This is a genomic window from bacterium (assembly GCA_035419245.1).
Taxonomy (GTDB): Bacteria; Zhuqueibacterota; Zhuqueibacteria; order Residuimicrobiales; family Residuimicrobiaceae; genus JAKPUX01.
The window spans coordinates 1-57,671 of the sequence record DAOLSP010000007.1 but is presented as its reverse complement, the minus strand read 5'-3'; the positions used below and the strand labels follow the sequence as shown (position 1 = coordinate 57,671).

46 protein-coding genes and 1 CRISPR repeat array (1 of these 47 running past the window's edge) are annotated in these 57,671 nt (G+C 59.8%); of the genes, 36 read left to right on the top strand and 10 right to left on the bottom strand.

Annotated features, from left to right (window positions below; genetic code table 11):
• From PLH32_10600 to PLH32_10510, 19 genes are all read left to right on the top strand, one after another.
• Window positions 1-14, top strand: partial view of a RidA family protein gene (locus tag PLH32_10600; protein HQJ65049.1) — the final stretch only. It extends 379 nt beyond the left edge of the window; only the last 14 of its 393 coding nucleotides appear in the window; its start codon lies off the left edge, out of view; the stop codon is at window positions 12-14.
• Between the two features lies 1 nt (window position 15).
• A complete protein-coding gene (locus tag PLH32_10595; GenBank protein ID HQJ65048.1) occupies window positions 16-588 on the top strand; it encodes a DUF5683 domain-containing protein in 573 nt (190 codons plus the stop codon).
• 157 nt (window positions 589-745) lie between these two features.
• Entirely contained in the window at window positions 746-1,225 is a 480-nt protein-coding gene (locus PLH32_10590; GenBank protein ID HQJ65047.1) for a hypothetical protein, read from the top strand.
• Window positions 1,226-1,243: 18 nt separating this feature from the next.
• Complete coding sequence (gene purF, locus PLH32_10585; GenBank protein HQJ65046.1) at window positions 1,244-2,656, top strand: amidophosphoribosyltransferase; 1,413 nt, start codon at window positions 1,244-1,246, stop codon at window positions 2,654-2,656.
• The gene (locus PLH32_10580; protein ID HQJ65045.1) at window positions 2,653-3,645 is read left to right on the top strand and encodes a UbiA family prenyltransferase; all 993 of its coding nucleotides are present in this window, start codon (window positions 2,653-2,655) and stop codon (window positions 3,643-3,645) included. The genes purF and PLH32_10580 overlap by 4 nt, the downstream gene beginning before the upstream one ends.
• Entirely contained in the window at window positions 3,642-3,830 is a 189-nt protein-coding gene (locus tag PLH32_10575; protein ID HQJ65044.1) for a 4Fe-4S binding protein, read from the top strand. Before PLH32_10580 ends, PLH32_10575 begins: the two co-directional genes overlap by 4 nt.
• Window positions 3,820-4,989: a geranylgeranyl reductase family protein gene (locus PLH32_10570; protein ID HQJ65043.1), complete on the top strand. Its 1,170-nt coding sequence runs from the start codon at window positions 3,820-3,822 to the stop codon at window positions 4,987-4,989. The genes PLH32_10575 and PLH32_10570 overlap by 11 nt, the downstream gene beginning before the upstream one ends.
• Before the next feature lie 8 nt (window positions 4,990-4,997).
• On the top strand, window positions 4,998-5,573 hold the full coding sequence (locus tag PLH32_10565; GenBank protein ID HQJ65042.1) for a CDP-alcohol phosphatidyltransferase family protein: 576 nt from the start codon (window positions 4,998-5,000) through the stop codon (window positions 5,571-5,573).
• 41 nt (window positions 5,574-5,614) lie between these two features.
• A complete protein-coding gene (ftsY, locus tag PLH32_10560; protein ID HQJ65041.1) occupies window positions 5,615-6,535 on the top strand; it encodes a signal recognition particle-docking protein FtsY in 921 nt (306 codons plus the stop codon).
• Window positions 6,532-7,824: a 30S ribosomal protein S12 methylthiotransferase RimO gene (gene rimO / locus PLH32_10555; GenBank protein HQJ65040.1), complete on the top strand. Its 1,293-nt coding sequence runs from the start codon at window positions 6,532-6,534 to the stop codon at window positions 7,822-7,824. The genes ftsY and rimO overlap by 4 nt, the downstream gene beginning before the upstream one ends.
• An 84-nt stretch (window positions 7,825-7,908) precedes the next feature.
• Window positions 7,909-9,210 (top strand): GWxTD domain-containing protein, encoded by a 1,302-nt coding sequence (locus PLH32_10550; GenBank protein ID HQJ65039.1) that lies wholly within the window; start codon window positions 7,909-7,911, stop codon window positions 9,208-9,210.
• A gap of 11 nt (window positions 9,211-9,221) precedes the next feature.
• On the top strand, window positions 9,222-10,190 hold the full coding sequence (locus tag PLH32_10545; GenBank protein ID HQJ65038.1) for an LD-carboxypeptidase: 969 nt from the start codon (window positions 9,222-9,224) through the stop codon (window positions 10,188-10,190).
• 62 nt (window positions 10,191-10,252) lie between these two features.
• The gene (purN, locus tag PLH32_10540) at window positions 10,253-10,891 is read left to right on the top strand and encodes a phosphoribosylglycinamide formyltransferase (protein HQJ65037.1); all 639 of its coding nucleotides are present in this window, start codon (window positions 10,253-10,255) and stop codon (window positions 10,889-10,891) included.
• 176 nt (window positions 10,892-11,067) lie between these two features.
• Window positions 11,068-12,624 carry a bifunctional phosphoribosylaminoimidazolecarboxamide formyltransferase/IMP cyclohydrolase gene (purH, locus tag PLH32_10535; GenBank protein HQJ65036.1) on the top strand — a complete coding sequence of 519 codons (1,557 nt, stop codon included), beginning with the start codon at window positions 11,068-11,070 and terminating at the stop codon, window positions 12,622-12,624.
• 58 nt (window positions 12,625-12,682) lie between these two features.
• Complete coding sequence (locus tag PLH32_10530; GenBank protein HQJ65035.1) at window positions 12,683-13,714, top strand: rod shape-determining protein; 1,032 nt, start codon at window positions 12,683-12,685, stop codon at window positions 13,712-13,714.
• Window positions 13,715-13,767: 53 nt separating this feature from the next.
• On the top strand, window positions 13,768-15,951 hold the full coding sequence (locus PLH32_10525; GenBank protein ID HQJ65034.1) for a PBP1A family penicillin-binding protein: 2,184 nt from the start codon (window positions 13,768-13,770) through the stop codon (window positions 15,949-15,951).
• 125 nt (window positions 15,952-16,076) lie between these two features.
• Window positions 16,077-17,075 (top strand): hypothetical protein, encoded by a 999-nt coding sequence (locus tag PLH32_10520; protein HQJ65033.1) that lies wholly within the window; start codon window positions 16,077-16,079, stop codon window positions 17,073-17,075.
• An 11-nt stretch (window positions 17,076-17,086) separates the two neighbouring features.
• Window positions 17,087-18,343, top strand: a complete 1,257-nt coding sequence (locus PLH32_10515) for a hypothetical protein (GenBank protein HQJ65032.1) — start codon at window positions 17,087-17,089, stop codon at window positions 18,341-18,343.
• A complete protein-coding gene (locus tag PLH32_10510; GenBank protein ID HQJ65031.1) occupies window positions 18,340-19,185 on the top strand; it encodes a hypothetical protein in 846 nt (281 codons plus the stop codon). Before PLH32_10515 ends, PLH32_10510 begins: the two co-directional genes overlap by 4 nt.
• Before the next feature lie 23 nt (window positions 19,186-19,208).
• Here the strand turns inward: PLH32_10510 and PLH32_10505 are convergent, their stop codons facing one another.
• The 4 genes from PLH32_10505 to PLH32_10490 form a co-directional block, all read right to left on the bottom strand.
• Window positions 19,209-20,849 carry a long-chain fatty acid--CoA ligase gene (locus PLH32_10505; GenBank protein ID HQJ65030.1) on the bottom strand — a complete coding sequence of 547 codons (1,641 nt, stop codon included), beginning with the start codon at window positions 20,847-20,849 and terminating at the stop codon, window positions 19,209-19,211.
• 41 nt (window positions 20,850-20,890) lie between these two features.
• Window positions 20,891-23,134, bottom strand: a complete 2,244-nt coding sequence (locus tag PLH32_10500) for a DUF5060 domain-containing protein (GenBank protein HQJ65029.1) — start codon at window positions 23,132-23,134, stop codon at window positions 20,891-20,893.
• A 156-nt stretch (window positions 23,135-23,290) separates the two neighbouring features.
• Window positions 23,291-23,707, bottom strand: coding sequence for a thioredoxin (trxA, locus tag PLH32_10495; protein ID HQJ65028.1), 417 nt, complete (start codon window positions 23,705-23,707; stop codon window positions 23,291-23,293).
• Between the two features lie 88 nt (window positions 23,708-23,795).
• Entirely contained in the window at window positions 23,796-24,512 is a 717-nt protein-coding gene (locus PLH32_10490; GenBank protein HQJ65027.1) for an HAD family hydrolase, read from the bottom strand.
• Between the two features lie 163 nt (window positions 24,513-24,675).
• Between PLH32_10490 and PLH32_10485 the strand changes: the two genes are divergently transcribed.
• The gene (locus PLH32_10485) at window positions 24,676-25,146 is read left to right on the top strand and encodes a YdeI/OmpD-associated family protein (GenBank protein ID HQJ65026.1); all 471 of its coding nucleotides are present in this window, start codon (window positions 24,676-24,678) and stop codon (window positions 25,144-25,146) included.
• A 36-nt stretch (window positions 25,147-25,182) separates the two neighbouring features.
• Here PLH32_10485 and asd read toward each other — a convergent pair whose 3' ends face one another.
• Entirely contained in the window at window positions 25,183-26,073 is an 891-nt protein-coding gene (gene asd / locus PLH32_10480) for an archaetidylserine decarboxylase (GenBank protein ID HQJ65025.1), read from the bottom strand.
• A gap of 172 nt (window positions 26,074-26,245) precedes the next feature.
• On the opposite strand from asd, the gene pdxS reads away from it, so the two are divergent.
• Window positions 26,246-27,130 carry a pyridoxal 5'-phosphate synthase lyase subunit PdxS gene (pdxS, locus tag PLH32_10475; protein HQJ65024.1) on the top strand — a complete coding sequence of 295 codons (885 nt, stop codon included), beginning with the start codon at window positions 26,246-26,248 and terminating at the stop codon, window positions 27,128-27,130.
• Window positions 27,131-27,712 carry a pyridoxal 5'-phosphate synthase glutaminase subunit PdxT gene (pdxT, locus tag PLH32_10470; GenBank protein ID HQJ65023.1) on the top strand — a complete coding sequence of 194 codons (582 nt, stop codon included), beginning with the start codon at window positions 27,131-27,133 and terminating at the stop codon, window positions 27,710-27,712.
• Between the two features lie 59 nt (window positions 27,713-27,771).
• Here the strand turns inward: pdxT and PLH32_10465 are convergent, their stop codons facing one another.
• Both PLH32_10465 and PLH32_10460 read right to left on the bottom strand, forming a co-directional pair.
• A complete protein-coding gene (locus PLH32_10465) occupies window positions 27,772-28,095 on the bottom strand; it encodes a hypothetical protein (protein ID HQJ65022.1) in 324 nt (107 codons plus the stop codon).
• Between the two features lie 82 nt (window positions 28,096-28,177).
• A complete protein-coding gene (locus PLH32_10460; GenBank protein HQJ65021.1) occupies window positions 28,178-30,172 on the bottom strand; it encodes an amino acid permease in 1,995 nt (664 codons plus the stop codon).
• 208 nt (window positions 30,173-30,380) lie between these two features.
• Here PLH32_10460 and PLH32_10455 point away from each other — a divergent pair, with 208 nt between their 5' ends.
• The 14 genes from PLH32_10455 to PLH32_10390 all read left to right on the top strand — a co-directional run bounded on the left by PLH32_10455 (window position 30,381) and on the right by PLH32_10390 (window position 47,942).
• Window positions 30,381-31,643: an endonuclease/exonuclease/phosphatase family protein gene (locus PLH32_10455; protein HQJ65020.1), complete on the top strand. Its 1,263-nt coding sequence runs from the start codon at window positions 30,381-30,383 to the stop codon at window positions 31,641-31,643.
• Between the two features lie 67 nt (window positions 31,644-31,710).
• Window positions 31,711-33,189: a UDP-N-acetylmuramoyl-L-alanyl-D-glutamate--2,6-diaminopimelate ligase gene (locus PLH32_10450; GenBank protein HQJ65019.1), complete on the top strand. Its 1,479-nt coding sequence runs from the start codon at window positions 31,711-31,713 to the stop codon at window positions 33,187-33,189.
• Window positions 33,190-33,340: 151 nt separating this feature from the next.
• A complete protein-coding gene (locus PLH32_10445; protein ID HQJ65018.1) occupies window positions 33,341-35,554 on the top strand; it encodes an alpha-amylase family glycosyl hydrolase in 2,214 nt (737 codons plus the stop codon).
• Between the two features lie 48 nt (window positions 35,555-35,602).
• Window positions 35,603-36,931 (top strand): sodium:alanine symporter family protein, encoded by a 1,329-nt coding sequence (locus PLH32_10440; protein ID HQJ65017.1) that lies wholly within the window; start codon window positions 35,603-35,605, stop codon window positions 36,929-36,931.
• Between the two features lie 93 nt (window positions 36,932-37,024).
• Entirely contained in the window at window positions 37,025-37,870 is an 846-nt protein-coding gene (locus PLH32_10435; protein HQJ65016.1) for a DUF2911 domain-containing protein, read from the top strand.
• Window positions 37,871-37,945: 75 nt separating this feature from the next.
• Window positions 37,946-40,087, top strand: a complete 2,142-nt coding sequence (locus PLH32_10430) for a glycoside hydrolase family 97 protein (GenBank protein HQJ65015.1) — start codon at window positions 37,946-37,948, stop codon at window positions 40,085-40,087.
• Between the two features lie 19 nt (window positions 40,088-40,106).
• Window positions 40,107-40,733 carry a hypothetical protein gene (locus PLH32_10425; GenBank protein ID HQJ65014.1) on the top strand — a complete coding sequence of 209 codons (627 nt, stop codon included), beginning with the start codon at window positions 40,107-40,109 and terminating at the stop codon, window positions 40,731-40,733.
• Window positions 40,730-41,407, top strand: coding sequence for a lycopene cyclase domain-containing protein (locus PLH32_10420; GenBank protein HQJ65013.1), 678 nt, complete (start codon window positions 40,730-40,732; stop codon window positions 41,405-41,407). The genes PLH32_10425 and PLH32_10420 overlap by 4 nt, the downstream gene beginning before the upstream one ends.
• On the top strand, window positions 41,400-42,872 hold the full coding sequence (gene crtI / locus PLH32_10415) for a phytoene desaturase family protein (protein ID HQJ65012.1): 1,473 nt from the start codon (window positions 41,400-41,402) through the stop codon (window positions 42,870-42,872). Before PLH32_10420 ends, crtI (PLH32_10415) begins: the two co-directional genes overlap by 8 nt.
• 73 nt (window positions 42,873-42,945) lie before the next feature.
• Window positions 42,946-44,439 (top strand): phytoene desaturase family protein, encoded by a 1,494-nt coding sequence (gene crtI / locus PLH32_10410; protein ID HQJ65011.1) that lies wholly within the window; start codon window positions 42,946-42,948, stop codon window positions 44,437-44,439.
• A 4-nt stretch (window positions 44,440-44,443) separates the two neighbouring features.
• Window positions 44,444-45,319: a phytoene/squalene synthase family protein gene (locus PLH32_10405; protein ID HQJ65010.1), complete on the top strand. Its 876-nt coding sequence runs from the start codon at window positions 44,444-44,446 to the stop codon at window positions 45,317-45,319.
• A 19-nt stretch (window positions 45,320-45,338) separates the two neighbouring features.
• The gene (locus PLH32_10400) at window positions 45,339-46,073 is read left to right on the top strand and encodes a lysophospholipid acyltransferase family protein (GenBank protein ID HQJ65009.1); all 735 of its coding nucleotides are present in this window, start codon (window positions 45,339-45,341) and stop codon (window positions 46,071-46,073) included.
• Window positions 46,070-47,215, top strand: a complete 1,146-nt coding sequence (locus tag PLH32_10395; protein HQJ65008.1) for a glycosyltransferase family 2 protein — start codon at window positions 46,070-46,072, stop codon at window positions 47,213-47,215. Before PLH32_10400 ends, PLH32_10395 begins: the two co-directional genes overlap by 4 nt.
• Window positions 47,208-47,942, top strand: coding sequence for a carotenoid biosynthesis protein (locus PLH32_10390; protein ID HQJ65007.1), 735 nt, complete (start codon window positions 47,208-47,210; stop codon window positions 47,940-47,942). Before PLH32_10395 ends, PLH32_10390 begins: the two co-directional genes overlap by 8 nt.
• Window positions 47,943-47,981: 39 nt before the next feature.
• Here PLH32_10390 and PLH32_10385 read toward each other — a convergent pair whose 3' ends face one another.
• The 3 genes from PLH32_10385 to PLH32_10375 form a co-directional block, all read right to left on the bottom strand.
• Window positions 47,982-49,853 (bottom strand): tetratricopeptide repeat protein, encoded by a 1,872-nt coding sequence (locus PLH32_10385; GenBank protein ID HQJ65006.1) that lies wholly within the window; start codon window positions 49,851-49,853, stop codon window positions 47,982-47,984.
• 108 nt (window positions 49,854-49,961) lie between these two features.
• Window positions 49,962-52,166 (bottom strand): SGNH/GDSL hydrolase family protein, encoded by a 2,205-nt coding sequence (locus PLH32_10380; protein ID HQJ65005.1) that lies wholly within the window; start codon window positions 52,164-52,166, stop codon window positions 49,962-49,964.
• Between the two features lie 112 nt (window positions 52,167-52,278).
• Window positions 52,279-53,646 carry a hypothetical protein gene (locus tag PLH32_10375; GenBank protein HQJ65004.1) on the bottom strand — a complete coding sequence of 456 codons (1,368 nt, stop codon included), beginning with the start codon at window positions 53,644-53,646 and terminating at the stop codon, window positions 52,279-52,281.
• Window positions 53,647-54,050: 404 nt separating this feature from the next.
• Window positions 54,051-57,648: direct repeats of the CRISPR family, unit length 32 nt; unit sequence GTTTCAATCCACGCGCCCGCGCGGGGCGCGAC.
• Between the last annotated feature and the right edge of the window lie 23 nt (window positions 57,649-57,671).

Sequence of the window (57,671 nt, the reverse complement as noted above, 5' to 3'; positions counted from 1 at the left end):
GCGCGAGAGGATAAAGTGCTAATAGCAAAGCGGGTCTTTCTCTATACAGCCGGCCTGATCCTGGCTGCTGCAGCCGGAGGGGAGATGGTGCTCGGGCAGGTGCCCACTGCCGAAGCGGAAACCCTGACGCTCAGCCGCCAGTCCGCCGTTTCGGATACCCTCAATAATTCCGGGCATAAAGCCGCTCCGGCGGACTCGCTCACCACCGCCCGGAAAGTTAAGAACCCTACCGGCGCCATGCTTCGCTCCATGGTGGTGCCGGGCTGGGGACAGTGGTACAATGAAAAGCGATTTAAGGCGGTGGTGATGATGGGGGCGGAGGCGGGTCTTGTCATCGATGCCATCGTGCAGAACCAGCTGGCGGCGCGTTCACAGCAACTTTATGAACGGGAGTACTACCGCAACAATCGCAGCTTAGCCATTTGGTGGCTCGGTGCGGTCATCCTGTTCAGCATGGCCGACGCCTATGTTGATGCCCACCTTTTCGACTTTGACGAACGGCCGGAGCTGACCCTAGATCCCGTATGGGCGCCGGCGGGCTCACGGCCGTGCCCCGAGGCGGCCTTCCACCTGGCCGTCCATTTTTAATCCGCCCATCCGGCTTTCCCGTCTGCACCTCCAGGCGTCACTTGCAATCACCGCAGAATATGCGTATATTATGACGATTTGGTAAAAAAGCTTTTAGTGCGGAGGGCCATCCAGAAAATGAGCGCAGAATACCTTGAGATACGGCTTGAGGTCGAGCATGCGTCATTTCGTTGACCCCCTCCTGATGGTCCTTGGGCTGCTGTTAAGCCTGCTCGCGGGGAGGGCCCTGGGGGAGGAGCGCGGCCCAGCCGGTGCAGTGGGTGGCGGATTGGCAGCGCCCTGCCCGAGCGCCTTTGCGGCGCCGCTGAGCAGGCCCGATGAGAGGCCGGCCGATACCTCAGGGCGTACGGCGCAACGCGTACCCCACCGCGATTTCTGGCTCGGCAAGGACAAGGCCGATCACCTGGTGGTCAGCGGAGTTCTGGTGGGCTTCGCTTATTACGCCGCGCGCCGGGAACTGCATCTTTCCGATCCCCGCAGCAAGAACCTGGCCGCGGGCTTTAGCCTCTCGATGGGGCTGGTCAAGGAACTGCGCGATCAACGCCGGCCCGGCAATTTTTTCAGCCTCAAGGATCTGGCCGCCGATGGAGTCGGCATGGTGCTCGGTTATTTTCTCTGTTCAGCGGGGGGGCATTGAAATCAGCAAAGGAGTGGTGTGAGTAAAGGATGCCCCATCGACAAGGCCCGGTGTAATTGCGCTGTAGTCGGCGTCTCCGGTGCGGCGGAGGCCTCGCGTTTGGCCTATCTGGCACTCTATGCCCAGCAGCATCGGGGCCAGGAGAGCAGCGGCATCGTCGCCAGCGACGGCAAACGCGTCAGCCGCCATGTCGGGCGTGGTTTGGTGGCCGATGTCTTCAGCGATTCCGCACTCTTTTATCAGCTCGGTGGCTATCTTGCCATTGGCCACAACCGCTATTCCACCACCGGCTCATCCCAACTCATCAACGCCCAGCCCTTGCTGGCTAATTTCCGTGAAGGTCCCTTCGCCATCAGCCACAACGGTAATTTCACCAACTCGGCAGGTCTGCGTCGCCGACTCGAGGAACAGGGTTCGCTCTTCCAGACCAGCACAGACACCGAAGTCGTGCCACATCTGATCGCACGTTCCCGCGAGCGCGCGCTGCCGGAGCGGATCGCCGACGCTCTGTGCCAGCTTGAGGGCGCCTACTCCCTGGTGATGATGTGCAAAGACCGCATCTATGCGGCCCGCGATCCCCACGGATTCCGGCCGCTCTGCCTCGGCAGAAAGGATGGGGTCTGGTTTGTCGTCTCCGAAACCTGCGCCCTCGATCTGCTTCGCGCCGAGATCGTGCGTGATATTGAACCGGGCGAGCTGATCGAGATCCATGAAGGCCGGGTGACCTCCTTTCGCTTCGCCCCGCCCGGGCCTCGTCATGCCTGCATCTTTGAGTTTGTCTATTTTGCACGTCCGGACAGCCGCATTTTTGATGAGAATGTCGACCGAGTCCGCCGCAAACTGGGCAAGAATCTTGCCCTCGAAAGTCCGGCGGATGCCGACATCGTCATCTCGGTTCCCGATTCCAGCAACACTGCCGCAGTCGGGTACGCACGCCGGACCGGGATCAAATTCGAACTAGGGCTCATCCGCAACCACTATGTGGGGCGGACCTTTATCCATCCCCAGCAGGACATGCGCGATTTCAGTGTCCGGATAAAGTTCAATACGGTCAAAGGTGTGCTGCAGGGCCGACGGGTCGTGGTGGTCGAAGACTCGATCGTCCGTGGCACCACTCTGCGCCAGCTGGTCTCCTTGGTCCGCCAGGCCGGAGCCCGGGAGGTGCATGTCCGCGTCAGTTCGCCACCGATCCTCTCGCCCTGTTACTATGGCATGGATTTTCCCAGCAAGTCCGAGTTGATTGCCACCAGCAAAAGCATCGCAGAAATCCAGGAGTATATCCAGGCCGACAGTCTCGCCTATCTTTCGATCGAAGGGTTGCTTGATTCCGTCACCCACGACCCGGGGGGCTTTTGCACCGCCTGTTTTACCGGCGACTATCCGGTTGCCGTTGAAGAAGAATACAGTAAACATGTGCATGAACAGGCTTGAAACGGGCAGGTGGCATGGAGGATTCCACACCGCAGCGGCAGAAGTTGCTTTCCCGGCTTGACTATTTTTTTGTTCTGCGGCCGACGTTGTTCTTCCCCGTCTGGACTGTGGCACTCACCGGCTTCTGGAGCCATGAACGCACGATGGCCGGGCTACCCTGGTTTTACGGATTTTGGCCGCTGCGGGGGATTACGGTGATGCAGGGACTCGCGCTCCTGCTGCTGACCGTGCTGATGGGAGCCGCCTTTCTGCTGAATCAGCTTACAGACGTCGAAAGCGATCGTTTTAACAACAAGCTCTATCTGGTGGCCAGTGGTGCGGTGCCGGAACGGCACGCGAGGATGGAGTCGCTGCTCCTACTCGCTGTCGGCCTTGGTGGCCTGACCGGGTTGAAACCGGCGCTGGCTTTGTGCGCCCTCTTCATCTTTGCGGTAACCGGCTGGGCCTACAGCTGCAAGCCTTTCCTTTGCAAGGACCGTCCCTGGTTGGGACTCTGGGCTAATCTGTCCGGTTCGGTTTTGATCTACCTCTTCGGATGGTCGATGGCCGGCCCCCTCTCCTGGTCCGCTCTGCGCTGCGGCCTGCCCTATGTCCTGGGTATTGGTGCGGTTTATCTCCTCACCACTATTCCGGATCGGCCTGGGGATGCCGCGGCTCACAAGATCACCCTCGCGGTGCGCTGGGGAGAAACACGGATCTATCGTGCGGCGGTGATCTGTTCCGGGCTGGCGGTGGTGGCGGCCTTGCTGACGAAGGAGGGAGTGGCTTTGGCCGCAACCCTGACCGTCTGGCCCTTTTTCATCTGGGCCTGGCATCGTGAGACGGTCGAATCCGCGCTGCAAACCAACAAGATGGCGACGCTGGCCCTCTCCCTGCTGATCTGCTGGCGCATCCCGGTTTATCTGTTCCTGCTCGCCGGGCTCTTTTTTTTCAGCAAATGGTATTATAGACACCGGTTCAATGTTCATTACCCAAGTCTGCTGACATGACAGAAAAACTCGTCCATCTTGTGAATCGCTGTGATTTTTGCGGGGTGTGTGTCGCCGTCTGCCCGCAGGATGCCATCGATCTGGCAGAAGCCAGCCTGGAGATCCTCGTGGAGCGCTGCACGCTTTGCGGATCGTGCGTTCAGGCCTGTCCGGTGCGCGCCCTGGAGGAGTGGGATGCGGAATGAATACGATGTCGTCGTCATCGGCGGCGGACCGGCGGGAACGACAGCGGCGCGCCATGCCGCCGCCCGCGGCGCGGCTGTGGCCCTGTTTGAAAAAGACCGTGAAATCGGCGTACCGGTACGTTGCGCCGAAGGGGTCAGCCATGCCGGGCTCTGCCAGGAGCTGGAGATCCAGCCGCGCTGGATTGCCCAAACGATCACCGGGGCATGCCTGCATGCCCCCTCTGGAGCCGCTGTCCCGCTCAGCTCGGATCAGGTCGGCTATATCCTGGACCGCAAGGCCTTTGATTATGATCTGGGCCGGATGGCCGCAGCAGCCGGGGTATCCCTCTTTATGAAGGCCTACGTCTGCGGCTTGATCCTTGAGCAGGGCTGCGTTTGCGGCGTAGAGGTTGAGCATCTGGGCGAGCGGCGGCGCATCCGGTCCAGTATCGTGATTGCGGCCGACGGCGTGGAGTCACGGGCCGGGCGCTGGGCCGGCCTTAAAACCCGGACAGTCCTGGCGGATATGGAGAGCTGCGCCCAGGTGACCATCGGCGGTTACGCGGGCGATCCGGAGGTGATTCACTTTTATTTCGGGCAGGAAATTGCACCAGGGGGATATGCCTGGATCTTCCCGAAAGGCAACGGCATGGCTAATATCGGCCTGGGTGTAGCGGCAAGTGCCGCGCGAGTGCGTTCACCCCATGAATGCTTGCAGGCCTTCCTGGAACGCGAATTTCCGGGGGCGCCGGTGCTCAGTCGGGTTTATGGAGGGGTGCCCTGTTCCGGCCGTTTCGATGATATCGTTGCCGGCGGTCTGATGCTGGCCGGAGACGCTGCCCATCAGGCCAATCCTTTGACCGGCGGCGGTATCGTAACCGGCCTCATTGGCGGCCGTCTTGCCGGTCAAACGGCCGCGGCAGCGATCGCGGAGGGCCGCTATGACCGCGACCGCCTCCGGGCCTACCTGCGCGCCTGGCGGCAGGCGCAAGGCGACCGGCAGGCACTCTACTGCCGCCTGCGCAACTTTGTCTTCAGTCTCGAGGATAAGGACTATAATGCCCTGGCGGTGAGTGTGCTCGCCTTGCCGCCTGAAAAACGCAGCATGATCAATATCTTCAAGTCGGCGCTGATCCGCAAACCATCACTCATTCTCGATGCCGTTAAACTTTTTACCTAGGGAGCGCCATGAAGTTGGGTCTGATGGAAATCATCAAAAAGGATAAGCACCTTCTAGGCCTTCCGAATCTGCTTTCGTTCTCACGGCTCCTCTTTCTGCCGCTGATCTGCTATGCCATAACCCTTGAACCCGAGCATGGTGGTTGGCTCGCCCTACTCCTACTGGGCCTCTCCTTCATCACCGATTTTTTCGATGGTTTTGTCGCGCGTCAGCGGCAGCAGTTTTCCGAACTGGGGCGGATCCTCGATCCGGTCATGGACAAGCTCAATGTCGGCCTGATCATGATCATGCTAGCCTGCTGCCGGGATCTGCCCTGGTGGTATGTCCTGATGGTCATCGGCCGCGACTTGGTCATTCTGATCCTCAGTCTCTATGTCATCAAGCGCCGGCAGCATGTCCCGCAATCCATCTTCATCGGCAAGGTGGCCCTGGTAGCCTTTCTGGTGGTCATCATGACCTACATCATGAACTGGCGGCCCTTCAATTATATTGCCCTGGCTGTGTCGGTCACCCTGATTCCCGTCACGCTCTTCTGCTACATCATTCCCTATGTGCGCCGCAGCCGGATGCCAGAGCAATTTTGAATCGGCTCTCCCGGTTTTCCCAATCATGAGAGGTTGATTTGTTGAACGTTTTTAAGAAATTCCAGAATGGCCTGGCCAAGACTAGATCGGGTCTCGTCGAGGGCATCCAGCGCCTAGTCGCCCAATCGCGCGGAATCGATGAACCATTTCTCGAAGAACTGGAGGAGCTGCTCATCCTCAGCGACCTAGGGGTCGGGACTGCCGAGACCGTCATCGAATCGCTGCGCCAGCGGGTCCGGGAAGGCGGGCAGACTGATGCCGATGCCCTGCTCGGGCTCCTCAAGCAACAGCTGGTGGAACAGCTGAAGAAGAGTCTTGCCGCTGCAGTGGCAGCGGAGCGGCCGGGGGCGCAGCCCAGGGTTGTGAGCGTGGTCGGCGTCAACGGCGCAGGCAAGACCACGACCATCGGCAAGCTGGCGCATTGGTATGCTTCCCGGGGGAACAAGGTGCTCCTGGCCGCGGCCGATACCTTCCGCGCCGCCGCCGCCGATCAGCTCGACATCTGGCGCGACCGGGCCGGAGTGGAGATCATCCATTCGCAAAGCGGGGCCGATCCTGCGGCGGTGGCCTTTGATTCGCTCAAGGCTGCGATGGCCCGCCGCGTCGATTATCTCTTCATCGATACCGCTGGCCGGCTGCACACAAAGGGAAACCTCATGGCCGAGCTGGAAAAAATTCACAAGGTCCTCGCGCGCCAATGCCCCGGCGCGCCGCACGAAGTCCTGCTGGTCATCGACGCCACCACCGGTCAGAATGGACTCATCCAGGCGCGCAAATTCGCAGAGGCCGTTCAGGTGACCGGCCTGGTCATTACCAAACTGGACGGCACCGCCAAGGGGGGTATCGTCTTTTCCATCGCCCGCGAGCTGGGCATCCCGGTGCGGTATATCGGCCTGGGGGAGGGGATCGACGATCTGAAGCCCTTCGATCCGCACACCTTCGTCGAGGCCCTTTTCTCATGAAACTTCATTATGTGAGCCTTGGCTGCCCCAAGAACGCCATCGACCTCGAGATCATCCTGGGAGGCCTCGCACCACAGACGGAGATGGCCGCTGTGCCTGAAGACGCGGATGCGATCCTGATCAATACCTGCGCCTTTATCACCAGCGCTAAGCAGGAGGCGATTGAAACGATTCTGCAGATGGCGGCGTTAAAAGAGAGCAAGCCCGGCGTGAAGCTCCTCGTAAGCGGCTGCCTGCCGCAGCGTTACCAGCACGAACTGGAAGAGCTTTTCCCCGAGGTGGATGCCTTTTTCTTTGATCGTGAGGCCGCAAGAACCGCCGTAGAGATCGGGACCTTTCTCGGCCTCGGCGGCCACCCCTGCACCCGCCGTTACCGGCTGACCCCCGGGCATTACGCCTTTCTCCGTATCTCGGAGGGTTGTGACAACCGCTGCTCCTACTGCGCCATCCCCCTGATCAAGGGACCCATGCAAAGCCGGCCGCTTCCGGCTATCCTCGAGGAGGCCGAGAGGCTGGCTGCGGAGGGCGTGCAGGAACTCATAGTCGTCGCCCAGGACACCACGCGCTATGGCCGTGACCTCGACACCCCATTGCGGCTGCATCACCTCCTCGCCAGCTTGCAGCAGGTGCGCGGCCTCCGCTGGATCCGGCTGCTCTATACTCATCCAGCCCACTGGTACGACGAACTGATCGATACCGTCGTGGGGCTGGACAAGGTGGTCCCGTATATCGACCTGCCCATCCAGCATATCTCCGATCCGATTCTGCAGGCGATGGGTCGGCACAGCAGCCGGCGCCAGATAGAGGTACTGATCGAGAAATTGCGGCGTGCTCTTCCCGGACTGGCCCTGCGCACCTCGCTGATCGTCGGCTTCCCGGGGGAACAAGCGCGCCATTTTGGCGAGCTGTGTGCGTTCGTGCGCGAGATGCGCTTCGAGCGTCTCGGCGTCTTTTGCTATTCACCGGAGGAGGGGACGCCCGCCGGGAACTGGATTGGGAGCGTGCCGGAGGAAGAAAAACAGGCCCGGATGGAGGAGATTCTGACGATTCAGGCGGAGATTTCCCTCGAGCATAACCAGGCGTTGATCGGGCGCAAGCTGCAGGTGGTGGTCGATGAACCGGGCGAAACGGAGGGCACCGCTGTGGCCCGCACCTGGTGGGATGCCCCCGAGATCGACAACACGGTCGTGCTCGACAGGCCGCTGCCTCCGGGCAGCTGGGCCAATGTGGTCTGCACCCGGGCCGAAGTCTATGACCTCTACGGGCACGTCGTGGATGGGTATGAATAAAGTGGAAATGAGTTTACTTCATCGGGTGTTCTACCATGTAGGAAAACCGCCGACGCGGTGGCCAATCTTGGAAGGAGCTTGATCATGCTGCCTTTGTACCGTCATCCGGTTGTCGTCCTCGCCCTGATGCTCCTCTGCGCCGCAGCACCCCTGTACGCACAGGTCGAGTTTGATTCAGCGCAGGATAACGCCGGACCCCGTTTTCACGCTGACCTGGTCAATACCGCAATAGCTCCCGCCAGTCCGTTGAGCCGCCTCACAGTCTATATCGAAATCCTCTTTGACGATCTGCAATTCATCAAACAGGGGGAGAGCTTCGAGGCCAATTACGAGACGGCGGTCACCATCTTCGACAAGGACAACGACCAGGTGGACGGCGCGGTCTGGAAACAAAAGGTCACAGCCGCCAATTATGACATGACCAACAAACGCGACCGCCTCAGCCAAAGCCACCACGCGTTCGACCTCGAGCCCGGAGAGTACAAGATCAAGATCAGCGTGCAGGATCTGGAAACCCGTCAAAAATCCACAAGCAGCCTCTCCAGCCTGCTCACCCGATTTGACAAGGCGGAACTCAGCGTCAGCTCTCTGCTCTACATCAGCGAGGTGACCCACGATTCCACCGGCCGTCTTTCGGTCAGCCCGCAGATCAGCGACGCTTCCAAGGGTATCATTGACTCGACCCAGGTTTTCATGGAGGTCTACGCTGCCCATCCGCCACGCGAGGTCAAGGTCAAATATGAACTCTTCGGCACGATCACACATACGCGGGTCCGGCGTTCATTCACCCGTATGCTGGAAGACTGGAGTACCCCAGTCTATTTCAAGCTGCATGCCGACAGTCTGCCGCAGGATTCATACCTGCTCACCCTCGAACTGGAGGGCGGTGGGGCCTCCTTCAAAACCCAGAAGCCTTTTTATATCCGCTGGAGTGCCCTGCCGGCCTCGGCCGCGGATCTTAGGACGGCAGTCGAACAACTGCGCTACATCGCTTCCAAGAACGAGTGGAAGCGCCTGAAGAAGGCCAAGGGAGATGCCCTGCTGGAGGAATTCAAAGCCTTCTGGCTGCGCCACGATCCGACACCGGGCACAGAGGCCAATGAGACCATGGATGCCTTTTACTCCCGCGTCGAGTTCGCCAACCAACGCTTCTCGGTCATGCACATGCCGGGCTGGCGTACAGACATGGGCCTGATTTTCATCGTCCTGGGCTCGCCGGATGATGTGGAACGCGATGTCTATCCGCGCGACATGAAGCCCTACGAGATCTGGAACTATTATGAATACAACCGGCAATTTCTCTTCTTTGATTATACCGGATTCGGAGATTACCGGCTCGAAACTCCCGTATCGATCTATGAACTACACCGGCTCTTGCACAATTGACAGGAATCCTCATGGAGCTGCGTAAACCGCGTCCGCTCGCCCGGGGCGATCTCATTGGTGTCATTTCGCCTGCCAGTCCGCCCAAACCGGAGAAGCACGATCAATATCAGCAGGGCCTGGCCTACCTGCGACAGCTGGGGTATCGTGTACTCGAAGGACAGCATGTTCTCGATCAATACGGCTATCTGGCAGGCACCGATGAGAACCGAGCGGCGGATCTCAATGCGATGTTCCGCAATCCGAAGGTCAGGGCGATCATCTGCTCCCGCGGCGGCTATGGTACCCCCCGGCTGCTCGACCTGATCGATTACGAGGCGGTGCGCAAACACCCCAAGATCCTCGTCGGCTATAGCGACATCACCTCCCTACAGCTCGCCCTCCATGCCAAATCCGGGCTGGTCAGTTTTTCCGGTCCGATGGTGGCTGTGGAGATGGGCAAAGGCATCCTCCCCTTCACGGAAAAGCAGTTCTGGAGCATGGTGACGCGCACGACCTGTTCCGTCCTCAAGGCCGCAGCGGGGGAGTATCAGCCGCGCATCTACCACGGGGGCCGGGGTGAAGGTCGGCTTCTCGGCGGCTGTCTTTCCTTGATCAATCCCCTCATTGGTACTCCCTACCAGCCCGACTTCACCGGGGCCATTCTGGTGCTCGAGGATATCGGCGAAGATGTGTATGGCATCGACCGCTATCTAGTGCAGCTCCGCTATGCCGGCATACTCGACAAGCTGAACGGTCTCATCTTCGGGCAATTTCTGGAGATGGACAGCGGGGAAAAGTCGGAGCCCTCGCTGCCACTGGAGGAGGTGCTGGAAAAATATACCCGTGACCTTGATATTCCGATCCTCGGTAATTTCCCTTACGGCCATCAGGAGTTCAAATATACCCTGCCCTTCGGCTGCCGGGTTCGTCTAGACGCGGACAAGGGGACGCTGCGGCTGCTCGAGCCGGCGGTGGCGGCGCCTTCGACGCCGGCCGCATGATTGGCCGGGGTGTCGCTATAGGCTGGCGGCGTGACAGCCGCGGGGCCGGTGTGAGGAGGTGAATGATGCTCTCCCTTGGTGTCTTTGTCTCGGGCCGGGGATCCAATCTGCAGGCCCTTTTTGCAGCGATCGAATCGAAGCGTCTGGATGCGCGCATTGTTCTGGTGCTCAGCAACAAGGCGGAGGCAGGTGGCCTGGCCCTTGCCCGCGAATACGGCGTGCCGGCGCTACACCTTGCAGCCGGGCAGTTCCCCTCGGAGGTGGAATACAGCCGCCATCTGGCAGCGCTCCTCACGGAGCATGGTGTTGATTTCATTGTTCTGGCAGGCTATCTGCAAAAGATCCCATCGGCGCTAATCCGGCAGTTTCATCACCGCATTCTCAATATTCATCCCGCGCTCTTGCCTGCATTCGGAGGCAAGGGCATGTACGGCCACCATGTGCATGAGGCGGTCCTCGATTATGGCTGCAAGGTGAGCGGTGTCACGGTGCACCTGGTTGACGACGATTATGACCATGGGGCTCCGGTGCTGCAGCAGTGCGTGCCGGTACGGGAGGACGACACCGCGACCAGCCTCGCCGCCCGCGTGCTCGAGGTGGAGCACGAGATCCTGCCGCGTGCCGTCCAGCTCTTTGCCTCAGGACGAATCCGCATCGCGGGCCGCCGGGTGACGATTCTGGAGGAAAAAGATATCATTTGACGTATCGAGAGGCCCAGCTGGCGGCAGCAAGCACTCTTTTCCGGCAAAATAGTGTAAAAAAGGGGGGGCGGATGCAGCAAATCCTTGGATTTTTGCTGATTTATTGATATACTCATATTCCAATTTTATGTAAGGATTGCATCCTGTTTTTTCGGGAGGGGTTTGTGCTCGACCAGATAAAAATACGACGTGCCCTTCTGAGCGTCCATGACAAGACGGGTTTGATCGATCTCGCCCGTGCCCTGCAAAAGCGGGGCGTCGAGATCATCTCAACCGGCGGCACGGCGCGTGTTCTCGAGGAAGCCGGGCTTGCGGTCCGGACCGTCAGCGACCTCACTGGCTTCCCAGAAATCCTCGGCGGCCGGGTCAAGACGCTCCATCCTCATGTCCACGCCGCCCTTCTGGCAAAACGGGAGGATGGCGCCCAAATGCAGCAGCTTGAGGAACTGGGCCTGACCCCCATCGATCTGGTCGTGGTCAATCTATACCCCTTTGAAGCGACCATCGCCAAAGCGGGCTGCACCCGGGCCGACGCCCTGGAGAATATCGATATAGGCGGCCCGTGCATGATCCGCGCCGCTGCCAAGAACCACCCCGGTGTGGCGGTCCTGACCGATCCCGGGCAGTATCCGGCCTTTCTCGAGCAGTTCGAGGCACTCGACGGCTGCACCAGCCTTGCCCTGCGCGAAGGTTGGGCGACCGCCGCTTTCGACCGCACCAGCCGCTATGATGCAGCCATCCATGCCTGGCTCAGGGCTGCACCGGTGCAGGAAGACGTGACACCGCGCTTTTCGCAGACCCTGGATCTGCATCTGTCCAAAATACAGGAACTCCGCTACGGTGAGAATCCGCACCAGGCCGCCGCTTTCTATGCGGAGGCGGGCGGTATGGCCTTCGGCGAGCAGCTGCATGGCAAGGAGCTTTCGTATAACAATATTCTCGACATCCATTCAGCCATCGGCTTGGCGGCGGAGTTCCCCGAGCCGGCGGTGGTGATCGTTAAGCATAATAATCCCTGCGGCGCCGCAATCGGCAACGATCTGCTCGAGGCCTGGGAGAAGGCCCTGGCCACCGATCCGGTTTCGGCCTACGGCGGAATCGTCGCCCTGAACCGGCCGCTGACCCGAGAAGATCTCGCTGAAAAACTCGCTGGACTCTTTCTCGAGGTGGTGGTGGCTCCAGAGTTTGCCCCGGGAGTGCTCGCCCTGCTGCGGGGGAAGAAAAATCTGCGCCTCATCCGCTGGCCCGGATTCCAGATCACTTCCGGCATGCGCGATGTGCGTAAGGTGTTCGGCGGATTTCTGGTGCAGACGGCTGACATCGAGCCGGTTGATTCCGCCGCCTACCGGGTGGTCAGCCGCAGAGCGCCGACCGAGATCGAACGGCTCGCTCTGCTCTTCGGCTGGCGTATCGCCAAGTGGGTCAAGAGTAATGCGATCATTTTCGCAGCTCCGGACCGTACGATCGGCATCGGCGCAGGGCAGATGTCGCGGGTGGATTCATCCCGCCTGGCGGCGATGAAAGCCCGCAACGCCGGTCTTGAGGTGCGGGGTACGGCTGCGGCCTCGGATGCCTTCTTTCCCTTCCGCGACGGCCTGGATGTCCTCGCCGAGGCCGGAGCAACCGCGGTCATCGAGCCGGGCGGATCGGTCCGCGATGAAGAGGTGATCGCGGCCGCCGATGAACACAACATGGCCCTGATATTCACGGGCATGCGCCATTTTCGTCATTAGGCAAGCTTGTAAGAATTCATAAACAGCACAGTCCTCGAACTTAACAAGGTTGGGCACCATGAGTTTCGGTTTAGGTTCCTTCTTCTCCAATGACCTGGCAATTGACCTGGGCACTGCCAATACCCTCGTCTATGTCCGCGGCAAGGATGTAGTCCTTGATGAGCCGTCGGTCGTTGCTATCCGCAAGAGCACCCAGGAGATCGTCGCCTTCGGCAACCAGGCGCGCGAGATGGTCGGCCGGACCCCCGGCGAGATCATCACCATCCGTCCCCTCAAGGACGGGGTCATCGCCGATTTTGAGCTGGCCGAGCAGATGATCCGTCATTTTATCCGCAAGGCGATGCCGACCCGTATCCCGCGGCCGCGCATCGCGATCTGCGTTCCCACCGGCATCACCGAGGTCGAGAAGCGCGCTGTGCGCGATTCGGCCGAGCACGCCGGAGCGCGCGAGGTTTACCTCATCGAGGAGCCCATGGCCGGAGCCATCGGTCTGGGGCTGCCGATCGACCAGCCGGTCGGCAATATGATCATCGACATCGGCGGCGGCACCTGCGAGATCGCGGTGATCGCCATGTTCGGCATCGTCAATTCGGTTTCGATCCGCATCGGCGGTGATGAGATGAACGAGGCCATCATCCAGTATTTCAAGAAATCCTTCAACCTCCTCATCGGCGAGATCACCGCCGAAGAGATCAAGATCGAACTCGGCTCCGCCTCCCCATTCGATGGCAAGGGCACGATGACGGTTAAAGGACGCGATCTTGTCGCCGGCATCCCCAAGACGGTAACCATCAGCACCAAGCAGGTTCAGGAGGCGCTCGCCGACACCGTCGATCAGCTCGTCGATTCGGTCAAGATGTGTCTCGAGCAAACCCCGCCGGAGCTCTCCGCCGACATCCTGGATCGCGGCATCCTGATGAGCGGCGGCGGTTCGATGCTCAAGGGACTCGATGAGCGGCTGCGCCGCGAGACCAACCTCCCCGTCATTCTCGCTGAAGAACCCCTGCGCGCCGTCGTGCGCGGCACGGGCAAGGTTCTCGAGGACATTCCCCGCTACAGAAAAGTATTGACCCATATCAAACGCTATTAGCGAAAGATCAACGCCCTGCTCTGCGGGGCGTTCTTACATCAACAGGCTGGACAATGACGATCAAGCATACCTCCATCATGACCGACATGAAGCGCAGGCTGACGGCGATGCCCGCCAAGCAGCGCTGGAAACGGATTCTGGGCGTTCTGGCCGTCCTGGCGGTTTTTTTGCTGGCCTGGCTGGTCTACCTCGGCATGAGTCTGCCCAAGCTGGATACGTTGGAGAACTATAATCCCGAACTGGCTTCCAAGGTCTACTCGGCGGACGGCGTCCTCATCAAGGAGTTTTTCACCGAACGCCGGTTCTATATCCCGATTTCCGAGATCCCGGAGATGATGATCAAATCGGTGTTGGCCACTGAGGATGCCCGCTTTTACGACCACTGGGGCATCCGGCCGCTGCGTTTTGTCCGCGCCATCCTCTTCGATATCTTCACCCTGAGCAAGCAACAGGGGGCGAGCACGCTCACCCAGCAGCTCGCCCGGCGGCTCTACCTGACGCCGGAGAAAACGATGACGCGCAAGATCCGGGAATGGATGACCGCGATCCAGATCGAACGGACCTATACCAAGCCTGAAATTCTCGAGATGTACCTCAACCACATGTCGTTCGCGCACGGCACCTATGGCGTTGAAGCGGCGGCCCAGTATCTTTTCGGCAAGCGGGCGCACGATCTGACCCTGCCTGAATGTGCGCTGCTGACGGCCAGCCTGCAACGGCCGGCTTACTGGAATCCGATCCGCTACCCGAATCGCGCCCTCAAGCGGCGCAACACGATTGTGCTTTACCGGATGCGCGACGAGGGTTTTATCACTGAGGCTCAATACCGTGAGGCGATCGCTTCGCCTCTCGGGGTCAAGCCACGTACGGGTTCAGAGCTGGAAGGCATTGCCCCCTATTTCACCGAGTGGTTGCGTCAGAATCTGCAGAAGGACTATGGCTGGGATCTTTACAAGAGCGGGATGAACATCTACACCACCCTCGATTCCCGCGTGCAGGCTTGCGCGGAAGAGGCCGTGCGCACCTACCTGCCCAAGGTGCAGGAGGTCTCCAACCGTAATCTGCGCAAGAAGGAGATCCTGCAAAAATTCCTCTCGCCTGAGCAGCTGCAGGAGGATACGGTGGAGCGCTGGCTTACGCGCAAGGCCTTCGTCGACTCGGTGCTCAACGAGCGCGCTGCGGTGCAGGTCGCGCTCGTGGCGATCGACCCCCGCAATGGCCATATTCTCGCCATGATCGGCGGCCGGGATTTTAGCGAGAGCAAGTTCAACCGCGCGGTCCAGTCCCGGCGCCAGCCGGGATCGGCCTTCAAGCCGATTGTCTATACGGCCGCTGTGGACAATGGCTACATGCCCTGTTACGAAAAACTCAATCAGCCGGTCGTGGTCGATTTGCCCGACGGCACCCGCTGGACCCCGCATAATTTCGATGAATCGATCAGCGGCAAGACTACCCTGCGCGAGGCCTTGCGTCGTTCGCTCAATCTGGTCACGACCCGGCTGGTTCAGGAAGACGTGCCGCCGCGCCAGGTCGTTCAATATGCCCGCAATCTCGGCATCACCACGCCGCTGGACGCCGTCGACGCGCTGGCGCTCGGTTCGTGCGGGGTCATCCCGATGGAACTCATCTCAGCCTTCGGGGTGTTCGCCAACCACGGTGTGCTGGTCCAGCCTTTCGGGATCCTGCGGGTCGAGGACAAGTACGGCAATCTCCAGCAAAAGAACAGTCCGCAGAGCAAAGGGGTCTTGCGCGAGGAGACCGCCTATATTATGGCCGACATGCTGCGGACGGTCGCCCAAGCCGGCACCGGCGCCCAAGCGGTCTCCCAGTACGGATTCACCCGGCCCGCCGGAGGCAAGACCGGCACCACCAACGATTTCACCGATGCCTGGTACATCACCTTCACCCCGCAGATGGTGGTCGGCACCTGGGTGGGCCATGATGATCCCGCCCTGACGCTCGGTAACAAGCAGACCGGCACCGCTGCCGCGCTACCCATCACCGTCACGACCATCAAGAATGCCCTCATCACTCTGCGGCTGCCGGAGGAATGGCTGAGCCAGCCAGCCGGCGTGGTCCGGCTGGCCATCTGCAACGAAACCAAGCTGCTGGCCAGTCCTGCTTGCCCGGAGGTGGTCGAGGAGCTGTTCGACGTCCGATATCAGCCCACGGAATCGTGCAATATCCATGTCGGCGGGCGGGGGCGCGACCGCGACAAACGCCGTGTCCGCTATTGACAAGCCCGGAGATTTTTATTGACAAAGGACTGTTTTATGGGTATTATATAAAAGGGGATTCCGATCCTGCTGTTTCTGTTCAGGGCATCTCGAAGAACCTCTGCCATTCTTACAGGGCCAAGAATATGAATAGAAAGCGGCTTTTCCGGGTCTTTGGGTTGGTCGTGCTGCCGCTCCTCGGCCTACCTGCCTGCAGCAAAATCACCGCACCGGCTGATGTGACCCCGCCTGCTACGCCAACCACCTTCATGCTGCTCGGCGGCGGCGATGGCGAAGCGCGCTTTCGCTGGGCGCCGAACGGCGAGCAGGATTTCAAACACTATACGATCTACCGCGCCGTCGCTTCGCCCGTCTCTTTTCTCCCCCTCGCCACGCTCACGGAAAACGAATATGTCGACCGTTTCCTCGACTACGAAACCACCTATTACTATTATCTGACCGCCAGCGATTATGCCGGCAACGAGAGTGCTGCTTCCGGCATTCTTGATGTTCGGCCGGTCAATATTTCGTCTCCGGCCAGCCCCACCGCCGTCGTGGTGTACGGACACAACAACGCCAGCCTCAATCAAGTGGAATGCAGCGTGACCTGGATCCCCCCGACCATCAGCGATCTGAGTCATTTTCGTGTCTATCGCAGCACCAAACCGGCCTTTGAGGCCGACGCTTCCACCCTGGTCGATTCCACGGCGGTCAGCCTCTTCCGCGACACGCAGGTCACCACCGGATCTGTCTATTATTATAGGGTGACCTGCGTCGATCTCGGCGGCCGCGCCAGCGTGGCCAGTTCAGCGGATTTTGATCGCATCCTCGACAAGGTGGCCCTGCTCAGCCCGGGCAACCGCACGGTCCAAAGCGGCGCGCTCACTTTCACCTGGCAGCCGGTCGCTGATGCGGTAGGCTATCAGGTCTTCGTCGGACTGGCCCCGCTGTCCAATATTATCTGGACCTCCAAGGTTACGACCGCCCAGCAGATGGTCTATTCGGGGAGCAAACTCTCGAGCCAGTCGCTCTATTACTGGTGGATCGGGGCTTACAGCAAAAGCAACGGCGTCCATTCGGGCGGGGTTGTGGTGGAGCCGGATGTCAACTCCACCAGTGAAATCTGGTCCTTTTTTGTTCGCTAAGGGAGGTTGAGGTGATCATGAGGCATGCCTATCAGATCGTCATAACGGCCGCTCTGGCTGGTCTGCTCTGCTTCTCGGCCGCCCAGGCGGCCGGCGATAAAGTCAAGGTTATCCTCTATAACGGCAAAACCATGGAGGGCGAGCTGATCGAGGAGAGTCCGGAGTACCTTGTGGTACTGACCGACCTCGGACAGATCCGGACCCGCCGTGCCGCCATCGAATCGGTGCTCTACCTGCAGCGGCCGGAGGCGCGGGCAGCCGGTACGCCGGCCGATTCGCTGGAGCAGCAGCCGCTGAATGATCTGGTTGTGGTCCACCTCCTGAACGGCGAGACCGCGAACGGCTCCTTGATCAGTAAAAGCCTCGATTCGATTCTGCTCAAGACCGAATGGGGCCGGCTGACCATCCCCAAGACGCAGGTCAAGCTGATCGAATACGTCAACAGCGAGTATGCCGAACGCGGCGAGCCAGTCACGGCGCGTTTGACGGCCGGCAACGTACTGCAGGGCTATATCTTCAATGAGGACCGTAACACCGTCACCCTCGAGACCAATATCGGCCGGCTGACCCTCGATAAAAAGCAGCTGCGCAGTCTTGAATACCATGCGGCCGTCAAACCAATCAAACCACCGAAACTGCAAAAGAGTGCCGTCGAACCACGTGAGAGTGCCCCCGCGGCCCTGGCCGTTGCCTCCACACCGGCGGAACGGACGCAACGCAGCTACGATATCCAGCAGCACCAGGACAGCTTTTTCATCGGCTATGCCCCGGATTTCGGCGAGAATTACAAAACGGGTTTTGCCGTCGGCTATTGCAACCGCTATTTACTCAAAGAGTTTACCTCCTTTTCGCTCTTCGCCTCGGCACAGCTGAGCATGGCCTTCTTCTCCCTGAACCAGGATCTGGCCAAAGTGACCGATGTGCCGGGATCGATGACCGCCGAGGGCGGCGCGATGGTGAACACCCTCTCACTCGGGCTTCCCATCCACTTTCTCCCGACCGAGAGCCCTTCCTATACCTTCTTCCTGCGGCCGGCCCTCGAACCCCATCTCGTCTACACCAGTCTGAAGAAGAGCTATCCCTCTTTTCCGCAACAAAATTCGGATGAGAAGAGCACCAAATTCCGGTTCGGACTGGGCACCGAGGTGGGTCTCGAATGGACGCTCAACCCTCGCTGGAGCGTGGGATTAGCCTTCGGCATGCATTTCATCGCAAGCGCCGATGACTACAACTGTATTTCGCTTTCTGTGGGGACGCAGCTCTATTGAGGAAGAGACGGGGAAATCATCCGCTCCGGACGACTGCGGTCGTGCTCGTCCTGTGCGGAGCGGCTCACGCGCAGCATCAGCCGGGCGCGGCCTGGGTGGAAGGCGCCTTCCTCACCCATGAACTGGGCGTGGAAGCGATGCTGCTCAATCCGGGCGCGCTCAGCGCCAGACCCAATGATGATGGCGTCAGGGTTCAGGGCATCGGCGACAAGGAGTGGAAGGATCACGAATATGCCGCGGCCATGAGCATGGGGGGGTTGGGGTTTGCCTACCAGCAGCTTCCGCTGGCAGCGGGCCGGAGCGAGCGGACCCTCAGAATCTACCGCCTCAATCTGTCGGTCGGCGGCCGTGTGCTGGCGATCGGTACCAGCAACAAACTCTACTCTCTGGAATACCCGCACCACATCGACAACCAATTCGGCATCGATGCCGGTCTTCATTTTCAGCCGCTGCCGTTTCTGACAATCGCAGCACTGGCCTTGGACTGCAACGAACCGGTCATCGACGGCCGAACCATTCCACGCCGCTACATGCTCGGCAGCGCGATCGCCCTCTTCCATCGCTCCCTGTGGCTGGAGCAGCAGATCACCGGCGATGATGGCACCACCGCATGGGAGAACCTAACCTGGCAGGCCGGCCTGGTTCTGCGCCCGATCGGCCGCCTCGAGATCGGCGTTGGCTATAAAGATGAGCCGCATGTCCCCGAACTTTTTCTCGCCCAGGCCACCCTGCCTCTGCCGATCGGCATCGAGATCGGCGCCGCACTGCGCAGCGACAAGGAGTTCACATCAAAACTCCTGGCCGCCTCCCTGCTTCTGCCCTTGCAAACCCTGCGCTTCTGATCCCGGCCGAGGGTTTGACCCTCCTACTTGAGATACTTGTCCCTCATCGCCACCTTGTTGACCTTACCGACGCTGGTCTTTTCCAGGGCCTCGATGAACTGCACCTTGAGCAGAATGGCCTCGCCGGGAATCAGCCCCTTGTCAATGAACTCGCGGATGTGGCTGATCAGCTGTTTGGCCGTCAAAGCTTCTTTCTCCTTGCGGACAACGAAAGCCAGGGGCACTTCGCCCCAGCGGTCATTGGGCTGACCGATCACCGCTGCCTCAGAAACCGCCGGATGGCTGATTAGGATATCTTCCAGCTCCAGGGAGGAGAGCCATTCGCCGCCCACTTTGATGACATCCTTGAGCCGGTCGGTGATGCGGATGCTGCCGCGGTGGTTGCGTGCCGCAACATCGCTGGTATGCAGCCAGCCGCCCGCCCAGAGCTTTTCAGAATTGACCTTATCCTTGAGGTAACTCGGCGTGAGCCAGGGGGCGCGGACAACAACTTCTCCGGAGGCGAGGTCGTCATCGGGGATCTCCCTGAATTGGCTGTTGACGACGCGCATATAGACCAAAGCAAAGGGAGTGCCGGTGCGGCAGCGCAGCGCCGCCTGCTCTTCCGCGGACAGGGCCATTTCCTCCGGGCGCAGCTGCGAGATCGACAGGATCGGGCAGGTCTCTGAAAGGCCATAGCCCGAGTAGATATCGATGCCGCGTTGCATCGCCGCCAGACAGAGGGCCTTGGGCAGCGCAGCGCCGCCGATGATCACCTTCCAGTGCGAGAGATCGACCTCTTCGCTGCTGGGATGCTTGAGCAGCATGTGCATGATGGTCGGCACACAATGCGAATAGGTCACTTTTTCCTGATCGATCAGTTTCAAAAGGGTATCGGGAGCATACTTGCCTGGATAGACCTGCTTGACCCCGAGCATCGTGGCCATATAGGGGATGCCCCAGGCATGCACATGGAACATCGGAGTGAGGGGCATGTAGACGTCGTCGCGGTTGAAGGAGCCCTGGCCTGGATTGGAAGAGAGTGAGACCAGACCACTCAGGGTGTGCAGGACGAGCTGGCGGTGTGAGAAGAAGACCCCCTTGGGCATTCCGGTCGTACCGGTGGTGTAAAATGTTGTTGCCCGGGTATTTTCATCAAAATCGGGGAACTCTTCCACCGGTTCGGCTGCGGCGATGAAATGCTCATACTCGTCCGTGAAGTTGGAAGGGTGATCCGGCGGTGTGCTGCTGTCATTCAACAGCACAAAGTGCTTGATGGTATCAATGCGCCCCTTGATGTGATCGAGCAGGGGCAGGAACTCGGCGTTGATGAGGAGAGCGGTATCCTCCGCATGGCTGATGGTGAAGACCATTTGCTCAGGAGAGAGGCGGATGTTGATGGTATGAAGGACAGCGCCGATCATCGGCACCGCATAAAAACACTCGAGGTAGCGGTGGCTGTCCCAGTCCATCACTGCGACAGTATCTCCCGGCTTGATCCCCATTTTAATCAGAGCTCCGGCCAAACGGCGCACCCGTTCTCGGAATTGCGCGTAGGTGAACCGTTTCTCGCCCTTGTAGACGATCTCCTGGTCGGGATTATAGCAAGCGGGGGCGAAGAGCAGGTTCTTGATCAACAGAGGATAGGCGTACGCCTCGGTTGCACTCCAGTCCGGTCGGTTCATGGATACACCTCGTCATTGGTTGGATTAGCCCTTTTCCAAATTTACGGTGTATAGACGAAACGTCCAACAATTTTTCCGTTTTCCGGTGCCGGATTGCGCATCTCCAGACGATAAAAATAGAGTCCGGATGCGGCTGGCACGCCAGCGGGCGTACGGCCATTCCAGAGGATTTCATGTTCTCCCGGTGTGCCATCCTGCCAAGGGCTCTGCCAGACGATCTGCTGCAGGGTATTGAAGATGGTCAGGCGCATCTGATCCGGATGATCGATATGGAAGCGCAGATGTACCGCGCCGCGGCCGGGATTGGGGTAGAGCCTGGCGCGGGGTGCGGTCACCGCCGCGGCCGCCACCGTCACCACGGGTGAAGCATGGCGGGTTCCATCGGCATCGATCTGGATGAGACGGTAATAGAGAGGGCTGCGGCCGGCGTCAGGATCACGCCAGCTGTAGTCATGGGCGACGGCCGTGGTGCCATTGCCGGCAACGAAACCGACCAGGGTGAAGGGCCCTTCCGCGGCGTCGGCGCGTTCGATCTCAAAGCCGTAATTGCTGCTTTCAGAGGTCGTGCGCCAGCTCAGTTCGATGACGCCCTCCTTCCGCGCGGCGGAGAAATGCGTCAGTTCGACAGGGGTCACGACGCCGTAATAGCTGCTTTCGATCAGATAAAGGACGATATCCTGATTGAAGGAGGGCGTGTAAAAGGATTGCCAGCCTTCACTGCCGCGGGTGATCATGCCGCGGATGCTCACGGTTTCGCCGGTTTTGGGATCATAAAACTGATGGTAATAGGTTCCGGCCGGCAGTTTGACATTGATCGTGGTCTGACTGCCCCGGTTCTTGGTGAAGTGGTAGATCACATACTCCTTGCCCTTCTTCCGGCATAGGGTCGCCGTGCCCGCGCTGCACTCGACCTCGCTGTCGGCTGGTTCGAGGGCGTTGAAATCCTTGAGGTAGCTCAGGAATTTGGCGAAGTAACTATGGTAGTCGGTCACCTTGTTGGGCACCTGGTCGATCGGAGCCCAGCAGAACTCGCTGGTGCCGACGCAGCCGGCGGTGAAATTGCCCCAGAAGGTGGCGCGGAACCAGTCATGAGCGGCCGAATTGGTGGCATAGCCTCCGCCATCATCCACGCCGTCAAAGGGATAGAGCTCGTTCCAGAGAATCGGGCGACCGTAACGGTAGCCGTAAGCGTCATAGTTGACCCACTTCTTGTAAAGAGAGGGGGTGGCCGTCCGTTCATGGGTCCAGTTCCACTCGGCGGGATCGCACTTGAATCCAGCGTGGAACGAGGTGATTTGGAGCGGATAAGCAGCGGTCTGGATCTCGGAGGCGCTGATGGGGAGCCTATAGGGATCATACTGGCTGAAGTAGCCGGCATAGAGGGCGGAGGCTTCCGCGGCGGAAACCTTCTGGCGTTCCGCTTCATTCCAGAGCTCCCACAGGGTGTTGGGATACGCTGCATAACGGGCGATCATGTAGCGGATGAAGAACCGGGTCTCCTCCACATAAGTACCGGGATAATGCGGTTCCAGCATCAAGTTGAGGGGGTCCGGATTGCCGGCGATGGCGATGCCGGGTTTGAGCTTGCCCCAGGTGTCGAATAAATTGAGCTGAACGTTGATGCCCAGATCCATGCACCATTGCATGATCTGGTCGAAGTTGGCGAGAAAGCCGAGATCCATGGATTGCCCCTCGTCGTTGAGGGGTAGGACACGCGACTTGAGGACGATGCCGTTCAGCCCCTTGGCGGCGATGTTTTGCAGGTAGGTGTGGACCAAAGGCAGGTAGCGGGCGGGTTCGTAGCGTTCAGGGACGCTCTTGTGCTCAGCTGTCAAGTAATAGGGATCGTCGAAATCGATGTACTTGCCGCCGATCCAGTGCAGGGCGGTGCCGTCGTCGAAGCGGAGCTTGTGCCCGTCCACGCGGATGTGTCCATGGAGATGGTTGTTTCGCTTTGATACACAGTTGAGACTCCCGCTGCCCATGTCGCTGCCAAAGGACCACGAGAAGCTCCAGGTCCCGGTCCGGTCGGGCATGAAGCGCAACAGCCAGTCGCGGCCGCCGTTGTAAAAGCCCTCGGCGGTGAAGGAACGGCCATCGGGGGAGATGAAGGTAGCGGATAACGTTATGCTTATAAAGGGATTGGCGATGTCCCTCCCGGCGTCACAGGAGAGGGTGGCGAACTCGTAGAGGGGCACGGTGTCACTGAGGAGCCGCAAAGTGGCGGCAGGGTGGGCCTGGTTATAAGATATTAAGATACAGATAGATAGTAGCATTTTTCTCATGGCTGCCTCACTGTCGCTGCTGGATATGAAAAATTCGGGATGATTCTTTTGGGGCTGGATCGGTCTAAAAATGTTGCAAAAATCATGCTATGAGCGGAGTGAGGGCGGGGCAAAAAAAAAGGGCGGGGAGACCCGCCCTCGTACGAAATCCGGGGATCAGTGGGAGTGGCCGCAGCCTGCGCAGCTGGCGCAGTCATGCTCGTGGGCCTGTTCCTGCTCCTGTTTTGCGATGTCGGCGCGCACTTTATCCATATCGAGCTTGCGCACCTGGCCGATGAGTTCCTCGAGCATTGCCTCGGGCACAGCACCGGCCTCGCGATAGAGAAGGATGCCGTCGCGGAAGATGGCAAGCGTCGGAATCGATTGAATGCCAAAGAGGGAAGCGAGATCTCCTTGCGCCTCGGTGTCCACCTTGGCGAAAACGATGTCGCTGTGCTTTGCGGAAACCGCTTCATAAGTTGGAGCGAACATCTTACAAGGGCCGCACCAGCCAGCCCAAAAATCAATAAGGACGATGGGGTTATTCTCGATGGTGCTCTGGAAATTTTCAATGGTGAGAGGGGTGGTAGCCATGAATGCTCCTTTACAGGTAAAAGGTCCATACCGGAAGAGCGCACTTGCGTCCTTCCGAGGAATTGGATGCAGAGCAATGCAAAAGGATTCAACTGGTGCGGAGTTGTTGCAAGAATTCGTGCAATTCGGCCAGGCTGCCGGTATAGGTGGGGGGATGTTGATGAGCGAGGTGGGCGTTAAGGGCGCCATCCAGGACGAGAAAGGTTTCCATGCCTACGGCGCTAGCGGACATGTCGTCACGGTAATCGTTGCCCACCATAAGACAGGCGCCCGGAGCCACGCCGAGGTGGTGGGCGATTTCGAGATAGTAAGTGGGATTGGGCTTGCTGGTGTGCATGTTCTCAAAGCTGGTGATCAGGCTGAAGGGAAAGTCGGCCAGGTTGCCCCACGCCAGCCGTGCGTCGATGGCGATGCGCGGAAAGATCGGTATGGTCGCGAGGGCGATGCGAGGGGTAATGGCGACAGCCTGTTTCAGAACGTCGCGTGCCAGCGGGAGCGGTCGGGAGAGCACCCGTACGGCTTCGAATTCATTGCGGTAAAAGTCCGCATAGACCGGCTCGAGCGTCGCGAAGGGTACCGGACTGCGGCGATCGTAGACCTCACGGAAGACATCGCAGAGCAGCCCCCGGTCGCCGCGGGACTGCATCATCGCCTCCGTTGCGGCCAGGATGATGGGCATGAACTCCCCCTTGGGGTACCAGGGAGCGAGCTTGGGCGCCATGGCGCCGAAATAGGACTTGACGAAGAGATCATTGTCCAGTTCCAGCAGGGTTCCATCCAGATCGAATAGTATGGCGTCGTACATCCCGTCTCCTTGCACAATGCGCTACCCACCTGCGGGGCACAAGTTGGCTGTTTCGTCATAAAACAGCGCAGTGGTAAAAAGTATTCTATTTCCCCGCGAATTGCAAGAATTATTTCTACGCTTTTGCGGTTTATGGGGGTGGGAACCGAAACGGAAGGACGTTATGGCGAAAAAATATGAATTTGATGCCGTGATCCGCGGCGATGAAACGAAGGACATCGGATGGATTGAATTTCCCTGGGATGTGGAACAGGAGTTCGGCACGCGCGGCCAGGTGAAGGTTCAGGTCACCTTTGATGGGTATCTCTATCGCGGCTCCCTGGCGCGGATGGGCCAGCCCTGTCACTTCATCGGGCTGACCAGGGCGGCGCGAGCGGCGATTGGCAAGGGACCGGGCGACAGCGTACATGTCATACTGGAGCAGGACCTCTCCCCGCGCGTGGTTACGGTACCGGAGGACCTTGCCCGGCGTCTGGCGGACGAGCCTGCGGCTGCGGCCTTTTTCAAGAGCCTCTCTTACACCCACCAGAAAGAGTACGTCAACTGGATCACCGAGGCCCGAAAGCCCGAGACACGGCAAGCGCGCCTCGACAAGGCCCTCGAGATGCTGCGGAGCGGCATCAAGTCGCGATAGACACGAGCCGGAGACCACCGGTGCGGCCTAAAACCCTCATTGCGCCGCACGCCCCAGTTCCTCTCCCGCTTTGAGAAAGGTCTCATAGCCTGCATGGCTATGCTCGAGCAGATCCGCGGCGAACTCGATCCGGCCCGGCTGGAAGACCAGCACGATTGTCGAGCCGCCGTATTCGAAATAGCCCTTCTCTTCCCCCTTGCGGAACCTCGGATCCGCATGGGTCTGAACGATGCGGCCGACACCGAAGGCCCCAACCTCGATGAAAGCGAACCGTCCCAGCCGGTCATTCTCCAGCAAGGCCACTTCGCGCTGGTTCTCACCAAAGACGTCGATGCCGAGGGCCAAGATCAGGGGATTGACCGAGTGGAAACGGCCTGGGATACGCTTCTGCTCGAGAATGCGGCCGTCGCAGGGAAAATGAAAACGGTGATAATCGGCCGGACAGAGGCGTACGATCGCCAGGCTGCCGCTGTGGAAGGGGGACGCATTACTGCCGAGCAGGGCATCGACGGTGAAGGATCGGCCCTTAACCGGCAGGAGGGTTTCCGCCTGCAGCGCGGGATAGACCAGGACCCGGCCGTCCGCGGGCGAGGCGAGGGCGAGAGGATCGGCGGCGAAGGGGCGCGCATCGGGTTTGAGTCGGCGGCTGAAAAAGGCATTGAAGGTGGGGTAGGTCTCCGGCGGCTCGGCAAACTCGGCGGTATCGATCCGAAGATCGCGGATTACCCGGGCGATCTGCCGCCGCGACCAGCGGGTATCGGCCAGCCATCCCGTCAGCCGGCTTAGCCAGGGCCGATGAAAAAGCAGAGCACCTAGCATCTTGCCTGGACGAGAGTGGTAGGCCCAACGCATCAGGGGTTCACCGAGGATGATCTCTTCTTCTTTTTGGCCGCTGCCGCGACGGTAGTAATAGAGGGGTTCGGCCATCCTGGAATCTCCTTTTGTTTTCAGTATACGCATCCCGGCGGACAATTGCAAGGCGAATAGTCCTCCCGTTGCCACTCCGCCGTGCTGGGCTGTGGAAAAGAGCTGTTGATAAATTGAAAAAAAATGTTTAACTTTATGGATGGAATCATTATAAACTTGTAGAGGATAGCCTATGCAAACCATAGAGAATATGCGGGTCAAGATCGGTCTTGCCGAAATGCTCAAGGGGGGCGTGATCATGGATGTGACCACGCCGGAGCAAGCCAAAATCGCCGAGGAGGCGGGCGCGGTGGCGGTCATGGCCCTCGAGCGCATCCCGGCGGATATTCGCGCTCATGGCGGCGTCGCGCGCATGTCCGATCCGACCGTGATCAAGGCGATCCAGAAGGCGGTCACTATCCCGGTAATGGCCAAGTGCCGCATCGGCCATTTCGCCGAGGCCCAGGTACTCGAGGCGCTCGGCGTCGATTTCATCGATGAGAGCGAAGTGCTCACTCCAGCCGACGAGGAGTTTCACGTCGACAAATGGAAATTTAAGGTGCCCTTTGTCTGCGGTTGCCGCAATCTCGGTGAGGCCTTGCGCCGCATCGCCGAGGGCGCCGCGATGATTCGCACCAAAGGCGAGGCCGGCTCGGGCAACATCGTCGAGGCCGTCCGCCACATGCGCAGCGTCCAGAGCGGCATCCGCCGGCTGCAGGGGTTAGGCGATGAGGAACTGGTGACCGAGGCCAAGAATCTCGGTGCGCCGGTCGAATTGGTGCGCGAGGTCAAGAAGCTTGGCAAGCTGCCTGTGCCCAATTTCTCGGCCGGTGGCATCGCCACCCCGGCCGACGCCTCACTGATGATGCAACTCGGCGCCGAGACGGTATTCGTCGGTAGCGGTATTTTCAAGTCGAGCGATCCGGCGCAGCGCGCCAAAGCCATCGTCAGCGCCACCACCCACTATCTTGATTTCGACCTGATCGCCCGGGTGTCCGAGGGCCTTGGTGAGGCGATGCCGGGGCTCGAAATCTCCTCAATTCCCGAGAATGAGCGCATGGCGGGGAGAGGCTGGTAGATGCACATCGGCGTCTTGGCCATCCAGGGAGACTATGCCAAACACCAGGAGATGCTCGGGAAACTGGGGCAGGAGAGCCGGCTGGTGCGAACCGAAGCGGAGCTGGCGGCTTGCGATGGACTGATCCTGCCCGGGGGCGAGTCGACCACCATGATGATTCTCTTGCAAAAGCACGGGCTCTGGGACCCCTTGCGGACGTTCGGCCGGCGCAAGGCGATCTATGGCACCTGTGCGGGATTGATTCTGCTCGCCCGGGAGGTGAAGGACGATACCGTCGCGACCCTGAACCTGATTGATCTGCTGGTGGAACGCAATGCCTATGGCCGCCAGATCGATTCTTTCATCGACACGCTGCGCGTCGAGATCGCCGGCTACTCTGGCCAGATGGAGGGGGTCTTCATCCGCGCACCCAAGATCCTAACCTGCGGACCGGGTGTCACACCGCTCGCCTGGCATGGGAACGATCCCGTCGCCGCTGAAAACGGGCATATCCTCGTCAGCACCTTCCATCCCGAACTCACCGATGATCCGCGGTTTCACCGCCATTTTCTGTCCAAGGTCAGCCGCTTCCTCCATGACTGATCCGAATCTTTGCCCTGTGAAAAAGCCCGGAAAGTTGACCTTTTCGGGCTTTTTGGGTCTCAGGCCTGAGAAATGCGCTTTTTCAGGCGGCGTATCCGCGTCCGCATTCGCTTCAGGGCGACGTGATCATGGGCAGCAAGGGCCTCATCCCGCTGCTTCCTGAGCGACTTGACCTCTTTTTTCATCTTGGCAAGCGCTTCGGCAGCCTCATGGTGCTTGTGGTGCGCATGCATGTCGACTCCCAAGGCCCTGCAGACTGCGATCAGCAGATGCTCCTTGTTGAGCTGGGTGTAGCCCTGAACCGCTTCGTTATCGAGACCCTTGGCGATTTCGCGCAGCTCGGCGATCGTTTTCGTCTTGAGTTCTTCATAGGTGTGCGGCATATCGCTACCTCCATGGCTTGATTGCTTTCATATACGCACTTTTTTTGAAAAACACAAGCGGCTTTTTCAACGTGGGCGGCGGCTAGACCCGGATCGGCAGGAGCACCACCGGGAGGCCCAGGTAATAAAAGCGACGCTGCAGACTGAAAACAGTATAGTTGTGCAGCCAGCGCGAAAACATCGGTTCCGTCGGAAAGACCAGCTGGCCGCCGCAGAAGACCGCCCCAGGGAAGCGCTCCTGGATCAGCGGCGCCTCGCGGACGATCTCTTCGACCACATCGATGCCGATCAGGGGGATGCTCTCGGCGTAATAGCCCTGACTCTGCATATAGTGGACGTACCTGTCAAGGTCGCCCTTGACGTGCGCCCGTAGTTCGGCCATCTCCTCTGGACTCCTGAATGCGCCAGCATCCACCACCCCCACCTGAACGAAGATGAAATTCCTGAACTCCTTGCCGAGGAGTTTCATCGTTCCGAAGAGGGTATGCAAGCCGAGGCCATTGTACCCGCTGGTGAGCAGCACCGCCGTACGTGCACTGCGGATGGGTTTTCGGCGCGGCCGTTTGACTGCATCCTCCCGGTGGGAGAGCGAGAGTTCCACTGAATCCACCAGCGAATCGAGCCGTTTGAGCTCGTTTCCGGTACGAATATAATGCCGCTTGACCAGCAGCGCCACGCTGACCAGGGCTCCGGTCACCACCAGGGTGATCCAACCCCCCTCATCGAACTTGAGGGTGGCGACAGAGATCAGGATGAAGCCGGTCAGGACCATGCCGATTCCATTGATCGTCAGCTTCTGCAGCCACCTCCGCTCTGAACGGCGGACCTGCCACCAGTGGCGCACCATGCCCAGCTGCGACAGAAAAAAGGTGATAAAGACGTTGATGCTGTAAAGCACCACCATAAGACGGACCGAACCTTTGCTGAGCACCATCAGAATCAGCGAGGCGCCGCCCATGATCAGGATGCCATTCTGGGTCACCAGCCGGTCACTGAGGGATGCGAACCGGCTCGGCAGCCAACGGTCAAGCGCCATATTGGCCAGGACGCGCGGACCATCCAGAAAGCCGGTCTGGGCGGCGACGATCAACAGCACCGCTTCCGAAAAGAGGGTGACCAGGACAAAGGTGAGGCCGGCCCAATGCGGCCAGCCGGAGACCATTTGCTCGAGGAGGATGGCATTGAGGGTCTTGCCGGGGAGGTGTTCGACGCGGAAGAGCATGTAGCCGATCATCAGTCCCATAACCATGAAGGCGAGTGAGAAGGCCATGTAGCGCATGGTGGTCTTGGCGGTCCGGACTTTGGGCTCGCGCAGAATTGGCATGCCGTTACTGACCGCCTCGATGCCGGTATAGGTGCCGGCGCCCATACTGTAGGCCCGAAGAACCAGCAGAATCATGCCCAGCATGCCCAACTCGGCATGGGACCGCCGGACGTCGAGGAGTGTGGTCTGCGCCAGTTCGGAGAAGTTGGCGAGATGGGTGAACAGGCCATAAAAGATGGCAAAGGCATGGGTCAGCAAAAAGGTCAAAAAGATCGGTACCAGCGGTGCGACCGATTCCTTGACACCGCGGAGGTTGAGCAGGATGAGCAGACCAAGAACCGCCACTGCAAACGGCAGCCGCAAAGTGTACCAGCTGGCCGGCAGAAAACTGAACAGGGCATCCGCCCCGCTGGCGACCGAGAGGGTGATGGTCAGGACGTAGTCGATCAGCAATGCCGATCCGGAGATCATACCCACTTTGGGAGAGAGCAAACGGCTCGCGACCAGGTAGCCGCCACCGCCGTGAGGAAAGAGTTCGATGATCTGCGAGTAGCTGGCGCTGATGACAAAGATGGTCAGGACCGAGCCGAGGGCGACGAAAAGGCCAAGATAGAAATGGCTCCCAAGGGCGCGGAAAGCCTCCTCCGGGCCATAACAGGATGAGGAGAGGCCATCTGCTCCGAGTCCGACCCAGGCGAAAAAGGCAACCAGGGTGAGCTTGTGGAAGATGTGGGGATCCTCGGGATTGCGGGCATCCCCGATGAAAATACTGCGCGCGACTTGGCGGACATGCCTTAGCGTATCGTTACTCATGCCGTTTCCTTGGGATGGTTTAAAGAACGGGGTACAAGTTAGGGCAAAATTATTAAGAAACAAGAGAATTCTCGAATTTTTGCGGGGAGAGCCGGCGGCCCGCCCGGCCGCGCTCCGCTGGTTTCCACCTGCCTCGATCCCGCTCCGGATGCATGCCCGGGCCATAAAAGACTTTTATCTAAAATAAAATAATACTAAATTGAAAATTATGAATCGATTCCAATCCATCAGACGAATTCTTGCATCCTTTCTTTTCTTGTTCTGGGTGGTCGTCCTGACCGGTGAAGCCCTGGTCTGGGGCAATCTGCGGGTGCTCTTTCTGCCGCGTGTCCCGACTGTGGAGATGGCGGCCAGCCTCCTCCAGGACACACTGTGGCTTTTGGTGGGACTGGCCTTGCCTTTTTACGTATGCGCTCTCGCCTTCCGCCAGCTGCCACGCCGGATCGCGCGCAGAGCCCTGGTTGCGGCAGTGCTGCTGTTCTGGATCCTGGTGCTCGGGGATCTGCCTCTTTATTTTCGCTGGCTCTTTCTGCTGATCGGATTGCTGGTCTTTCTGGCGGTGCGCGACGCCCGGCGCAGCCGCAGTATCCGCGCCCATTATTTTCTCTTTTATATGGCCTGCCTGGGGCTGGTTCTCAATTATGGGCCTCAGCTCTTCCCTTCTTTCCCGTCGCTGCGCAAGGCTGGACCGGGTCATTTGAAGATTCTGGATTATAACATCTCCAGTACCTTGTACGGAGAAAAGCGGGCGCCCCTCTTCGAACTCATCCAGCGCGAGAAACCCGACCTGGTCTTCATCCAGGAGATCAATTCGAGCGATCAGAAACTCTTCCGGCGGAAGCTTGACGATCTCTACCCGTATCAGCTCTGGGCGGATCGGTTCGAGAATTATAATGGCGGTGCCATCCTCAGCCGGATTCCGTTCACGGAGGAGCATAATATCGATCTGGGCACGCCGTACATGAGCGGCCACACCAATATCAACCATGCTGTGATCCGCTTGCGCGGCGAGGAGGTCCATCTCTTCAACGGTCACTTGTACCCGGCCGGACACGCCTTTTTGCAGCTGATTTTCGGCAAGCGCACGCTGGAGAGTTCGCTGGCTCAGACCCGCCTCGCCTATCAGCGCCGCATGGCCGAAGCCGAACAACTGGAGCAGCTGGTGGGCCGGATCAAAGCGCCGACCATCGTCGCCGGCGACTTCAATGACACGCCCAACAGTCCACTGTACCGCCGCTTCGAGGCGACGCTGCGGAATGCCTTCGCCACCGCCGGCTGGGGTTTGGGAACGACCTGGGGGCAATACAACCTCAAAGGCAGCGTCCCCCATTGGCTGCGCTTTATCCTTTTCGATTTTTTGCGTATTGATCAGCTCTTCGCCAGCCGCCATTTTCGCATTCTCGAGGCGCGTGTCATCCCGCTCGCCATCTCGGACCACAAGCCGCAGGTGGTGCGTCTCACTTTGTATTGACAGGCAGAAAAAATATGGTTACATTTTCTTGCCCGTCCCGCACTCTAATTACCGCAAGGAGAGGACCATGGAGCTGCAGTACTACCTGAACGATTTGCAGGAAAAGCAGGTCACCGGCGATCCCGCCGGCATCGAGGTCAAGGGCGTCGCCTACGACCCCTTGCGCATCGAACCCGGCTTTATCTATGTCGCCATTGCCATTTATACACAGTTGGACAAAATCGAAATTCCCGATGGCCATCCCTTGATCAGCGATGCCATCGCCCGGGGGGCGGTTTGCGTGGTGGTGCAGGAACCGGTCGCGGTCCCTGCCGGGGTAGTCAAGGTGGTGGTTCCGGATTCGCGTTATGCCCTGGGCCTTCTTGCCAACCGGTACTACGGCTTTCCTTCCGAGCAGATCAAACTGGTCGGTGTGACCGGCACCAATGGCAAGACCACCACGACCCATGTTATGGAGTCCATTTTCAGCGAGCCATACCGGGTTGGATTGATCGGCACCCTCTATTACAAGATCAATGGCGAAATCCGCAAATCCAAGGATACCACACCCGAACCGCCCGATCTTCAGGCGATTCTACGTCAGATGGCGGATCAGAAGGTTGCCTACTGCTTCATGGAGACCTCGTCGCACGGCATCGAATTCCACCGCCTGCAGGGATGCCGCTTCCGCATCGCCGTCTTCACCAACCTCACTCAGGATCATCTCGATTTTCACAAAACCATGGAAAATTACCTCAATGCCAAGCTCAAGCTATTCCGCTGGCTTGGTGCGGAGGATTATGCCGTCATCAACATCGATGATCCCTATGGCGGGCGGTTTGTCGAGGCGACCCGGGCCAACGTCCTGACCTATGGCATCTTTTCGCCAGCCGACATCATGGCACGCGAGATCCACTACGGGATCAGCGGCACCCGGTACATCCTCGAGACGCCGCAGGGGAGCATCGACATCGAGACCCGCCTCCTCGGCCGTTTTAATGTCTACAATGCCCTGGCCGGGGTGGGGGCGGCTGTTGCCGAAGGCATCGATCTTGAGGTGATCAAACGCGGCCTCGAGCGCCCGATCCGCGTGGCCGGCCGCATGGAGATGGTCGACCTGGGGCAGCCCTTCACGGTGGTGGTTGATTATGCCCATACACCCGATGGCATGGAGAACGTACTCGGACTGGCGCGGGGGCTGAATCCGCGGCGGCTGATCACGGTCTTCGGCTGCGGTGGCGACCGTGACAAAGAGAAGCGCCCGATCATGGGCGGGGTGGCCTCCCGTTTCAGCGATGTTGTGATCCTCACCGCGGACAACCCCCGCACCGAGGATCCCGAAGCCATCCTCGACGATATCACCGCAGGATGCGATGCGGCCAAGGTAACCCGCATCATTGACCGGCACGAAGCCATCCAGCACGCCATCACCACTGCGCAGGCGGGAGATATCGTGATGATCCTCGGCAAGGGACATGAGACCACCCAAACCCTCATGGACCGCACGATTCCGTTCAATGACCGCGAAGAAGCCGAGGCCGCTCTGGCCGCACTACTCAAAAAATGAACTTGCGCGTCATCGGCGAAGGATGGCCTTAATGAAAATCCGACTCAACTCAGCTGACAGGCTGCGCCGCGGTCTGCGGTTTTATTGGACGGCTCTGCTCTTTGCGGCAGCCGGCTTCATTCCATTATCAGGATGTCAAAAGAATACCCCTATGATGCTTACCGCCAAGATTTCTGCGCCGGATATCGTCGATGTCCGGCTGCAAGATTCAGCCCGCCCCATTCAAGCCGCTGATTTTTATTTCACCCCGGCCCTGCAGATTTTCCGTGTGGAACAGAAGGAGCAAACGGTCCGCCTGCATACCGCCCCCATCGAGCTGACCCTGACGCGCTACCTCCACTTTCGTGAAAGCAAATGCGAGCTCAATCCGGACGACTTCCTTGATACCTTTTATTCCGACAAGCCGCTTGGTTGCACCTGGAATGACACCTCCACGGCCTTTCGTCTCTTCGCACCACGGGCCAAGCGGGTGACCCTGACCCTCTATCCCGATGCCGTCTCCCCCTCCGGCGTGCAGCATGAGTTGCAGCGCGACCGGGATGGGGTCTGGGAGGTTGTTCTTCCCGGCCACTTTTTCGGCCGGGCCTACACCTATCAGGTGGATGGGCCGGCCGGGGCTTCGGAGCAGTTTGATTATAACAAACCGGTCTGTGACCCTTATGCCCGTGCCGTCGCCACGGCCAATGAGTTCCTGCACCGCGGCCGGACTTTGATCCTCGACACAGGCCGTTATGACTGGGAGGGCGACCGTCCCCTTGGAATCGGGCTGGAGGATATGGTCATCTATGAATGCCACGTCCGCGATCTCACCGCCCATCCGAGCTCGGGCTGCCCGACGGAGCTGGCGGGCAGCTACAAGGGCGCGATCCTACCGGGACGGACGGGTGGGATCGACTACCTCAGGGCCCTGGGGGTCAATGCTATCGAACTGCTTCCCGTGCAGGAGTTCGGCAACATTGAACTCCCATATAACGTCGATGCCGGCGGCACCCGCAATACCTGGAATCCCTATGCCCGCAACCATTGGGGCTATATGACCTCCTATTTCTTCGCACCCGAGTCCTATTATGCCAGTGGTGCGAGCATGACGCCGGGCGCGCTGTGCGGAGCAGATGGCCGCCAGGTGGAAGAGCTTAAGGATCTGGTCAAGGCGTTCCACCGGGCGGGCATCGCCGTCCTCCTCGATGTCGTTTACAATCATGTCTCCCAGTATGATCAGAACTGCTTCAAGCTGACCGATAAAAAGTATTATTTCCGCCTGGACGAGAACCAGAATTATCTCGCCACCAGCGGCTGCGGCAATGACTTCAAGACCGAGCGGCCGATGACGCGGCGGCTCATCCTCGAGAGCGTGAAATACTGGATGGAGGAGTATCACATCGACGGCTTTCGCTTTGATCTCGCGGCGATGATCGACTGGGAGACCGTGGATGCGATCACCCGCGAGGCGCGCCGGATCAATCCCAACGTAGTGCTGATCGCCGAACCCTGGGGCGGCGGCCACTACGATCCGGCCGGCTTTTCCAAACACGGATGGGCCGCCTGGAACGACCAGTTCCGTAACGGCATCAAGGGCCAAAATCCGGAGAATGGCCAGAACTATATCTTCGGGCGCTATTGGGGCGGCGTCGACCGGGAGGCGGTGAAACGCTTCATCCGTGGCACCCTCGCCGCCGAGGGGGGGCTTTTTCAGAAGAGCAGCCATGCGGTCAACTATCTCGGCTCGCACGACGACCACAGCTACGGTGACTTTGTTCGCATCGGCTCGGGGGCGGTCCAGCCCGACCAGGTCATCTCCGATCCGCTCATTAATGCCCGCCTGACCACCGAGGAACTCAAGATCAGCAAACTGGGCGCCCTGATTCTCTTCACCAGCCAGGGGGTGGTGATGATGGAGGAGGGCCACGAATTCGCGCGCAGCAAGGTGATCGCCAAGACCGAGGCGCCCGACCCGATGGCCGGCCATATCGATCATAACAGCTACAACAAAGACAACGAAACCAACTGGCTCGATTACCGCCATGCCGCCCTCAACCAGGAGTTGGTCGACTATTACAAGGGTTTGATTCGGCTGCGCAGGAAATTTTCCGCCTTCCGCGGGACCCCGCCGGAGCGCATCCACTTCAGCGACGGCGACAACCCCTTTGCCCTTGCTTTTCAGCTGCACCAGGAGGGCGAAGTGGGGCCGGCCGAATTGCTGGTCCTTCTCAATGGTCATCGCGAGGCGATCTCGCGGTTCACCCTGCCCGGGGGGAGTTGGCGGATCCTGGTTAACGGCGAAGCGGCGGGGGAGTCGCCGCAGGGTCGCCCGGTCGAGGGCGAGCTGGTTCTGCCCGCCACGACCGGCATGGTGCTGATACGTTGACCAGAGACCGTTTCCCGTCCCATCGTCCATCCCAGGAATGAGGTGCCCATGCAAGGAATCGCCGATATCGTCGCCCGTCTCGACCAGTTTTTCTGGGGATTGCCGCTGATCGTTCTTCTCTTCGGCACGCACATTTATCTCACTATCCGTTTACGGTTCCCGCAGCGTTACATCTTCAAGGCCATCAAGCTCTCATTCACCCGGGATGAGGGGGCGGAGGGCGAGGTCAGCCAGTTCGGCGCCCTGACCACCGCTCTGGCGGCCACCATCGGCACCGGCAACATCGTCGGCGTGGCGACCGCGGTCGCGATTGGAGGACCGGGGGCGGTTCTCTGGCTCTGGCTGACCGGGGTGTTCGGCATCGCCACCAAGTACGCCGAGGGGCTGCTGGCGGTCAAATACCGCGTCAAGACGCCCGCTGGAGCGATGGCGGGAGGGCCCATGTACGTCCTCGAGCGCGGCCTGGGCAAGCGCTGGCTGGGCTTGCTCTTCGCCCTCTTCACCGCCGTGGCCGCATTTGGCATCGGCTGCATGGTGCAGGCCAATTCCATCTCCACTCTGGCGGCCAGCACCTTCCAGGTGCCGACCTGGGTGACCGGATTGTTTCTGGCCCTGCTCACCGCGGTGGTGATTCTCGGGGGCATCAAGAGCATCGCCCGCGTCTGCGAGATTCTCGTCCCCTTTATGGCCCTCTTTTATATCATCGGCTGTCTCTATATTCTGGTGCTGCACCACGCGACCTTGCCGCAGACTGTCCGGCTTATTCTACACAGCGCCTTCGACGGCCATGCAGCGGCCGGCGGCTTTGCCGGTGCCACGATCATGATGGCCCTACGCTATGGTGTGGCGCGCGGACTCTTTTCGAACGAATCGGGATTGGGTTCGGCCCCCATTGTCGCAGCCGCCGCAAAGACCCGCAATCCCGTGCGCCAGGCGCTGGTCTCTTCCACCGGCACCTTCTGGGATACGGTGGTGGTTTGCCTGATGACCGGTCTGGTCCTGGTCAACTCAGGGGAGTGGACCAGCGGCGCCAACGGGGCAGACTTAACCCGTTCGGCCTTCGCCTATATCCCGGTCATTGGGCCGATCGTTCTGACTATTGGCCTGCTCACCTTTGTCTTCTCGACCATCCTCGGCTGGAGCTATTACGGGGAAAAAGCGATAGAATACCTGGTTGGCGTAAAAGCGGTGCTGCCCTATCGCATCCTCTGGTGCATCGTCGTTTTTCTTGGTTCAGTCTTTTCTCTGCAGTTTGTCTGGGATTTCGCCGATCTGGCCAACGGCCTCATGGCGATCCCCAACATCATCGCCCTGCTCGCTCTGAGCGGCATCCTCGTCCGTGAGACGCGTGCGTATCTATGGGATGAGCAGCTGTGATGCGGCCCATGCAATTTTTCTTCAGAATCCGGTGTTATCTTTTTAAATCATTCAAAAGTGCAGCTCTTTGATTCTTTAAAGATGGAGGCAACGATGAAAAGAAGCATGATGGCCTTGACGGCTTTGATAATAACGATCTTGCTGGCCCTTTCCCTTCCGCTTCAGGCGCAGGTGAATATGCCGCGGCCCAGCCCCAAGGCCAGTGTCACCCAGACCATCGGCCTGACCGATGTGACGATCACCTACAGCCGTCCCGGGGTGAAGAACCGCACCATCTGGGGAGAGCTGGTCCCCTACGGCAAGGTCTGGCGGCTCGGCGCCAACGAGGCTACGACCATCAGTTTCGCCGATGATGTCACCGTCGAGGGTCAACCCCTGCCCAAGGGCACCTACAGCTTGCACGCCATTCCCAATCCCGAGGAATGGACCATTATTGTCAACAAGGTGGCCGATCAGTGGGGCTCCTATAATTACAAACAGGAGGAGGATGCCCTGCGGATTACGGTCAAACCGCAGACCGGTCCCTTCGTCGAACGCATGCTCTTCACTTTCGATGATGTGACCGATGAGTCAGCGGTGGTTACTCTGGCATGGGAAAAGATACGCGTCTCCTTCAAGATCGGCGTCAACACCCAGGTCAAGGTCCTCAACAACGCCAAGGCGACGTTGAGCCCTCGCGCCCTTTTCTTTGCCGCGCAGTATGCATATCAGAACAATACCGAGCTCGATCAAGCCGCCAAATGGCTGGATGCCTCGATCGCCCTGGAAGAGAATTATCAGAATCTGAGCTTCAAGGCCGGCTTGCTCGCCAAGGCGGGCAACAAGAAAGAAGCAGTCAAGCTTGGTGAAAAGGCCATCGCCATCGGCAAGGCGACGCAGCGCGTCCCGCCGGATCTGGATGCCTTTGCCAAGCAGGTGCAGGAATGGAAGAAGAAGTAACAGAACAAGCTGGTCCATCAGGCCAGGCGCTCCTCTTGCGTCTGGCCTTTCTGTTTAACACGGAGGCTCTGTAGTATGAAAAGGATCGGATTCATCATGCTGACACTGGTTACATCTCGGCTCCTGGCCATCGACCTCGCCTCGCCGAATGGCCGACTGGGGCTCGATTTTTATCTTAATATGGCCGGCGAACCATGCTACCGCTTGGCGCTTGATGGCGCCCCGGTCATCAAGGAGAGTCGCATGGGGATCGCGATCAGGGAGAATCCCGGCCTCTTTGACCGTTTCACCGTGCTCCACTTCGAGCGCAGCCAGATCGACACGAGCTGGGAGCCGGTCTGGGGCGAGGCGAAGCGCATCCGTAATCACTACAACGAGCTTGAAGTGTCCCTGCAGCGTCAGGAGCCCGAAAAACGCATCATGACCCTCCGCTTCCGCCTCTTCGATGACGGCCTTGGTTTCCGTTACGAATTTCCGCGCCAGCCGAATCTTGGCTATTTCATCGTCAGCGATGAAAAGACCGAGTTCAACCTCACCGGCGATCACCGCGCCTGGTGGATTCCCGGAGATTATGATACCAACGAATACGATTACGCGACGACCCCGCTGAGCAAGGTCGATGCGATGCGGGGCAGTAACATGTCCGAGATTGCCGTGCGCTCAATCATCGCCGCCAATGCCGTGCAAACGCCGTTGATGCTGAAAACCCGGGAGGGCCTCTACATCAACCTCTTCGAGGCCGCTCTGGTCAACTATCCGGCGATGAATCTGCTCATCGACCAGAAGAGCTTCACCCTCACAGTGCGCCTGGTTCCCGATGCGGTCGGCAATATGGCCTACCTGCAGACGCCGGAGAAGACCCCCTGGCGCACCATCATCACCAGCTGGGATGCCCGCGACATCCTCGCCTCGCGGATGATCCTCAACCTCAATGAGCCCTGCGCCCTGACCGACACCGACTGGATCAAGCCGCAGAAATATATCGGCATCTGGTGGGGGATGCATGTCGGCACAACCTCCTGGAACATGGCCGACACCAGCAACCTCAAACTGGCCTCGACCGACTGGAAGGCGCTCAAGCCCAACGGTCATCACGGCGCCACCACCGCCGAAACCAAACGCTACCTCGATTTCGCCGCCCGACACGGCTTTGACGGGGTGCTGGTGGAGGGTTGGAACGTGGGTTGGGAGGACTGGTTCGGCAACTGGAAGGAGGAGGTCTTTGATTTCGTCACCCCCTATCCCGATTTCGACGTCGACGAGCTGCAGCACTATGCGGCGGCCCACGGGGTGCGCCTGATCATGCACCACGAGACCTCGGCGGCCGTGACCAACTATGAGCGGCGGATGCAGGAAGCCTATGCCTTCATGAATGCGCACGGCTACACCACCGTCAAGACCGGCTATGTCGGCCGTATCATCCCGCGCGGCGAGCACCATGACGGCCAATGGATGGTCAACCACTATGTACGCGTGGCTCGGGAGACGGCGCGCCACCACATCATGATCGATGTGCACGAGCCGGTCCGCCCGACCGGCCTGCAGCGCACCTGGCCCAACTGGCTGGCTTGCGAGGCGGCGCGCGGTAACGAATATAACGCCTGGAGCAACGGCAATCCCCCCGAGCACGAGACCATACTCCCCTTCACCCGGCTGATGGGCGGGCCTATGGATTATACCCCGGGCATCTTTCAGATCAAGATGGCGTATTACAAGCCCGGCAGCACCTACCAGGTTCATACCACCCTGGTCAAGCAGCTGGCCCTCTATGTCACCCTCTACAGCCCTCTGCAGATGGCGGCCGATCTGATCGAGAATTACGACCGATTTCCCGATGCCTTTCAGTTCATCAAGGATGTGGCCGTCGATTGGGATGAGAGCCGCATCCTCGCCGCCGAGCCGGGCGACTATGTGACCATCGCCCGTAAAGCCAAGAGTTCGGACAAGTGGTTCATCGGCGCCATTACCGATGAGGAGGCGCGCCCGGCGGAGGTCAAGCTCGATTTTCTCGATCCCGGCAGAAAATATACGGCAACGCTCTATTTGGATGCCGCCGATGCACACTGGCAGAAGAATCCCATGGCCTACCGCATTCGCAAGGGGCTGGTCACGAGCAAGTCGGCGCTGCGGATGGCGCTGGCGCCCGGCGGCGGTGCGGCGGTGAGCCTCTGGCCGGCGAGCCCTGCGGAGCTGAAATTGCTTAAACCGCTGAAATAGGGGCGGAGAGAGCAGGAGGATGCATAAACGTGTCTTAATGGCCGCCGTCTGGGCGCTGTTACTCTCCGCGGCGTGTGCCAGGGCGGAGGATCCAGGCGGGATGGCTGGCGAGCGGCGAGCGCTGGAACAGGCGCGGTTGCTCTTCTACTCGAGCGTCGAGGACAAACGGCAAATCGAGCCGGCCATCGCCGCCTTTGAGGCGCTCATCCGTATGCAGCCTGAATGGGAGGGCCGCGCCCGGACGTACCTCGGAGCGCTGGCGGCCCTGAAAGGAAAACACAGCCATATGCCCTACGACAAATGGCGCTGGGCCAACCGCGGCCTCAAGATGATGGATGCCGGGGTGGAGATGAATCCCGAGGATGTCGAGGCCCTCTTCATCCACAGCTCCACCTGCTACTTTCTCCCCTTCTTTTTCCATCGCGGGGAGGATGCCCAGGCCAAGTTCCACACCCTGGTCCGGCTGCTGCCGGAAAAGCATGCAGAAATCGACCGGCCACTGCTCGCCAATGTAGTCAACTTTATTGTCGAACGGGCGCATCTGGATGCCAGCGAGCGCACGGCTCTGGAGCGCCTGCGGCAGGAACTGCAACTGGATCCCGGCAGCCGCTATACGGAGCCCGTTGAATCCAGAGGTGACTCGTGAGCCACCTCGAATATCTTGTCTTCAATCTGCTGGTCGTTATCGGCCCGCTGGCCCTTAGTTTCGATTCCAGGGTGCGTTTTGTGCGCCGCTGGCCGACCGCTCTTTTCGCCGCCCTGTGCCTGCTCGTGCCCTATGTTCTCTGGGATGCCCTGGTCACCGGCCGTCACTGGTGGTTCAATCCGCACTATACGGCCGGGACCTTCATCGGTCCCCTGCCGGCCGCGGAGTGGCTCTTTTTCATTACGGTCCCTTTCTCCTCGCTCTTCGTCTGGGAGGTGTTGCGCTATTATCGTCCGCGCCAGCATGCAGCCGGAGAGCGGCGCCCCCCGTTCTGGCTCTGGGCGGCGCTCCCCCTCTCCGGTGTCCTGCTCTGGCTGGGCAAGGAGTACACCGCCCTGGTGATCGCCCTTCTCGCACTGACGGTCTGGGCCGACCTCCACTGGGGAGGCCGAATTTTAGCCCGAGCCAATTTTTGGCCTTACGCAGCTCTGCTCGCCGGGTTGATGCTGATCTGCAACGGCTATCTGACCGCCCGGCCGGTGGTGCTTTACGCTCCGGCCTACCAGCTCGACTGGCGGATCGGCACCATCCCGGTCGAGGATTTTCTCTACGGCTACAGCCTCCTCCTCGGCTGCACCTCACTCTATGAAAAGATCAGGAGATCCCATGGGTAGACCGGTGGCCGTCATCGGCGGTGGACTGGCGGGATTAAGCGGCGCCATCGAACTGGCGCGGCGCGGGTACAGCGTCGATCTCTTTGAGCAGACCGGCCAATTGGGCGGCAAGATGAACGAAGTGCGCCTGGAGGGCTTCCGCTTCGATACCGGCCCCTCGCTGCTCACGATGCCCTTCGTCCTGGAGGAGCTCTTTGCGGACGCCGGCTTCCGGCGCCGGGAGTTCCTCGAATTCGTTCCGGTCGAACCGATGTGCCGCTATTTTTTTTCGGACGGCAGCCGGCTTGATGCCAGCTCCGATGCGACGGCCATGGAGAGGGCCATCACCCTGCTTTCGGAGCGGGACAAGGGCCGCTTTGAGCGCTTTATGGCCTACAGCCGCCGTATCTACGACCTCACCGCCGAGGTCTTTCTCTTCACCCCGGTCCATGAATGGAAAAAGCTGCTCAACCGCCGTCATCTCGCCACCCTCGGCGCCCTGCCCTCCATCGATGCCCTGCGCACGGTCCATCGCGGGGTCAAACGCTTTTTCCGCGATGACCGCATCATCCAGCTCTTCGATCGCTACGCCACTTATAACGGCTCCAATCCCTACCGGGCGCCGGCGACGCTTAACATCATCCCCTACGTCGAGTACGGATTCGGCGGTTTTTACATCAAGGGCGGGATGTACCGCCTGGTCGAGGCGTTGCAGCAGCTGGCTGCCATTCTGGGCGTGCGCATTCATACCGGCCAGCGGGTCGAGGAGATCGTGACGAAGGAGGGGCGGGTTGCCGGCGTGCGGGTGGACGGGCGGCTGCTGCGCACAGAGCGGGTACTCTGCAACGCCGATGTAGTGACCGTCTTTAACCGGTTGCTGCCCGGATTCGGCAAAGAGCGCCGCAAGCTCAATCGCCTCGAGCCCTCGCTCTCGGGAATGATTTTTCTCTGGGGCGTGAAAAAGTGTCATCCCGAACTGGCGCATCACACCATCTTTTTTTCCGCCGACTATCGCCGCGAATTCAGCCAGATTTTCGACGAGCTGCGGGCGCCGGAGGATCCGACCGTCTATGTCGCCATCACCAGCCGCGCTGACGCCGGCGATGCCCCGAAGGGAGGGGAGAACTGGTTTGTCCTCGTCAATATGCCCTATCTACGCCCGGATGCGGCTGAACCGGATGTCGCTGGAGTGCGCCGGAGTGTGCTCGCCCGGCTGCAGCGAGCGGGCATCGATCCCTCTGCCGCGATCGTCTGTGAGGAAGTGATAACCCCGCGCGACTTTCTCGATCGCTATGGCAGCAACGGCGGCAGCATCTACGGCATCTCGAGCAACTCGCGCGCGATGGCCTTCCGCCGCCCGGCCAACCGCAGCCGCGCCGTGCCCGGCCTCTTTTTCGCGGGCGGCTCCTGCCATCCCGGCGGCGGCATCCCCCTCGTGCTGCTCTCGGGCCGGATGGCGGCCGGACTGATTGCGGAGACGGAATAAGAAAAGCGCGAAAAGTTGTTAAGCGGTTGAAGATAAACAACAGAACAGCAGAGCGGGAATCGGATTGCCTATCATGCCAGCGGGTGCTAAAGTCATTGTCATCGGAGCCGGTTTCGGCGGACTGGCCATCGCCAACCGCCTCCAGGCGCAGGGGTATCAGGTCACTATCCTGGAAAAGAACCCGAGGGTGGGCGGCCATGGCTATCCCCTCGAGATCGACGGCTTTCATTTCGACATGGGCCCCTCGCTCATCACCGAACCGGCGCTCTTCGAGGAGATCTTTGCCATGGCCGGCAAACGGCTGGCCGATTATATCGACATCCTTCCCCTCGATCCCTACTACCGCATCTATTTTCACGACCATACCTACATCGACTATACCGGCGACAGCGAGCGGATGCGCCTCCAGATGGCGCAGTTCAATCCGCGCGATGCCGCCCGCTACGATGCCTTTATCAAGACCTCGCGCGGGATCTATGAAGCGGTCATCGTCGATGGTCTCGGTACCCGTCCATTCATGGACTGGCGCAGCATGCTCTCCTTCGCACCCCGCGCCCTGCGCCTCAAGGCCGTTCTGCCCTCCTACCATTTTTCGGCCCTTTTCTTCAAGGATTTCCGCCACCGTTTCATCTTTTCCTTTCACCCCCTCTTCATCGGCGGCAATCCCTTCCGAGCCCCAGCGGTCTACCAGATGATCCCCTATCTCGAAAAGATCCACGGGGTGCTCTACAGCAGGGGCGGCATGTACAGCCTGGTCCGTGCCCTTGAAAAACTCTTCCTTGAGCAGGGCGGGACTCTACACACCAGCCGGCCGGTGCAGGAGATCCTGGTGCGTGAGGGCCGCGCCACCGGCGTGCGCACCGCCGAGGGGGAGATCCCGGCCGATCTCGTCATCTCCAACGCCGATTTCATCCACACCTATCGCGATCTGATCCGGCCGGAGCACCGTAAAAAATGGAGCAACCGGCGGCTGGAGCGCGTCCATTATTCGATGAGCGCTTTCCTCATCTATCTCGGCCTGAAAAAGCGCTTCCCCCAGCTCCTGCATCATACTCTGGTGCTCTCGCCCCGCTACCACGGTCTGATCAAAGATATTTTTGACCGCAAGATCGTGCCGGAGGATTTCTCGCTCTACCTTCATACCCCGACACGAACCGATGATACCATGGCCCCCCGGGGCTGCGAAAGCCTCTACATCCTCGCCCCGGTCGCCAATCTCAGGGGTGGACAAAAGTGGAGCGAACTCGCCGAGCCCTTTGCACAGCGGATCCTCGACCATCTCGAGCATCATGTCGGGCTGACCGGCCTGCAGGAGAGCATTGCGGTCAAAAGGCTCTTCACGCCGGAGGATTTTCAGCGCAAACAGAATGCGGTCTATGGCAGCGCCTGGGGCGTGGAGCCGAGGCTGACCCAGACCGCCATCTTGCGGCCGCACAACCGCAGTGAGGATGTGCGCGGGCTCTATCTGGTCGGCGCCTCCACCCACCCCGGCGCCGGACTGCCGGGCGTGGTCCTGACCGCGGCCACCACCGATTATGTCATCCAGCACGACCTGGGTAGGAGCTGATCCCATGGCGCCCTTTTGGCACGATGTCCATCTGGCCCCTTCCTATACCTACGCTCGGGCGATCACTCGACACTACGCGCGCAGCTTTTACTTCGCCTCGCGCTTCCTCCCCGCCGAAAAGCGCTGGGCCACCTGGGCCCTGTATGGCTTTTGCCGCTACGCCGATAATCTCATCGACCTGCAGCGGACCCGCAGCCGGGAAGAGCTGCTCTCCGAACTGGCCTGCCTCTCAGGGGAGATCTCCCTGGCCTACCGCACCGGCGAGTCCGAACATCCCATCCTTAAATGTTTCATCGATACCGCCCGGAGGTACCAGATCCCGGAGCGCTACGCCCAGGAGCTGATTAAGGGGGTCGAGATGGACGTCACCTTCAACGGCTATGCAAGCTATGACGATCTCCACCTCTTCGCCTGGCGGGTCGCCGGTGTGGTCGGCCTGATGATGACCTATCTCCTCGGCTACCGGGATGAGAGCGCCTTTCCCTATGCGGAGAAACTGGGCATCGCCATGCAGCTGACCAACATCCTGCGCGATATCCACGAGGACAAGGAATTGGGGCGGATCTACATTCCGGTCGAAGAGATGCAGCGGTTCGGGGTGGCGCAGGAGGATCTCCTCGCGGAGCGGATGACGCCGCAGCTGCGCGCCCTGATGGAATTTCAGGTCCAGCGCGCTTCCGCCTGTTATGCCGAGGCCGAACCAGGTATTGCCCTGCTCGATCGTGATTCGCGTTTTGCCATCTATACCGCCAGCCGCCTCTACCAGGAGATTCTCAACAAGATCGTGCTGGCCGGCTATAATCCCTTCGCGGGACGGGCCTTCGTGCCCAGCTCGCAAAAGCTGGCCATCCTGCTGCAGGAATATGCGCGCCGGCGCTGACCCAGGCTTCGAAGAGAGGATGCCCCTGATAACCGCTCGTCACAGCAAAACGGCGCTCGCCCTCTTTCACCTCTATCTCCTGCCGGCGATGCAGCGGCAGTTTCACGCCGTGTACCTCCTCGGCAATGAGCCCGCTTGGCCGGCTCATACGCCTCTCATCATCCTGCCCAACCACAGCAGCTGGTGGGACGGATTCTTCGTGGATCTGCTCAACATTCGTTTGTGGCAGAGGCAGCTCTATGTGATGATGCTTGAAGAGCAGCTGCGCAAGCGCCTCTTTTTCCGCCGCCTCGGTGTCTTTTCCATCGATCCAGCCACCCCAGGCGGGGTGCGCAGCTCGCTGCGTTATACCCGAGAGCTGCTCCAGGGCGAAGCGGCGGGGCGGCGAGTGCTCTGCTTCTTTCCGCAGGGGGAATTGCTGCCCTGGCAGACCCGGCCGCTCGGCTACAAACCCGGGCTGATCTGGCTGTTGCAGCACCTCGAGGGCCCGGTCTGCCTGGTTCAGCTTGGTATCCGTATCGAGTTTCTGCAGCAGCAGCGGCCTGAGGTCTTTCTTGAATTCTCCCGGCCGCTGCAGTGGTCCGGCCGTCCAGAGCTCCTCGCGGAGTGGGAGGAGGGACATGCCGTCCTGCTGGATGGGCTAAGTCGCCGTATCGCCGCCAGGGAGGAGGGAAGGATTCTGCTGCAGGGCCGCCACTCCGTCGATGCGCGCTGGCAGCACTGGCGCGGACTGCTATGGAGGAATGCGCGATGAGCGGACTGATTATCGCCCTCTATCTTCTGCTCGGGATGACCTTTCTGGTGAGTCTCTTCAACACTTTGACGGCGCCGTTGGTCAGCAAGGGTCCGCAGCCGCGCCGCACCCCCAGAGTCTCGTTGCTCATCCCCGCCCGCGATGAGGAGCGCACCATCGCCCGGTGTCTGGAGAGCCTCCGCCGTCAGGAGTATCCCGAACTCGAGATTATCCTCCTTGACGACCATTCCCGCGACCGGACCGCCGCCATCGTACGCGATCAGGCCGCGATCGACCCGCGCATTCGGCTGCTTCAGGGCGAGGCGCTGCCGCCGGGCTGGACCGGCAAGAACTGGGCCTGCCATCAGCTCAGCCGCGCCGCAACCGGCGAGATTCTTTTTTTCACCGATGCCGACAATTTTCACGCCCCCGATGCTGTTGCCCGCAGCGTCGGGTGGATCGAGAAACTGGGTCTCGACCTCTTCTCGGCCTTTCCCCAACAGATCACCCTCAGCTGGGCGGAAAAGCTGGTTGTGCCGATCTTCGACCTTTTTGTCTACAGCCTGCTCCCGCTGTGGCTGACCTTGTATAGCCGTTTCCCCTCGCTCTCGGCGGCCAACGGCCAGTGGCTGGTCTTCACCCGCCGGGGCTATGAACGATCGGGCGGACATGCCGCCGTGCGCAGCCACATCGTCGAGGATACGGCCTTGAGCCGGCGCGCCAAGCAGCTCGGCCTCCGCACCCTCACCGCCTCGGGCCGCGACGCCGTTTTCGGCCGCATGTACACCGGCCCGCGCGAGGTTGGGCTCGGCTTCGCCAAGAACGCCTTCGGATTGATGAATTTCAAGGCCATTCCCTATTTCCTTTTCATGGGCCTGCTCTTTTTTATATTCGTCCTGCCCTATCTGCTGCTATTCTTCCCGACGCTGCGGGTGTGGGCCCTGCCGGCGGTGGGCGTGAACATCCTGCTGCGCCTGCTGGTGGCGGTCCGGTTCGGCCAGCCGTTCTTCTACAGTGTCGTGTTACATCCGGTCAGCATTCTCGCCACCCTCCTGGTGGGGTTGGCCTCCTTTTACTATTATGGCAAGGGAACTATCACCTGGAAGGGGAGGGCGGTGCCATTGCGCGGGGCCGCGGGAGAGGAGGAAGAGCGCCATGCGTGACCGCAGGGGTTGCGCCGCCGCGCAGGGTGCGGGAGCACTTTCGCCCGGAGGCAGGGTATTACGGCGGCACGAGGATGGCCTCGCCCTTTTTCTGCTCTATTTCCTCCTCGCTGCAGGGGGGCTGTGGAATCTGTTGGGCTGGTTTCAGGAGGTGATGCGGCTGTTGGCCGCTCCCTTGCTCATCGCCCTGGCGATCCTTCTGGCCGCTGTCCATGCACGCCGTCAGGTGGCGCCACAGCGGGCGTTTTTGTTTTATGCCGGCGTGGTGGTCTCTGCTTTTATCTTGGAGTGGGTCGGGGTGACGACCGGCAAGGTTTTCGGGTCGTACCGGTATGGGAGGGTATTGCAGCCGCAGCTCTTCGGAGTGCCGGTGGCGATCGGCTTCGCCTGGCTGGGGATGCTGATCTCCGCAGCGGCGGTCGCGGACTGGCTGATGCAGCGCCTGCCCCGGTGCTCGCCCTGGCTACAGGTGGTGTTCACGGCTGTGTTAATGCTTGTCTTCGACGTCGTGATGGAACCGGCCGCGGTCCGGCTGGATTACTGGCAGTGGCAGGGGAATCTCATTCCGCTGCAAAACTATGCCGCCTGGTTCCTTTTTTCACTGCTGTATGCGGCTGCGGCCTGGAGGTTTGGGCTGAGCTGCCTCAGGCTGCCCGCCTTTTGCCGCCACGCCTGGTTCGCGCAGCTCCTCTATTTCGTACTGGTCCGCCTCGGGCATCCTCGGTAATTTCGTACCGCGTCTCACCGGCCGACAGCGGTCTCCAGATTAATGAGCCAAACCGCTCCTGAGCCTTCGAACGGCTGCGGTATCGCCGGCTGCGGCATACGCCGTGGTGGCATTGCTGCGGGCGTCCGGGTCGCCCGGATCGAGTTGCAAGCTCTTCGCGTAGCACTCGGCCGCCCGCGCGTACTGTTGCCGCGCGAAATAGGCATAACCCAGATTTTTCCAAGCCCCTGCGTTGCGGGGGAATAAGGCGGTGGCTTTGTTCAGCCAGTAGATCGCGGAGTCGAGTTCGGCCGGCTTGTGCGTCAGCCGGAGGGTGCCGAGGTTATAAGCCACATTGGGCCAGCGGGGATTGATCTCATAGAGGCGCCGGTAATAATAGAGGGAGCTGTCGATATTGTTCTGCAATTTGTTGCTGTTATCGGCCAGGATGGCCAGGGCCCGGGCGTAGCGTGGATGGATGCGTATCGCGCGATGGAGGTAAACAAAGGCCGAGTCGATCATCGCTTTTTTCAGCCGGGGGTCCGGAGTAGCCGCCTGGCGCATGATCAGCCAATCGGCGGCCGACGCATTGGCCGAGGCGCTGTTGGCTGAGATCTTGACATCGGTTGTGGTAAGGGTGTAATTGTCCTTCCAGACGGGATTGCGTGTGATGGTTTTGGCGGCAAAGAGCATCGCTATGAGGAGCATCGCCACGGCGATGGCAGCGCGCGGAATTTTTCTCTGCAGTTCGGCGGCGACAACCGCCAGCCCCAGGCAAAATCCGATCGAAGGCGTGAAAAGAAAACGTTCGGCCATGAAGGTGCCGACGGGAAAAAATAGATTGCTCACAGGGGCGAGAGCGAGAAGATAAAAGCTCACTCCGAAAGCAACGAGGCTACGTTTGCGCAGGTAGAGGAGCGCGAAAAGGACGAGTCCGGCATAGAGCATCAGGGAGACCAGAACGCGCCAATCCCCCCAGCCCGTCAGGGGGATGTGGTAGGGATAATAGTCATACGTGAGGGGATGCGGAAAGACCAGCAGGCGCAGATAGATGCCGAGCGTCAGGGTGATGGTCGCCCATTTTTGCGCCGGGGTGGCTTCGAGAAAGGGATTGTTGAGCAGTTCCTGCATCTGCGGGGAAGTAAATCCCAGCACCGCATAGCGGAGTGCAAGAAAGAATACGGCGACAAGGGTCAGGCTCATCAAGATCCTGTTAATCTGGCGGCGCGGCTGTCTGGTCATCCATAAAGAAAGGGGGATGATGGCTGCGAAGGCGATGGCGCTCTCTTTGGCCATGAGTCCGAGAAAAAGGGCCGCACCGCTCTTGATCAGCCAACCGGACCGGCGGCCCTTGCTGTATTGGAGGGCTGCATACCAGGCCGCCAGCCCGCCAAGAAGGGCCAGTATCTCGTCACAGCTCTTGATGTTGGCAACCACCTCGGTATGAACCGGGTGAACCGCAAACAGGACGGCAGTGACAAAGGGGATGCTCCAGTACCAATCTTTTCGTTCCGGCGGCTCAATCAAACCGTTGAAAACCGCATAAAGCAAGAGGCAGACCAGGACAAAAAGCATCACGGTGACGAGGTGAAAGAGGGTGGGCTGTGCACCGAAAAACTCAAAGAGGATGGCGAAAAGGATCAGGGAAAGCGGCCGGTAACGGCCGCCGGTCAGATAGCGCGCATCTTCATGAAGATACCCGCGCATCGTGTCATGGCGCAACAGATCGGGAATGCCGCTGAGGCCGGCGCGGGTATAACTGTTTTCGGTGATGACCATGCGGTCGTCGAGAACAAACTTGTGCCCAAGGGTGTTGGCGTAGAGCAGAAAGGCCAACAGCGCCAGCACCAGCCAGGGAAGCAGGACGCGCCGGTCGTTTCTTTTCTGCCGGATGGCGGCCGGTTTATTTTTCCGCTGGTTTTTTTTGCCCATGTCCGCGACTCCTGGATTAGTCCGCACCACCGCCTTTTGCGCCGTATACTGTTCGCTCGCGGGCAGGACAGCTCACATGCTTGCGCCCATCCGCTTTCCGTTCCGGCTCTACTTGAGCACCAGCGCCTTGCGCACCGCGCGCCAATCGCCCGCCTGCAGAGTGACCAGATAGAGACCGTTGGCCACGCCCTCGGCCTGCCAGTGCACCTCGTGCCGCCCCGCCGGCAGACGACCCTCCGCCAACACTGCCACCTCGGCGCCTCCGACATTGCAGATCCTGAGCGAGACCTGTTGCGCCGAAGGCAGCCGGAAGGTGATCGTCGTTGCCGGATTAAAGGGATTGGGATAGTTTTGCAGCAATTCCGGGCGCTCCGGCAGCCATCCCGCTTCCGCCGTGCGCACCCCGGAGGTCTTGTTGCGCAGCTGGCTGGCGGGCTCTTCCCCGGCATCGGCAAATTTCCACTCCGACCCCTGCTTGAAGAGGATGGTGTTTCGGTTGTCGATCAGCTGGGCGTCAAATGAGATCCCCCGGGTGTAATCATAGGCGTGCATTTCGACTGCGAACAGGTTTTCTCCGTTGTGCAGTCCCTGCAGGCCTTTGGCGGCATTGATCACCACCATCTTGTTCATGTTCGTCACCAGGGCTATGGAGGCGGAAGTAGCGGCGGAGATCTCCTCTTCCGCCGGCATGTTGATGCGTTCGATCTCCCGGCCGTTGAGGTAGACCACAGCGCCGTCACGGCCTTTCACGAGCAGACCCAGCCCGGTCACGGCGGAGGCATCGGCGACGGTGAAGCTTTTTCTGAAATAGACCGTTTGTACCCTATTGCAAAGCGTCCTGAGGCCGCTGCTGGTGCCGTAGCCGATGGGTGCGGCGCCGGATTTCCAGCCGGCGTCATCGTAATTCTCCTCTTTCCAGTTGAGGAGGATTTTGGTCGTATCGAAATTGACCGCGACGGCAAATGAGGCCGGCATCATATTGCCGCGGAGATCGGCGGCTCGGAAGTAATAGAGATAGCTCTGGCCATGATCGCCGGTGAGCGTGACGGCATGTTTGCGCTGACCGGTAATGGTGCAGGTGTGTTCCATCCGGTCCCAGCTCTGGTCCAGGCTGCTGTAGCGGACGGTGGCATAGGTGTCGGTTTCGAACGCCAGGGTGATTTCGCGCCTATAACTGGTCTGTGGCGAATCCGGGAATTTGGTGAAAACCGGCGGTCGGGTGTCGTCGTAGGGACTCCAGGCGTCGAAGCTGTTGATGGCCGCAATCAGCCGCTCGGCAATCTTGTGGTGGGTCGCCACGCTGGGATGGCCGTCATAGACATAGCCGCCGTCATAATAGGGATAAGAGGTATAGAAAACATCTGCGTTGCCGGCGGCGTTTTCCTCGGCGACAATCTCGGCTATGACCTGCTGCAGCCACTCGACGTGCGGACCTACGGCAAGAATTTTAACCCCGGGATAAAGGTCGCGCAGGGTGGCGACGAATTTGTGGTACTCGGTTTTATATAGATTGCGGTTACTCTCGCTGATCGCGCCGTTCCAGCCGCCGAAACCTGAATAATCGTTCAGCCCCAGGCCGATGACAACGAGGTTGGGTGCCCATTGAGAAAAATCCCACGGCGGCGTGGCGGTGAAGGTATGGGTCTGGCCAAAGACCGCCGGCAGGCTGCCGGAGCGCGAGCCTTGCCAGTCCATCACCATGCCGTAACCGGAGCGGCTGGTCATCATGTACTCGGCGCCAAAATGGCGCGCAGTGATGGGGCCGAAGCCTTCATTGATGTTGGTGATCGGGGCGTCTTCGGCGGGCTTGTCGGATTTGGTGTAGAGATTGCCCGAGGCACTGGTGTACGAGTCGCCGACGAATTCGATGCGGCGCTCGGGCCGCGCCGGAGGCGGCAGCAGCCCCTTGCCGTCATCCAGGACAAAGCCGTTGAAGGTGAATTTGGCCCAGGTGGTCTCATTGCGTTTTTCGATGCGGATGGAATGGCGTCCCGGGGCGAGGCCGGAGGCAACGGGATAGGTAGTGATCTCGCCGCTGGTGGGATGGAGGACCAGGGTGTCCGCGCCGTCGATGATGATGTTGTAATAGCAGAAATTATCCTTCATTTTGACGCCGATACTGGTGCCTTCGAACTCGGCGTAGAGGTAGACGCCCGGCCAGGAGTGGGCGGGGGCGAGGGGATCGCTGAAATCCCAGCGGCCGGAATACTGGATATTGGGATCGTTGGCGGGGATTTCGATTACGGCCCGCGCTCCAGACAGATGTACCAGCATAAGGGCGCACATGAAAAAGACCGAGGAGAGTTTTTGCATATTGTGATTTCCCTTGATTCGAAATTTACGGATGGAACGCTTCGGATCGAACGTTTCGGGTCGAACGTCCGGTGATCGGGCCATCTTGTGAATACCGACGGAGACGAGGACTCTACATCCCAAGCTGCTGGCGAATCTTGGCTACCGGATAACCGACGCCATCCATTTTCTTGCGGCGCTCCTCGCTGTTTTCCAGCTCCCGCAGCCATTGTTCGAGCAAGGGGCGCAATTTGGTTTTCCTGGCCGCCTGCCGGGGTGTATGGTTTTTGAGCATCGGGATCGGCTGGTCGATAATCCGGCTATAATAGTCATCCATATACCGGCTGATCAGCTGCTGTTTGATCTCTGCGGGTATCTCCTCTTTTTTCTCTGCTTCGGGATTCTCACTTTGCGCAGCAGCCATGAGTTTGGCCATATCTTTTATCTCAATTCGCTTGAATTGCAGGGCGCTTCCGAAGGTTTTTTCCAGCCATCCATGGAAGAAATCGGCCAACTCCGCGCTCTGCACCTCGACCCGCATGATATACGGATCCAGTGTGACCAGACCGAGGCTGCGTACTCCCGATTTTCCGTCCTGGCCTGGACTATCCAGTTCACGGTTAAACCGGGGATTGCGCAGTGGCCGCAGCAGTTCCTCCAGGCTACCTTTTTCCAGAAGGGAGAACACATACCGGTTCATTTTTTTCATCTTGTTCTGCCGGTCAGGTTTTTCCGATGCTTCGATGTCGGAAAATTCGATCTTCTCCTCCACTTTGGAAAGAATGGAGTGGATATCCTTAACCTTGAAAAAAAGAGTACACAACTGCATCGCCCCATACGGAGTATGTATCTTGAGATGGGTTCGGCCTTCGTGGATCTCCCGTTCGATTTGGAAAAAGATCGGCCAGAAGGTTTTGCAGAACTCGGCGTGACTGGCCTCTTGCAGTTGTTTGGCTGTTTTCTGGCGCAGCGCTGACATCATTTCCTGGATGAAGGGTTTGTCGCGTGGGGAAAAGCGGGTCATAGTTCCGGTAGCATAGTTCTTGCCGTTCAGGGAATAGCACCGGCACATGCAGATATCCCACTGGATCAGAGTCCGGGAAGCCGAGATGTCACTTACAAAATAGGAATGTCCGGTGACCAGGGAGGCCGCTTCGAATCCTTTCCCCGGCATTACCTGCAGAACTTCATAGAAATCCAGATGGGATCCGGCTTCCGCCTGAATGCGCTCTTTTTCTTCCGCAGAGAACTCGCTGAATTCCTGCCGGGAGAGCCAGGGGAAAAAACGGTCATTCAGAGCCGGGTATTTATAGTCGTGTAGCAAGATATCATAGATGCGCATCAGACGGCTGATCTTTTCCTCTTCCGGCAGCCGAGCGGTTTCTTTGAGAAACTGTTTGGGGTTTTGATCGAATATTTCCTCGATCACCTTTTCGAAGATGGGAAAGGTGTGTGCGGTCTCATTGTAGATCTTGATGACTTTGTCTTCGAAGGTTGCCATAAAGTTGCGCTCCTTTTTCGGCAGAGGCTCCTTTCTGCCAGCATAAAGGGAAAGACCATTTCGATCGGGATTGTGCGGTTCTGCGATTGATCCTGTCAGTCCATTTGGGTAAACATGAAATGAAATTAGCGATCATGTTTTTAATATCAAAACATAATCTGCAGGAGGGTGGTCGCCGTAATCCCCTGAATCGGAAACCTGCTTTCGCAATAATTTTAGTATTTTAGCTAGTATATATGGTTGAGACCGGAGCAGCGCTGCCGGAAAAAGAATTAATTCATCCCTTTGGATCAATCTATCTGGCACTTGCCTGCTAAATGATATACAGTCGCTATTTGCTTATAGGTATTTGTGACCATGTGTGACCAGACTGAAGCTGGTGCAGGAGTTCAGAAAAAGGGGTGGTTTCAATCCACGCGCCCGCGCGGGGCGCGACCGCACGACCTGGAAAAAGGAACTGGATTATATCAGTTTCAATCCACGCGCCCGCGCGGGGCGCGACCGCACGACCTGGAAAAAGGAACTGGATTATATCAGTTTCAATCCACGCGCCCGCGCGGGGCGCGACATGAATGTCGCTGCCGGATGATCGGTCGTGTAAAGTTTCAATCCACGCGCCCGCGCGGGGCGCGACAAGGTTGCAACGGCGGCATTGGCAAAGGCAAATGTTTCAATCCACGCGCCCGCGCGGGGCGCGACCCAGAATCCAGCGCTCAAGTAGCATGGTAAGTTTGTTTCAATCCACGCGCCCGCGCGGGGCGCGACTGTATATTTAATCGGGGTTAGGGAAACAGGACAGTTTCAATCCACGCGCCCGCGCGGGGCGCGACATGAGGTTTCGGGCGGGTCCCCGGCATATGCCAGGTTTCAATCCACGCGCCCGCGCGGGGCGCGACGTCATATTCCGGCAACATCTCTGAGACCGTAGAGGTTTCAATCCACGCGCCCGCGCGGGGCGCGACCCATGCCGGGTTGTAGCGCGGAGTCGTATATAACGGTTTCAATCCACGCGCCCGCGCGGGGCGCGACGCACAAGGATGGTCTGATAAATTATGATGCAGTAGTTTCAATCCACGCGCCCGCGCGGGGCGCGACAAACATCGTCTGCATCTCCGGCGGCCCCGCTGGTAGTTTCAATCCACGCGCCCGCGCGGGGCGCGACAAACATCGTCTGCATCTCCGGCGGCCCCGCTGGTAGTTTCAATCCACGCGCCCGCGCGGGGCGCGACCGGTACCGGCGGCTTTGGTGCGGTCATCGCTAAGTTTCAATCCACGCGCCCGCGCGGGGCGCGACGTTGGTGCGACAACCGCTACGCTCCTCAATGTCGTTTCAATCCACGCGCCCGCGCGGGGCGCGACGTCTGGATCCTGCTCCTGTCCAACAAAGCGGATAGTGTTTCAATCCACGCGCCCGCGCGGGGCGCGACCGGATACGCCGCCGCCGCTGCGCCCGAATTGCCCGTTTCAATCCACGCGCCCGCGCGGGGCGCGACAAATAAACCAGCCGGTCAGGCTTAATCTGTTTCAGTTTCAATCCACGCGCCCGCGCGGGGCGCGACGTCTGGATCCTGCTCCTGTCCAACAAAGCGGATAGTGTTTCAATCCACGCGCCCGCGCGGGGCGCGACCGGATACGCCGCCGCCGCTGCGCCCGAATTGCCCGTTTCAATCCACGCGCCCGCGCGGGGCGCGACAAATAAACCAGCCGGTCAGGCTTAATCTGTTTCAGTTTCAATCCACGCGCCCGCGCGGGGCGCGACCGGTACAGGCGGACACAATCACCGCAGCAACGCTGTTTCAATCCACGCGCCCGCGCGGGGCGCGACGCAGCATCTGCGAGACGGTCAGTGACCCATGCCCGTTTCAATCCACGCGCCCGCGCGGGGCGCGACTTGTGGCACCCGATACCTTATCCGCCTTGGCCGGTTTCAATCCACGCGCCCGCGCGGGGCGCGACTATTGACCACCCCGCCTGCATTGGCAATGGCTTCCTGTTTCAATCCACGCGCCCGCGCGGGGCGCGACTTGACCGACCACCCAAACCATCGGAGTCTTGTTGTTTCAATCCACGCGCCCGCGCGGGGCGCGACGCAGCATCTGCGAGACGGTCAGTGACCCATGCCCGTTTCAATCCACGCGCCCGCGCGGGGCGCGACTTGTGGCACCCGATACCTTATCCGCCTTGGCCGGTTTCAATCCACGCGCCCGCGCGGGGCGCGACGGGGCTCGCCTGGTGCGGCGCTCTGTCGGACTGGGTTTCAATCCACGCGCCCGCGCGGGGCGCGACGCAGAATATCGTCAATAATAACGTAATCAGAGGTGTTTCAATCCACGCGCCCGCGCGGGGCGCGACGCGAATCGTTTTCCGGCGAGTTCGCAAAGATCGTAGTTTCAATCCACGCGCCCGCGCGGGGCGCGACCGGTACAGGCGGACACAATCACCGCCGCAACGCTGTTTCAATCCACGCGCCCGCGCGGGGCGCGACACGGACGCACCGGGCGCATCGTGGACGAGATTGGTTTCAATCCACGCGCCCGCGCGGGGCGCGACAGAACAATTGAGCGGCGGCCTGCGTCTTCGAATTGTTTCAATCCACGCGCCCGCGCGGGGCGCGACAACATATGCAACCGTTGTGGATGCCGGAACATCGTTTCAATCCACGCGCCCGCGCGGGGCGCGACCCCCTTTCCTGTTGCAACGTCCTTGCTCATTTTGGGTTTCAATCCACGCGCCCGCGCGGGGCGCGACCATGCAGGACGATAGGCGGCTTTATTGGCGCGTGTTTCAATCCACGCGCCCGCGCGGGGCGCGACAATTCCGGGAGAAACGAATTGACGATCTGGACTGTTTCAATCCACGCGCCCGCGCGGGGCGCGACCGGAAAAGGATCCGACCTCCGACAAGCTGAAAGGTTTCAATCCACGCGCCCGCGCGGGGCGCGACACTATAACGGGGTGGATTGAGAGAGCTATCTCTGGTTTCAATCCACGCGCCCGCGCGGGGCGCGACGGGCGAGCTTGCCGCACTGAGGGTGGAAGTTGCTGTTTCAATCCACGCGCCCGCGCGGGGCGCGACATGTTCCGACATGCACGAAGTGAAGATCTTCAATGTTGTTTCAATCCACGCGCCCGCGCGGGGCGCGACGTATCTTTGGCCTGAAGGTTCTCTTTGGCGACCGTTTCAATCCACGCGCCCGCGCGGGGCGCGACATGGCCGAGTCGGCGATCAGTTCGTCGGTGGCGTAGTTTCAATCCACGCGCCCGCGCGGGGCGCGACCACCATGGCTGGCCGTCGATGCGGGTGGTGAACTTGTTTCAATCCACGCGCCCGCGCGGGGCGCGACCGCAGGGGCCACCGGCACGGCCACCATTACGATGGTTTCAATCCACGCGCCCGCGCGGGGCGCGACAGCCTGGGTCAATTCGTCTTTTTCCATTGTGGTGTTTCAATCCACGCGCCCGCGCGGGGCGCGACACGCTCGACAAAGTTGTTGAATTATCTGCAGTAGGTTTCAATCCACGCGCCCGCGCGGGGCGCGACGGAGGTTATCTGGTCCCCACCGAATACCGCCGCGTTTCAATCCACGCGCCCGCGCGGGGCGCGACGCAACTGGGGAAACACATCCTGATTGATGAGCCAGTTTCAATCCACGCGCCCGCGCGGGGCGCGACATCATGCGCCCATAGCACTACGGGATTTTTCAGGTTTCAATCCACGCGCCCGCGCGGGGCGCGACAGTGTCCGCGTCAAACGTCACGTCATCAATTTTTGTTTCAATCCACGCGCCCGCGCGGGGCGCGACAATCAGCATTACATCACCTCACTTGATTAGGCAAGTTTCAATCCACGCGCCCGCGCGGGGCGCGACATACGCTCGACAAAGTTGTTGAATTATCTGCAGTAGTTTCAATCCACGCGCCCGCGCGGGGCGCGACAGTTTGTGCTCAAAAAAAAATGATAAAAATGAATAGTTTCAATCCACGCGCCCGCGCGGGGCGCGACCGGCCTGGGTCAATTCGTCTTTT

Coding starts and splice junctions, on each gene's coding strand:
- PLH32_10400 (HQJ65009.1), top strand. CDS start 45,339: ATGCCCCTGATAACCGCTCGTCACAGCAAAACGGCGCTCGCCCTCTTT.
- PLH32_10405 (HQJ65010.1), top strand. CDS start 44,444: ATGGCGCCCTTTTGGCACGATGTCCATCTGGCCCCTTCCTATACCTAC.
- PLH32_10435 (HQJ65016.1), top strand. CDS start 37,025: ATGAAAAGAAGCATGATGGCCTTGACGGCTTTGATAATAACGATCTTG.
- PLH32_10390 (HQJ65007.1), top strand. CDS start 47,208: ATGCGTGACCGCAGGGGTTGCGCCGCCGCGCAGGGTGCGGGAGCACTT.
- PLH32_10505 (HQJ65030.1), bottom strand. CDS start 20,849: ATGAACCGACCGGACTGGAGTGCAACCGAGGCGTACGCCTATCCTCTG.
- PLH32_10485 (HQJ65026.1), top strand. CDS start 24,676: ATGGCGAAAAAATATGAATTTGATGCCGTGATCCGCGGCGATGAAACG.
- PLH32_10500 (HQJ65029.1), bottom strand. CDS start 23,134: ATGAGAAAAATGCTACTATCTATCTGTATCTTAATATCTTATAACCAG.
- crtI (HQJ65012.1), top strand. CDS start 41,400: ATGGGTAGACCGGTGGCCGTCATCGGCGGTGGACTGGCGGGATTAAGC.
- PLH32_10385 (HQJ65006.1), bottom strand. CDS start 49,853: ATGGGCAAAAAAAACCAGCGGAAAAATAAACCGGCCGCCATCCGGCAG.
- PLH32_10465 (HQJ65022.1), bottom strand. CDS start 28,095: ATGCCGCACACCTATGAAGAACTCAAGACGAAAACGATCGCCGAGCTG.
- PLH32_10425 (HQJ65014.1), top strand. CDS start 40,107: ATGCATAAACGTGTCTTAATGGCCGCCGTCTGGGCGCTGTTACTCTCC.
- rimO (HQJ65040.1), top strand. CDS start 6,532: ATGAAACTTCATTATGTGAGCCTTGGCTGCCCCAAGAACGCCATCGAC.
- PLH32_10380 (HQJ65005.1), bottom strand. CDS start 52,166: ATGCAAAAACTCTCCTCGGTCTTTTTCATGTGCGCCCTTATGCTGGTA.
- PLH32_10570 (HQJ65043.1), top strand. CDS start 3,820: ATGCGGAATGAATACGATGTCGTCGTCATCGGCGGCGGACCGGCGGGA.
- purN (HQJ65037.1), top strand. CDS start 10,253: ATGATGCTCTCCCTTGGTGTCTTTGTCTCGGGCCGGGGATCCAATCTG.
- PLH32_10455 (HQJ65020.1), top strand. CDS start 30,381: ATGAATCGATTCCAATCCATCAGACGAATTCTTGCATCCTTTCTTTTC.
- PLH32_10440 (HQJ65017.1), top strand. CDS start 35,603: ATGCAAGGAATCGCCGATATCGTCGCCCGTCTCGACCAGTTTTTCTGG.
- asd (HQJ65025.1), bottom strand. CDS start 26,073: ATGGCCGAACCCCTCTATTACTACCGTCGCGGCAGCGGCCAAAAAGAA.
- PLH32_10395 (HQJ65008.1), top strand. CDS start 46,070: ATGAGCGGACTGATTATCGCCCTCTATCTTCTGCTCGGGATGACCTTT.
- PLH32_10545 (HQJ65038.1), top strand. CDS start 9,222: ATGGAGCTGCGTAAACCGCGTCCGCTCGCCCGGGGCGATCTCATTGGT.
- pdxS (HQJ65024.1), top strand. CDS start 26,246: ATGCAAACCATAGAGAATATGCGGGTCAAGATCGGTCTTGCCGAAATG.
- PLH32_10575 (HQJ65044.1), top strand. CDS start 3,642: ATGACAGAAAAACTCGTCCATCTTGTGAATCGCTGTGATTTTTGCGGG.
- PLH32_10445 (HQJ65018.1), top strand. CDS start 33,341: ATGATGCTTACCGCCAAGATTTCTGCGCCGGATATCGTCGATGTCCGG.
- trxA (HQJ65028.1), bottom strand. CDS start 23,707: ATGGCTACCACCCCTCTCACCATTGAAAATTTCCAGAGCACCATCGAG.
- PLH32_10565 (HQJ65042.1), top strand. CDS start 4,998: ATGAAGTTGGGTCTGATGGAAATCATCAAAAAGGATAAGCACCTTCTA.
- PLH32_10525 (HQJ65034.1), top strand. CDS start 13,768: ATGACGATCAAGCATACCTCCATCATGACCGACATGAAGCGCAGGCTG.
- PLH32_10460 (HQJ65021.1), bottom strand. CDS start 30,172: ATGAGTAACGATACGCTAAGGCATGTCCGCCAAGTCGCGCGCAGTATT.
- PLH32_10430 (HQJ65015.1), top strand. CDS start 37,946: ATGAAAAGGATCGGATTCATCATGCTGACACTGGTTACATCTCGGCTC.
- pdxT (HQJ65023.1), top strand. CDS start 27,131: ATGCACATCGGCGTCTTGGCCATCCAGGGAGACTATGCCAAACACCAG.
- PLH32_10590 (HQJ65047.1), top strand. CDS start 746: ATGCGTCATTTCGTTGACCCCCTCCTGATGGTCCTTGGGCTGCTGTTA.
- PLH32_10375 (HQJ65004.1), bottom strand. CDS start 53,646: ATGGCAACCTTCGAAGACAAAGTCATCAAGATCTACAATGAGACCGCA.
- PLH32_10520 (HQJ65033.1), top strand. CDS start 16,077: ATGAATAGAAAGCGGCTTTTCCGGGTCTTTGGGTTGGTCGTGCTGCCG.
- PLH32_10550 (HQJ65039.1), top strand. CDS start 7,909: ATGCTGCCTTTGTACCGTCATCCGGTTGTCGTCCTCGCCCTGATGCTC.
- PLH32_10530 (HQJ65035.1), top strand. CDS start 12,683: ATGAGTTTCGGTTTAGGTTCCTTCTTCTCCAATGACCTGGCAATTGAC.
- PLH32_10450 (HQJ65019.1), top strand. CDS start 31,711: ATGGAGCTGCAGTACTACCTGAACGATTTGCAGGAAAAGCAGGTCACC.
- PLH32_10490 (HQJ65027.1), bottom strand. CDS start 24,512: ATGTACGACGCCATACTATTCGATCTGGATGGAACCCTGCTGGAACTG.
- crtI (HQJ65011.1), top strand. CDS start 42,946: ATGCCAGCGGGTGCTAAAGTCATTGTCATCGGAGCCGGTTTCGGCGGA.